Here is a 56,150-nt window from a genome sequence, read left to right as displayed (position 1 = left end):
GGTCCGAGCAGCGCGAGGGTCGATGTACTGCCCGCGCGCCATGTCTGCCTCGATGAGCGCAAGCCACTGATCGGCAAGCCGCTTCTGACGATCAGGGAAGCTCTTGGCCTTCTCCGTGCGTTGGCCACCTCCGGATTTCCGTAGGTGACCCCTGCAGCTTGTGCGCGGCGCCACTCAGCGCGGGCGTTGCGCAGGGCGCCGAGGGTGGTGGAGTAGCGGCGGGACTTGGTGGAGAAGTGGCCGCGAAAGCCGAGCATGTGGGCCGAGGCCCAGAGCCGGAAGTCTGCCAGTTCCTTGCGGGCGCCGAGGGTCCAGGCAGTACGTATCAGCCGCTGGGCGTGGTCGCTGATGTCGAGCTGGGCCAGTTCGGCGAGGAACTTCAGCGGGCGGTCGAGAGCTCCCGTGGCGGTCTCGGCGCCCTTGGTGGCGTACTTGGCGATGTACGCGGCGACGGCCCGTTCGGTCAGTTCCTGGCCGCCGTCGAAGTCGGCGCCGCGGATGGTGCGTACGTCTAGTTGACGGCCGAAGGCGAAGACGTGAGCACGACTGTCGATTACCGGGCCATCCACGCGCGCAGCGGTGGCGGCAGCCTGTATGGCATCAGTCAGCAACTCGGCGGTGGCCCAAGCCGGAGGCGGAGTGTCACACCCTCCGGACCGTCGATGCGGATGACGGCGTGGAAGTGCACGGTCCCGCGCTTCTGGTACTCGGCGACCTTGGCGAAGGACACCCGACCGTGCTCGCGGAACTCCCTCCTGCGCATACGACTTCAAGCCCCAGCAGTCCGTGTCGAGTCTCAGTTGATGGTTGACGGGTTGGCGTCGGGTGATGCTTGACGTCTGCCCTAGACGATCTTCCGGCGGTTGTGTTCGCCGGACTTTCGGACGACCACCTCCTTCTGGGTGACGCGGGGGACGGTGGTGATCAGTTCGGTTCCCTGGAAGATGCGGATGCTGGTCTCGTCGAGGTGGGCGGTGACGATCTGGCGGGCATGGCCGCGGCCGAGTTGGATGCGTTGTCCGGCGACCATGAAGCCGCCGGTGCTGCTGACGGTCCGTTCGGCGCTGCCGCCGCCGACGCGCGCCCACGCGGGTAGGCCCAAGGGCGTGAGACGAGAGCCGATCCGCAGGTCAAGGACATGCCTCCGGCGGGGGCGCTCAGACTCCGGGATGGAGGGGGCGCCGTTCGCGGGTGCCGGCCGAATTGTGGCGAGCGTCGTGGGCTCCCATCCCGACCACCTTCGACCCAGGCAGAGCCGAGCAGACGCGGCCCAGGGCGTCAAGGTCGTTCGTACAGTGGCGCGCTCCACCTTGACGCCCTGAACCACGCCCGCTCCACGGTGTGTGGGTCGAAGGCGGACGGGATGGAAGCTGGGGAGAGTGGTGGGTTGAGGAGGGATGATGCCGCCATGGCAGATGAATCAAGGCGCCCCCTCAGCGAGCTTCGTCAAGGCGGGAAAGTCCAAGCAACGATCACCAGCCACGAGCCATGGGGCCTCATGGCGAAGCTCAACGGATACGAACCCGTAGGCGCCTCGCTGGACATCTATCGCCGCAGCCGCGAGCCCGGAGTGAAGCGACTCACCCAGGAGCTGCCGCCTGTGGGAGCAACCGTCGACCTCGTCATAGGAGAAGTGCGCACGTGGCACCACGAGCCGTGGATATGGGTGGACCTCACAGCACCCAGCCACGGCGAAGGCTGATTGTGCCCTCTGCGTGCCCGATCGGACGGGAATCAACGGGGAACAGCAGGGACCCACGGGCATCGAGCAGCAGAACGGCCCCTGACCATTGCGCCTGGTCAGGGGCCGTTCACCTGCGGTGGGTGTGGGATTTGAACCCACGGTGACATCGCTGCCACGACGGTTTTCAAGACCGTGTGCGGCTTGACTCTCTTGCTGAGGCTCCGCTGACCGGCGCTGTACGGTGACCGCGTGGACGAGGAACCGGTGATCATCGAACTCACGCACGATCAAGCGTTCGTGCTGTCGGACTGGCTGTACCGGGTCGAGGAGTCCGACGAGCTGAGTGCCATGGTGGCGGACCGGGCGGTCTGGTCCGCTCTATACAAGATCTCCGGCACTCTCGATAAGACGTTGGTCGAACTCTTCATGCCGGACTACACCCGTCGCCTGGAGCAGGCGAGACAACGTTTGTTGGACGCTATGGGCGGCGACGGGGAAGAGGCGAGCGAGAGCGTGTCAAGAGGACCGTCTCGCGATGACATCAACGACTGACACCAACACAGCCGACCGTCGGCGACTCCTGCCGGACTCCCGCGACAGGTAGGCGCAGGGCGGGTGCGGCTCGACCACGATGCATAGCGCGGGTTGATCGACCTGATAAGGATGAGGCCACACCTTCACGTCCGTGGCCGGACAAGCCGAGGAAGACGCCAGCTCGGCGCACCACCGAAGGCTTCGTGCCGCAGAGGGGTTGCGCCGATCAGCGCTCCCAGCCGTCCTCGCCGCCTGGACCAACCAGGAGGGGGGCGACACCGTGTCCGACCAGATGCCAGGAACCGAACTGAGCATCCGGACCGATCCAGAGTCCTGCGCCATCTAGAAAGGTGTCCGCATCTCCCATCAGGAGCACCGCCTCAAACGCGTACCCACGCTCCAGTTCGGCGTCAGCCAAGCGCTCAAGTCCCACGCTTGGTCGGTCGGCGCACCCACCGTTGTGGCTGACTGTCGTGGGCTGAGGTGCAGGCCGACCCGAACCCACCTCAGAGTAGATGTGCCCGGCTACCCGCCTGCGGCCGACATTTTGAGGATGTGCATCCTGGCCAGCATGACGAACCCCGACGGTCTGTACGTGAAGGTCCACTTCCGGCTTGAGGTCAAAGACGACTGGCCCCCGGCGTCGGTGGAGAGCCTGTGGGCCGTCGACCAGGGGAACGGCACTGTCCGGCTCGACAACATCCCCTGGTTCGTGCGAGGTATCGCCTGCGGGGACATCGTGGTTGTCGAGCCCGACGAGGAGGGCGTGCGGTGGGCCGGCGAAGTGGTTCGGCGTTCGGAGAACTGCACCATTCGCCTCATCGTGCTGCGTGACGGCGGCTCGGGAGCCGCACGGCAGAGCGTGATCAACACATTTCAGCAGCTCGGCGTCGACGGCGAGGGCATTGAGCAGTTCCGCATGGTTGCCCTGGACGTTCCACCCACCGCCGATCTCGCCCAGGTGCAACGGCTGCTGAACCACGGCGCTGCCAAGGAGTGGTGGCACATGGAGGAAGGGTGCATCACCACGGAGTGGCGGGCCGCTTCCGGCGACTGACGCAGCCCATGTACTCCATTGCTGGGCCGCCCCTGGGCGTCCGAGGTTGCTCAACAGGGACCAGCGACGACCAATGACGACCGCTCAGCCGCACACTGCACCCGCCCTGAGCTGCGAAGACCCAGCTCACCAAGATCCCCGACAACACCCAGGGCAAGAAGAAGTAGGGCAAGAACAAGTAGCGTTTGCGAGCACGCCCCTGAACTGCGCATACAGCGCGGCTCAGGGGCGTTTTCATGGTCTGGGCCCGCTGTGGGCCCTCAGCGCCCAGGATCCTGAGGCCGGAGCGCGCGACCGATGGCGTTCCGGGGATGACGCCCACCTTCGCGAGGGCGGGCTCCCGGTGGTCTTCGTTCAGCGACGTACGCCAGACGTGCCCGCCGCGCGGGCCGCCGAAGGTGAGCAGCTTGGTCGCGCGCGGGGCGCTACGCCGTGGCGATCCCGCGATCCCTGGTGAGCAGTGAGGCGCCGAGATCCTGTCCGAGCGCGCGGATCTGCCGGCTGAGCACCGGCTGCGCGATATGCCGCCCATCGCCGCGCGGCCGAAGTGCAACCGGTCGGCCACGGCGACGGAGTAGCGCAATTTGGCGCCTCCCGGTCCGGTGATGCCTTCAGGGCATCACCACGACTAAAAGAGGTCTTGGACACCCACTCCGGCCAATGGCAACCTGAATAGGTGCCCTATTGGGAGCGAAGCGAATTCGGCAGGAGAATTCGTCATCGGAACTTGATATCGGGGCCTCAGGTCCAGAATGTGCACACCTTTTCTGATTTCCGTCAATTCAACGGAGTTATCGTGGGAAAGCTCGATGGCAAGGTAGCGGTGATCACCGGCGGATCCACCGGCATGGCACTGGCCGGCGCCAAACTGTTCGTCGAGGAAGGGGCGCACGTCTTCATCCAGGCCCGGCGGCAGGAAGCACTGGACGACGCCGTCAAGCTGATCGGCCGCAACGTCACCGCCGTCCAGGGTGACGCGGCGGACCTGGACGACCTGGACCGCTTGTACGACACCGTCAAGCGGGAAAAGGGCTCGATCGACGTGCTGTGGGCCAGCGCCGGGATGGGCGAACCCGCCGTCCTCGGCGAGATCACCGAGGAACAGTTCCACCGTGCCTTCTGGCTCAACGCGCGCGGCACTCTGTTCACCGTGCAGAAAGCACTGCCGCTGATCAACGACAACGGCTCGATCCTCATGACCGGATCCAACGCCTCCCTCGGCGCCTTCCCCGGCTGGAGTCTCTACGCGGGAAGCAAAGCCGTCCAGCAGGCCTGGGCCCGCGTCTGGCTCAACGAACTGCGCGACCGCAAGATCAGGGTCAACGTCCTGACCCCCGGCCAGGTCGCCACCGCCAAACAGGAGGAACTGTTCGACGAGGCAACCACGGCCGCATTCGAGTCCCTCATCCCTCGCGGAAAGATGGGCCGCCCCGAAGAAATCGCCACCGTCGCCCTTTTCCTTGCCTCCGACGACTCCAGCTACGTCAACGGCCTGGAACTGGTAACCGACGGCGGCACCACCGCCATTTGAACCGCACACCAGGAATTCCGTCGAGAACTGGAAGAGAGCAGACCTCATGAGCAGCATCACCCTTATCGGTACGGGGAACATGGCCCGTACCATCGGCACGCTCGCGGTGGCGGGCGGCAACACCGTCGAGGTCATGGGACGCGATCAGTCCAAGGCCGACGACCTGGCCAAGGCTCTGGGCGGCGGCGCGACGACGGGCAAGTGGGGTGCCGTCCCGGCCGGGGACATCGTCATCACGGCCCTGTTGGCCGACGGTGTCGTTCCGGTCGTCGCCGAGTACGGAGACGCCCTCACGGGCAAGGTCATCGTCGACATCAGCAACCCCTTCAACGCCACGTTCGACGGACTGGCCCACAGCGAGGAGACCTCGATCGCGCAGGAGGTCGCCAAGGCGGCCCCGGCCGGCGCCGGCGTGGTGAAGGCCTTCAACACCATCTTCCGCAATGTCCTGGAGAAGGGCCGGCCCGACGTCTTCATCGCCGGCGACGATGCGCGGGCCAAGGCGGGCGTGGCGGCGTTCATCGAGAGCCTCGGGCTGCGTCCGCTGGACGTCGGCGGCCTGAAGATGGCGCACTGGCTGGAAGGAATGGGCCTGGTCACTGTGGGCCTCGCCGGCAACGGGGTTGGCCACTGGGACTTCGCCCTCGGCGTCAACGAATTCACCGGCTGATTCCCCGGGGCCGAGCAGTCGCCCGAGCGCAGGTCAGTTGGTGTGTATCTCTTCGCGACCGACACGGGCACACCCGTGTCAGGTCACCCGGCCGTCGTCGGCTTCTTTGTGCATACCCGTGCACAGCGCCCAGACGACGAAGATGTTGACGGCGACCAGGGCGAGGGCCCACAAGGGGTAGTACGGCACCCACAGGAAGTTGGCGAGTGCGCCCAGCCCGGCCACCAGCACACCGAAGAAGCGCGCCCACAGTGCTCCGGTGAGCACGGCGGACCCCGCAAAGACGAGGACGATTCCCAGAATGAGGTGGACCCAGCCCCAGCCCGCCAGGCTGAACTCGAACACGTAGTTGCGTGTCGAGATGAACAGGTCGTCCTCGGCGACGGCCGCGATCCCCTCGAAGATCGCCATCGCTCCGCCGAACATCATCAGCACTGCCGCGAAGACGGTGATACCGGATGTGGGCCCGTGCCAGGGGCGTGGATCGGCCGCGTCGGCCGATTTGGGCTGGGTGGCGTGACTGGCCATGCCGGCCTCCTCGGGTCGCAGAGCCATCCGGGCCGGCTCCGAGCACCCGGACTGGCTCGATCCCCGATCTCAGCGTGGCACGACGTCACCCGGTCGGCATTCCGAAGCCGGGGCACGACTTCGTCGATCTTGAGCTACGGATCACAGGACCGGGCGATGGACGAGTCGGGCCGCGCCGCCGCGGGCGGACGCCGCCGGGTGCGCGTGGTCTACGAGGAGAGCGACGGCTCGGTCCGGGCGATGACGGACTGGCTGGCTGGCGGAGAAGGTCCCGCCCTGCAGCCCGCCGGGGAGGGCGGAGGAGTGGGCAGCCTCGCCATCGTACGAGCGCCGGCGCCCATACGTACGAAAGGGCCCCGCACCTGAAGTGGGGCCCGTTCGCAGTCATACGTCGTACGTGATCAGCGGCGCCGGCGCGTCAACCGGGTCGGCGCGTCATCCGCACGCCACGTCAGCCGCGCCGGAGCATCAAGTGCCCGGCGCGATCAGCCGCACTGGCACGGATTGCCGGACTGGCACCCGCAGCCGCAGCCCGAGCCGCAGCCGCAGGCGCCGAAGAGCGGCAGGCTTTTGATCTCGGCGGGCTGCTCGGTCTCGCGCTCCTGGGTCGGGTCGGGCGTGGTGGGGGATTCGGCCATGGGTCCCTCCTCGAAGGCTTGTGCCTACACCCATTGCACGCCCACCTGGCCGGGCGCATCAACGGCGCACAGAGGCTCGCGCGCTCTCACGAGGACTCAATACGCCCGGCGCCCGAAGGGGCGCGAGGAACGGCGCGACCAGCCAAGGATCACCCGCACCCGCCCACGCACCTCATCCGCCCCGCCCCATGGGCGCCCATCCACCACCGGGGGCCTACACGCCCGCTCCACCGCCGGTGGCCTACGCCCCTTCCACCTGCGGCGCACCCTGCATCTCGTCCACGTGCTCGCCGGTCACCAGGTACACCACGCGGTTGGCCACGGACACCGCGTGGTCGGCGAACCGCTCGTAGTAACGGCCGAGCAGCGTCACGTCCACGGCCGTCTCGATGCCGTGCTTCCAGCGGTCGTCCAGCAGGTGCTGGAAGAGCGTGCGGTGGAGGAGGTCCATCGCGTCGTCGTCCTGCTCCAACTGCAGCGCGAGGTCGACGTCCTTGGTGATGATGACCTCCGCGGCCTTCGCCATCAGGCGCTGCGCGAGCTGGCCCATCTCCAGGATCGTGGCGTGCAGGTCGTGCGGGATCGCGCGCTCCGGGAAGCGGAGCCGTGCGAGTTTCGCCACATGCTGGGCGAGGTCGCCGGAGCGCTCCAGGTCGGCGGACATACGGAGCGAGGTGACGACGATCCGCAGGTCGGTGGCCACGGGCTGCTGCCGCGCCAGCAGGGCTATCGCCCGTGCCTCCAGTTCGTGCTGGAGATCGTCGACCTTCTGGTCGCCGGCGATCACGCTCTCCGCCAGCTTCAGGTCGGAGTCGAGGATCGCCGTCGTCGCGCGACCGATCGCCGAGCCGACGAGACGGGCCATCTCGACCAGGCCCTCGCCGATCGAGTCAAGTTCCTCGTGGTACGCGTCCCGCATCAGGATGTCCCTCTCTACGTCTGCATTCGGGGGTTCAGGGGGCTAGGGCCTGCGTCGAAAGTGTCGTCTGCCGGGCGACGCCTGGCCCGCCCTTCGGGCGGACGCCGCCACTTTCGACACAGGCCCTCGAACCCCACGCTCCCACGGTCCGGCCTGAACGCGTCGGTTTCCGCCCCGTCAAATGAACCATCACTGGCCCCCAGGTGAACTCTGGGCGACACCGCCTCTTCTCCCTGGTGGGAAGCGTGCGCATCCCCCTCGTACGAAGTGAACCAGCATGGTCTCCAGGGTGAACTCTGGGCGACGAGTGTTCGAGTCGACCCTCGGACGGCTGTGACCGGGGCGTACAGCGTGCCTAACCTGGAGCCATGGACGTGAACGCGGCGGTCGCCGCAGCGGCAGCGATCGCCGGTGTACTCACCGGCGTCATCGCCATGCTGGCGTTCCGCTGGAGCGAGCGGGAACAGAAACGCCCCACCCGCACCTCCCTGCACACGGACCCGGTGCTTCCGCCGGGCGTGGACACGGTCCTGTCCGTGCTCCGCTCCTCCGCGGTCGTCCTCGACGAGGCCGACGCCGTGGTCAAGGCCAGCTCGGCAGCGTACGCCCTCGGCCTCGTCCGGGGCGGGAAACTGGCCGTCGAGCCGATGCTCCAGATGGCCCGGGACACCCGCAGGGACGGGGAGATACGGCAGGTCGAGCTGGACCTGCCCCGGCGGGGCACCGGCCGCGGCGAGGCACTCGCCGTGTCCGCCCGGGTGGCGCCGCTCGGCTCCCGGCTCGTACTGCTCCTCGTCGAGGACCTCACCGAGGCCCGCCGCATCGAGGCCGTACGACGCGACTTCGTCGCCAACGTCAGCCATGAGCTCAAGACCCCCGTCGGCGCGCTCTCGCTGCTCTCCGAGGCAGTCATGGGCGCCTCCGACGACCCGGAGGCGGTGGAACGCTTCGCCGGGCGGATGCAGATAGAGGCGACCCGCCTCACCAACCTCGTCCAGGAGCTCATCGACCTCTCCCGGGTCCAGAACGACGACCCGCTGGAGGACGCCGAGCCCGTCCGCATCGACGAGCTGGTCGCCGAGGCGATCGACCGCTGCCGCCACCAAGCGGGCGCGAAGCAGATCACCATGGCCGCCGGCGGTACCGCCGACCTGAGTATCTGGGGCAACCGGGGTCAGCTGGCCGCCGCACTGGGCAACCTCGTGGAGAACGCCGTCAACTACTCGCCCGCCCGCACCCGGGTCGGCATAGCCGCGCGCCGGGTGACCGCGCCCGGCGGAGACCTCATCGAGATCGCCGTGACCGACCAGGGCATCGGCATCTCCGACAAGGACAAGGAGCGCATCTTCGAGCGCTTCTACCGCGTCGACCCGGCCCGCTCCCGCGCAACCGGCGGTACGGGACTGGGGCTCGCGATCGTCAAGCACGTGGCAGCCTCGCACAGCGGGGAGGTCACGGTGTGGAGCTCCGAGGGTCAGGGCTCCACCTTCACCCTGAGGCTGCCGGAGGCGGGCGCGGCCCGCGACCGCGCGACCGACGACCAGACACCCGGACTCGACGAAGACGACGAGACCGGTCAGACCGACGGGACGACCACCGTCTCATCCCCGTACGAACCGTTTTCTGCCCCGGAGGTCCTTCCGTGACCCGAGTGCTCGTCGTCGAGGACGAGGAGTCCTTCAGCGACGCTCTGTCCTACATGCTCCGCAAGGAGGGCTTCGAGGTCGCCATCGCGACCACCGGGCCCGACGGACTCGACGAGTTCGAGCGCAACGGCGCCGACCTCGTCCTCCTCGACCTGATGCTGCCCGGACTGCCCGGCACCGAGGTGTGCCGCCAGCTGCGCAGCCGATCGAACGTCCCGGTGATCATGGTCACCGCCAAGGACAGCGAGATCGACAAGGTCGTGGGGCTCGAAATAGGAGCCGATGACTATGTCACCAAGCCCTTCTCGTCCCGCGAGCTGGTGGCCCGTATCCGGGCCGTCCTGCGCCGCCGCGGCGAGCCCGAGGAGGTCACCCCGGCGGCCCTGGAGGCCGGTCCGGTCCGTATGGACGTGGACCGCCACGTGGTCACCGTCTCCGGCTCCAAGGTCGACCTCCCCCTCAAGGAGTTCGACCTCCTGGAGATGCTGCTGCGCAACGCGGGCCGTGTCCTGACCCGTATGCAGCTCATCGACCGGGTCTGGGGCGCCGACTACGTCGGCGACACCAAGACCCTCGACGTCCACGTGAAGCGCCTGCGCGCAAAGATCGAGCCCGACCCGGGCGCGCCGCGCTACCTGGTCACGGTCCGAGGTCTGGGCTACAAGTTCGAGCCGTAAACCGCGTAGGAGAGTGCGAGAGACCGCGTACGGAGTGTTCGAGTACGACGAAAGGGCGGGCCCCCTCCAGAGGGGGCCCGCCCTTTCGTCGTACGGGTGTCAGTGGCCCGCGGCCGATTCCGAGGCCGTCGCGCTCGACGAGGCCGCGGTGTCGGAGGGCTCGGAGCCCGCCTCACCGGCCGCGCCCGACGCGGTCCCGGACGGGGAGCCCGAGGGCGACCCGCTCGCCGAGCCGGACGGCGATCCCGAACCGGAGGGCTTCGCGGACGGCGTCGTCGGGATCTCGGTCGGGCCCCACTTGGAGAAGTAGCTCTCGGCGGGCACGACGAACGCCTTCAGCGTCACGTCACCGGTCTTGCTGAAGGTGAAGGTGACCGGCTGGGCGTCGCCGTCGTCGAAGGCCTCACGGCTGCTCTCCAGTACCGCGGAGGCGTTGCCCTTGCCGCCGAGGATCACCGAACCGCCGGCCGGGATGGTCAGCGCCCCCGAGCCCTTGGCAGGCTTGATCGTGGCGGGCTTGGAGATGCCCTCCACGGCGATGGAGTCGAGCGTCTGGGCAGTGGGGCCGTCGTTGAACACGGTCGCGGAGACGACGGCGGGGCCGGTCGACTCCAGCTCGGGCTGGGTCACGACGACGACACTCTGAAGCTTGATGTCACCGACGCTGGTGGCGGCGTTGTCCGGCTTGATCTCCAGCGTCTGGGCCTTGTTGCCGGCACCGCATGCGGCGAGCGAGGCGACCGAGAACGCGATGGCGGCGGCGGCGATTGTGCCGCGTCGAAGGCTGCTGCTCACGGCGGCGGCAACTCCTTGAACGTGGGCGAAGCAGAGCGGCTCCTGCATAAAGCCGCCCTAAGGGTCTGTCAGCGGCCTTAGGTTACCGAGCCGTTCCCGCGCCACCGCACCCGACCCGCCTCTAGCGGCCGGTGGGTGCGCTCCGGCCCGGTCGCGCCTCCCCTGTCACAGGGCCCGTCACCGGCCGCTCAACACACTGGGCGGTTCCATATGGCGCACACCGGTCCGCCATTCACATAAGAAGCATCGGTAAGCCCCCCGTCCGGCTCTTGCGGAAATCACGTAAGGAATGCATGGCGATCCCGGAAATGGATCTTCGGCCGATGTTCGGTTGATCTTCCGGCGATCTTCCCTGGATCTTCCGTCGATCTCCGGTCGACTCTCGGGCCGGCTCTCCGGCTGATCTCCGACGCGTCTTCGGCCGCCGTGATCAATTCCGGATTCACGCCGTACTCGACTCCGCTCACCGAACGGAGTAGCGGAACGTGGGCTCCCGGAACCCGACAAATCTGGACGTTCAGGCACGTGAGCGGGGTCTCGGGGTGTTGTAACGTGCGCGTTTCTCCTCGCGTGGAGAGCCGCTCCGACCTGCGAATACCGTCCTCCGCTACCCCTCCGCAGCACGTTCATGTCGCGATTGTCAAGCCCCGAGATATGCCCTGACCTGCGAAAACGCCATTCAGAACACGCGGTTTCCGTGTTACCCTGGATAGCCACGGAAGGGGTACCTGTCACATGACGTTCAAGGTTGGCGACACCGTGGTCTATCCCCATCACGGGGCCGCGCTGATCGAGGCTATCGAAACTCGCCAGATCAAAGGCGTGGACAAGACCTACTTGGTGCTGAAGGTCGCCCAGGGTGACCTGACAGTGCGTGTGCCAGCGGACAATGCGGAGTTCGTCGGCGTACGTGATGTGGTCGGTCAGGAAGGGCTGGACCGGGTCTTCGAGGTACTGCGCGCGCCGTACGCCGAGGAGCCCACGAACTGGTCCCGTCGTTACAAGGCAAATCTTGAGAAGCTCGCCTCCGGCGATGTCATCAAGGTGGCGGAGGTAGTCCGTGACCTGTGGCGTCGTGAGCGTGAGCGTGGACTCTCCGCCGGTGAGAAGCGCATGCTCGCCAAGGCCCGCCAGATCCTGGTGAGCGAGCTCGCTCTCGCGGAGAACACGAACGAAGACAAGGCCGAGGCACTGCTCGACGAGGTCCTCGCGTCCTGACGCCCGTCACGTTCTGATCGCTTCCGACCAGAGGCGAAACGAGCGGTTCGGCGCAATGAAATGCCGCGGTGCCCGATGACGTATCCATTGTCGCCGGGCGCTGCGGCATGTTCGTACCCGGATACCTTGCTCTCGATGCCCCGAACATTCATGGCCGATCATTCTCGGCGAACATTCACGGACTCCGATACTTGGTGTGCCGGGCCCGGGCAGCGGCTCGACCGGATGTCACGGAAGGGTCCGGTCAAGGCGTCGCGCCCGGCACTCCCCCAACCTTCGGTCGGGGGTACCACGCCCAGGCCATACCCACGTCGGCCGAGCATACAAACCTGACAGGAACCGATGTCTGACGATTCGCGCCCCTCGCCGTCCGGGGCCCGTACGGCGGCCGTGATTCCGGCCGCCGGCCGGGGCGTACGCCTTGGTCCGGGCGCCCCCAAAGCGCTTCGCGCGCTGAACGGCACCCCCATGCTCATCCACGCGGTACGCGCCATGGCCGCGTCCCGTGCCGTCTCCCTCGTCGTCGTCGTGGCTCCGCCCGACGGGGCCGCCGAGGTGAAGACGCTTCTGGACGCACACGCCCTGCCCGAGCGGACCGACTTCCTCGTCGTGCCCGGGGGAGACAGCCGACAGGAGTCCGTACGGATAGGGCTCGACGCGCTGCCGCCCGGGATCGACATCGTGCTCGTGCACGACGCGGCGCGTCCGCTGGTGCCCGTCGACACGGTCGATGCCGTGATCGAGGCCGTACGGGAGGGGGCTCCCGCCGTCGTTCCCGCGCTGCCGCTCGCGGACACCGTCAAGCAGGTCGAGCCCGCGGGGGTGCCCGGGGAGCCCGAGCCCGTCGTCGCCACGCCGGAGCGGGCGCTGCTGCGGGCCGTGCAGACTCCGCAGGGGTTCGACCGCGACACGCTCGTGCGTGCGCACGAGAGCGTCACCGAGAACGTCACCGATGACGCGAGCATGGTCGAGCAGCTCGGGCTTCGGGTGGTCGTCGTGCCCGGGCACGAGGAGGCGTTCAAGGTGACGCGTCCCTTGGATCTGGTGCTGGCGGAGGCCGTTCTGGCGCGGCGGAGGTTGAACGATGGCTTCTGAGGTTCCCCTGTTGCCGCTCGTCGGTATCGGCACCGACATTCACGCCTTCGAGGAGGGGCGTGAGTTGTGGTGCGCGGGGTTGAAGTGGGAGGGGGAGGGACCGGGGCTGGCCGGGCACTCCGACGCGGATGTCGTCGCGCATGCCGCCTGCAACGCGCTCTTCTCCGCGGCGGGGATGGGGGATCTGGGTCAGCACTTCGGTACCGGGCGGGTCGAGTGGGCCGGGGCGTCGGGGGTTGTGCTGCTCACGGAGGCGGCGCGGATCGTTCGCGCCGGCGGTTTCACCATCGGCAACGTTGCCGTCCAGGTCGTGGGGCCCCGTCCCAAGATCGGCAAGCGCCGTGACGAGGCGCAGAAGATTCTTTCGGAGGCGGTTGGGGCGCCTGTGTCGGTGTCCGGCGCCACGACGGACGGCCTCGGCTTCCCCGGGCGGGACGAGGGGTTGATGGCGGTGGCCACGGCGTTGGTGGTCCGGGTGGCCTGAGGGGCTTTCCTCGCCCCCGCCGCCCCTACCCGTTCCCGTCCCTTTCGGGGGCCAGCCCCCGAACCCCCGCTCCTCAAACGCCGGAGAGGCTGAATACATTGCGGCCGGGGCCGACATTTCAGCCCGTCCGGCGTTTGAGGACGAGGCCGTTCAGGCCGATGCGGGGGTCTGGGGGCGGCAGCCCCCAGGGACGGGACGGGAAGGGGCGGCGGGGGCGAGAAAAGACGGGGCGGGCCCGCCGCGGAGCGGATGTCACGAATCGTGAGCCATGTGTCGGAAGGGTCTCGGGGCACTGGTCGTCGCCCACTACCCTGGAGGGGTGACTATTCGCCTGTACGACACCAGCGCCCGGCAGATCCGTGACTTCACCCCGATCACGCCGGGTTGTGTCTCGATCTACCTCTGTGGCGCCACCGTGCAGGCGGCCCCGCACATCGGCCACATCCGGTCCGGCCTCAACTTCGACATCATGCGCCGCTGGTTCGAGCACCGCGGCTACGACGTGACGTTCATCCGGAACGTCACCGACATCGACGACAAGATCATCAGGAAGGCCGCCGAGCAGAACAGGCCGTGGTGGTCGATCGGTTACGAGAACGAGCGGGCGTTCAACGACGGCTACACCGCACTGGGCTGCCTCCCGCCGACGTACGAGCCGCGCGCGACCGGCCACATCACCGAGATGGTCGAGATGATGCGCACGCTCATCGAGCGCGGGCACGCGTACGAGGCCGAGGGGAACGTGTACTTCGACGTGCGCTCCCTGCCCGGCTATCTGTCGCTGTCCAACCAGGACCTGGACGAGCTGCGCCAGCCCGCCGAGGACGGCGAGACCGGGAAGCGGGACCCGCGGGACTTCGCCATGTGGAAGGCCGTCAAGCCCGGCGAGCCGAGCTGGGAGACGCCCTGGGGCCGGGGGCGGCCCGGCTGGCACCTGGAGTGCAGCGCCATGGCCCACAAGTACCTGGGCCCCGTCTTCGACATCCACGGCGGCGGCATCGACCTGATCTTCCCGCACCACGAGAACGAGATCGCCCAGGCCAGGGGCTTCGGCGACGAGTTCGCGCACTACTGGGTGCACAACTCGTGGGTCACCATGAGCGGCGAGAAGATGTCCAAGTCGCTCGGCAACTCCGTACTCGTGAGCGAGATGGTCAAGGCGTGGCGGCCCATCGTGCTGCGCTACTACCTCGGCACCCCGCACTACCGCTCCACCATCGAGTACAGCGAGGAAGCACTGCGCGAGGCCGAGTCCGCGTTCGCGCGGATCGAGGGCTTCGTACAGCGGGTGGTGGAGAAGGCCGGAGCCGTCGAGCCCGCGGCCGAGGTCCCGCCGGCGTTCGCCGAGGCGATGGACGACGACCTGGGCGTCCCACAAGCCCTCGCCGTCGTGCACACCACGGTCCGCCAGGGCAACAGCGCGCTGGCCGCCGACGACAAGGAAGCGGCGGTCGCACGGCTGGCCGAGGTCCGCGCCATGCTCGCCGTCCTCGGACTCGACCCGCTCGACCCGCACTGGGCGGGCGAGAGCGACCGCGGCGAGGATCTGCACGGGGTCGTCGACACGCTCGTACGGCTGGTGCTGCAGCAGCGCGAGTCCGCCCGTACGCGTAAGGACTGGGCCACCGCCGACGCCATCCGTGACCAGCTCAACCAGTCCGGGCTCGTGATCGAGGACGGCCCCCAGGGACCGCGCTGGACACTCGGCCCGCGCTGAGCTTTTCCTTGATCGATTGTGCCGCTCGGGTCTCCGGGCGGCACACTCGTAGACGCACGACATTTAACAGACACGTAGACCAGAGGCGTACGCATGTACGCCCGCACACAGACAGGTAGGTCATGGCCGCTAACAACCGCCGCATGTCCGGCAAGAAGGGCGCGCAGGTCGGCAGTGGCGGCCAGCGACGCCGGGGCCTGGAAGGCAAGGGTCCGACCCCGCCCGCCGAAGCGCGCAAGGGGCACAAGAAGAACCGCATCGCCGGCGCCACCGCCAGGGCCAACGCGAAGCAGACCGTGCGCCGCCCGTCGCCGCGCGGCGGCCGGGGCGGCAAGGGCACGTCCGAGATGGTCGTCGGGCGCAACTCCGTCGTCGAGGCGCTGCGCGAGGGCGTCCCGGCGTCGATGCTCTACGTCCAGCAGTTCATCGACAACGACGAGCGGGTGCGCGAGGCGCTCCAGCTCGCCGCGGACCGCGGCGGCATCCACCTCATGGAGGCCCCCCGCCCCGAGCTCGACCGCATGACCAACGGCCTCAACCACCAGGGGCTCGTGCTCCAGGTCCCGCCGTACGAGTACGCGCACCCGGAGGACCTCGCGGCCGCCGCGTACGACGAGGGCAAGGACCCCCTGATCGTCGCGCTCGACGGCGTGACCGACCCGCGCAACCTCGGAGCCGTCGTCCGGTCCGTCTCCGCGTTCGGCGGACACGGTGTCGTCGTGCCCGAGCGCCGTGCGGCCGGCATGACCGCCGGTGCGTGGAAGACGTCCGCGGGTGCGGCCGCCCGTACGCCTGTGGCCCGTGCGTCCAACCTGACGCGGGCCCTCGAGGCCTACAAGAAGGCCGGCCTCATCGTGGTCGGTCTTGCCGCGGACGGGGAGGCCGAGGTCGGCGACCTGGAGGCCCTCGGCGGTCCCGTCGTCATCGTCGTCGGCAGTGAGGGCAAGGGGCTCTCCCGACTCGTCGGTGAGACCTGTGACTTCAGGGTGCGGATCCCGATGCCGGGCGGCACGGAGTCGCTGAACGCGGGTGTGGCTGCGGGAGTTGTGCTGTACGAGGCGGCTCGGCGCCGGGCCTGAATCGGTGCGGCTACCGCCCGGTTGAATTGATCCGCGGGTGCGTGGGGGCTGGTCGCGCAGTTCCCCGCGCCCCTTGCGGGGCGCGGCTCGTTGATCTTGACGGGGTCCGGACAGATCGGGGCGGTCAAAGCAGTGTCCTAAACACACGTCACTCGGTTAGATGAGTGTGGACACCAGAACACCCCGCACACCCACGGGGGACCGCTCGTTGGGATTCGACGACGCTCCCGCGCTGAGCATGGTGAAGGTGCCGAGCGATCCGGCGCAGGTCATCGTCAATCATGCGAGCTTCCGCGTGCAGCTGAACGCCGCCCCGCGGGCCCAGTCCCCGCGCGCCGCGCGGCACTTGAGCTCGGGCGAGGACACCGCGCGCATCCCCGTCGTCGGAACCACCGCAGGCACCCGCCGCCGCGCGCCCGTCGTCTGGAGCGGGAAGTCCGCCCCCGACGACACAGGCGCCACCCGGCTGTTGCAGGCGGTGCGGAGCACGAGTCTGGGGCACGGCGCCGAGGCGCCGGCGGGCGACGGCGGTTCGACCCAGGTCATCCCGCGCGTCGGCGAGGGCGGACCCCCCGGGTTCGACGTCGACGCCACCGTCGAGACACCGACCGTCCGCGGCCCCGAGACCCGCCTCCTGCCGCAGATGCGCAGCGCGGGCAGCGCGTACGAGGAGATCGACGAACGTCCGTACGCGGACGGCGAGTTCGAGGACGACTCCTACGACGCCGACGAGTACCGGGACGAGGACGACGGCGCGCTCAGGCGGCACGGCGCCGCCCCCGTCCGGCACGGGTACTACCCCGGCCGCCGGATGAACCTCGGCGTCGTCCTGCTCCCGCTGCGCGTCTTCCTCGGCTTCATCTCCATCTACGCCGGCATGGGCAAGCTCTGCGACCCCGTCTACTTCGACGGCGGCAAACGCGGCTCCATGGTCAAGTGGCTCAACTCCCTGCACCCCTGGGAACTCGCCGAGCCACTGCGCCAGTTCGCCCTCGAACACCCCGTCGGCGCCGGACTCCTCATCGCCTTCTTCCAGGTCATCGTCGGCGTCCTCACCGTGCTGGGCCTGTGGCAGCGGGTCGCCGCGGTCGTCGGCGCGCTGCTGTCGGCGGCCCTTCTCCTCACCGTCAGCTGGAAGTCCGTCCCCGCCTACGACGCGCCGGACATCATCTACCTCGCCGCCTGGTCCCCGCTGATCATCGCGGGCGCCCCCGTCTACTCCATCGACGGCCGCCTCGCCGGCGAGGCCTGGCGCACGCTCGGGCCGCGCGCCGACATCTGGGAGCTGCGCAGCCGCGTCCTGCGCCGGGGCGCGCTCGTCACGACCATCGTCGTCGGACTCACCCTGCTCATCGGCTCGTTGCTCGGCGGTGCCGTCCGTGACGCCGACCGCGTGGTCGTTCCCGGCCCCGGCGAGGCCCCGCGCAACGAACTGCCCGGCTCCCCGCTCCCGGAGGAGCCCGGCCAGCGCCGGCACAAGGAGAGCCCCTCGGCGGCCAACTCGCCCACCCAGGGCGCCACTTCCGCGAGGCCCTCGGACGCCGCGACCACACCGGGCGCGGCCCGCGAGACCGCGGGCGCAGGTGCCGGGCAGCCCAGCCAGACGCAGGGCTCCGGCCAGGCCCCGCCTCAGCAGTCCGCCCCGCCGCAGGCCCCCAGCACCACCGCCGGCCCGTCCTCATCGGGCGGCACCACCGGCGGTACGGGCTCGGGCGGCGGCTCCGGCAGCGGCGGCTCCGGCTCCGGCGGAAGCACGGGCGGCTCCGGCAGCGGTGGCGGCTCCGGCTCCGGCGGTGGCTCCGGGCTCGTGGGCGGCCTGCTGGGCTGACACCGCCCGCCGACAGGGCGGCACGGCCAAGCTGGTACGGCGGCCCAGGACCGTACGACGATGGGGCCCGCACCACTCAGGTGCCGGGCCCCATCGTCGTACACGCCACTTCCGCGGGTCGGCGTAAGTGCTTCAACGCCCCAGCGCCGCCAGCTCCTTGGCGGCCTCGGTGAGGTCCTTCGCGGTGTCGATGGCGCGCCAGTACGCGCCCTGCGGGATCGGGTAGCCGGCCAGGCGGCGTTCACGGGCCAGGCGGGGGAACGTGGAGCGCTCGTGGTCGCCGAGGTCGGGCAGCAGGGCGGCGAACTCGGGGGAGAAGACGTACACACCCGCGTTGATGCCGTACGCGGTCGGCGGGGACTCGATGAAGTCCGTGATGTGGCCGAAGTCGTCGGTCTCGACGGCGCCCCACGGGATGCGGGGGCGGGCCAGCGCGAGGGTGGCCACCGCGTCGCGCTCGGTGTGGAAGTCCGCCATCTCACGCAGCGAGAAACGGGTCCAGATGTCGCCGTTCGTCGCGTACCAGGGGCGGTCCGGGTGGGGCAGGTGCTTGGCGGCGAACTTGAGGCCGCCGCCGCGGCCCAAGGGCTCCGTCTCGACCACGGTGGTCACGGAGACGGGCAGTTCGGCCGAGTCCAGCCACTGCTGCAGCACCTCGGCGAGATGGCCGCACGAGACGACGACGTCGGTGACGCCCTCCTCGGCGAGCCAGGCCAGCTGGTGGCCGATGATCGGGGTCCCGGTGCCGGGAATCTCGACCATCGGCTTGGGACGGTCGTCGGTGTAGGGACGCAGCCGCGAGCCCTGGCCGCCGGCCAGGACGACGGCTTGAACGGGGCGCGACGCGGCGTTCGGATCGGTCATGACCCGAACTGTACGTGGCGCCCCGCGGGATTTGCGGGTGGGCGTCTGCGGGGTTGCGGGGCTGCGCGGGGTGGGGATCTGCGGGTCGGTGAGGGCTGGTCGCGCAGTTCCCCGCGCCCCTTTGGGGGCGCGGGCCCTCCTGGCGGCTCAGGTGTGCTGGGCTGCCACGCCCGTGGCGAAGGACGTGTCGCAGACCGGGCGGGCGAACGACTGGGCTCGGGTCGGGCCGTAGGCGCGGACGGCGGCGCGGCCCAGGGCGCGGGCGATGGACGCGCAGTGCCTGGCGAGCGACGGACGGCCGTTCACCGCCTCCTGGAGGTGGGTGAGGGCCACGCCTGGGCTCTTCTCCTGGAGTTCGAGGAGGAGCTTGTCGCGCAGCACGTCCTGCGGGGCGCGGGACGGGGCGCGTCGGGAGACGTCCTCGGCGGATGCGGCGAGCACCGACGTCGAGGAGCTGTTTCCCGACCAGTTGACTCGGGTGACCGCGAGCGTCCCGGAGAGCACCAGGACGACGGGCAGAACGAGGGCGAGAGTACGACCGATGCGGCGGGCCGGACCGCGGCCGTGCCGTGTCGGTCGGCCGGCGGGACCACGGCCGTTTCGCGTCGAGTGGTTAGTGGAGTGCTTCACGCGAGTGAGGGTAGCGCGGGGTGATGATTTGGCGACATTTAGTAATCAATTCGGGGGACGGGTAAACCGTCGTTTTCGAGTTTGATGTTGACGTACGGGTATCGAAATGCCCGTTCTGCCGGGGTATTTGTCGACAACGAAGAAGGCCCCGCAGGCTGCTGCGGGGCCTTCTTCGTCAACCTGGGTGAAATCTCCGGGATCGGCCGGGTCGGGCCCGGCCGGCTCCACCGACTCGGTCAGTCGGAGAGACGCTCGCCCGTGGACGTCGAGAACACGTGGGTCTCGCCCGGACGCGGCACGACGTGCAGCGTGGCGCCCTTCTCCGGAACCGCGCGGCCGCTGACGCGGACGACCAGGTCCTTGAGGTCGCCGTCGACCTTGGCGCTGCCGTAGACGTAGCCGTCGGCGCCGAGCTCCTCGACGACGTTCACGGTGACGGCGAGGCCGGCCGGGGCGTCCTCGGTGTCCTTCGACAGGGAGGCGGCCGCGGCACCGTCGTGCTCGACGATGTCGAAGTGCTCCGGACGGACACCGACGGTGACCGTGGTGTCACCCTTGTCGGCGGCGGTCTTGAGGGCCTCGCGGTTGACGGGCACCACGGAGTTGCCGAACTTCACGCCGCCGTCGGTGATCGGGACCTCGACGAGGTTCATCGCCGGGGAGCCGATGAAGCCGGCCACGAAGAGGTTCGCCGGGCGGTCGTACATGTTGCGCGGCGAGTCGACCTGCTGGAGCAGACCGTCCTTGAGGACCGCGACGCGGTCGCCCATCGTCATGGCCTCGACCTGGTCGTGGGTGACGTACACCGTGGTGATGCCGAGGCGGCGCTGCAGCGACGCGATCTGCGTACGGGTCGAGACACGGAGCTTGGCGTCGAGGTTCGACAGCGGCTCGTCCATGAGGAAGACCTGGGGCTCACGCACGATGGCGCGACCCATCGCGACACGCTGGCGCTGACCGCCGGAGAGGGCCTTCGGCTTGCGGGCCAGGTAGTCCGTGAGGTCGAGGATCTTCGCCGCGTCCTCGACCTTCTGGCGGATCTCGGCCTTGTTGATGCCGGCGATCTTGAGGGCGAAGCCCATGTTGTCGGCGACCGTCATGTGCGGGTACAGCGCGTAGTTCTGGAACACCATGGCGATGTCCCGGTCCTTGGGCGGCAGGTGCGTGACGTCGCGGTCACCGATGTGGATCGAGCCGGCGTTGACGTCCTCGAGACCCGCGAGCATCCGCAGGGAGGTGGACTTTCCGCAGCCGGAGGGGCCGACGAGGACGAGGAACTCGCCATCCGCGACGTCGAGCTCGAGCTGGTCGACGGCGGGCTTGTCGCCACCCGGGTAAATGCGGGTCGCCTTGTTGAACGAGACAGTGGCCATGGGTCGTAGGCCCCCTTCACCGGCAGGAACGTGCCGGACGATCCGTTGTAAAGGTGGTGTGACCGCTACGGAACGGTCCGTAGTGGTGTAGTCCACATGAGCGGACTGGTTCAGGACGCTACCTCGCGTTCACACGTTCTGTCAGTACTCCGAGGGCGATGAAGTTCGAGGAAATTTTCGATCGTGGCAGAGCAACTCACTTTTGACCTTGCCAGGGCTTCCCGCTTCACAGCCGCTGCCGACGAACAACGGGCTACCCCGCCGTCACGCACGGTCTCACGCAGGCTCCACAGGCATTCCGGCCGACGGCCCGTCGGTCCGTACCGCACACCAGCCCGACTACGCGGCCAGCAGACACTTCTCCAACTCCGAAGCCTTGATTACGGCCGGAGGCTGTCGGTCCGGAGGCAGCGCGGATGCCACCAGCCAATACAGGCGCATCCCCTCATCCCGCAGATTCACCGCCGCGTTCACGTCCCGGTCGTGCACCGCGCCGCACTCGGCACACGCCCACTCCCGGACGGATACATCAAGCTTCGGGCCCTTCACATGACACGCCGAGCACCTCCGAGTGGAGGGGAAGAAACGGTCGACGACCACCAACGTGCGGCCGTACCACTCGCACTTGTACCGCAGCTGCCGCAACAGCTCACCCCACCCGGCGTCGATGATCGCCTGGCTCAGCCTCGCCTTGCGCCGACGGCCCTTTCCGCGAGCCGGACGCAACAGGGTCACGATGGACAGATCCTCCACCACGAGCACTTGGTTCTCGCGCACGAGGCGGGTCGTGAACTGGTCCAGCATGTCTCTGCGTACGTCACCGATGAGCGCGTAGAGGCGGGCGATCTTCTGCCTGACCTTCTCCCGGTTCCTCGATCCCCTCACCTTCTTGTGCAGCTCCCGCTGCAACCGCGCCAACTTCTCCGCGTACCGCTTCAGCAGCCGCGGATGGTCCAGCTTCGTACCGTCATCCAGCGTCACCAAGGACGCCAGCCCCAAGTCCAGCCCGACCGCCTTCGGCTCCCGCGAACCCGACAGGAAGACAGCAGGCAACGCCGTCATACGCTCCTCCACGAGCACGGACACGAAATACCGACCGGCCCGGTCCCGCGTCACCGACAACCGGACCGGAACAACCCCCGCGGGAAGCGCCCTGGACCAGCGGACGTCCAACGGCCCGGACTGCTTGGCGAGCGTGATCAGGCCCGTTCCCCGCCGCTCGGGATCCTCGACCCATCTGAACCCCGTACGCACATACGTCGCCGCATCCCGCGACCGCTGCTTCTTCCTCCGCTTCGGATACTTCGCCACCCCCTTGATGAACCGCGTGAACGCCTGATCGAGATGCCGCAGGGACTGCTGCAACACCGTCGAGGACACCTCCTTGAGCCACGCCCTCTCCTCGGCCCGCTTCCAACCCGTCAGCGCCCGACACGTCTCCGCGAAACCCACCCTCACCCGGTGCTGCTCCCAGGCTCCCGACCGCAGGGCCAGCCCCTCGTTGTAGACCCACCGGCAAGCACCGAACGTCTTCCCCAACTGCTCGGCCTGCGACTCAGTCGGATAGAAGCGGAACCGGTAGACACGATGGTGGGAGCCGGTCTCCTTGGCATGACTCTTCAGGGGAGTCGCCTTGCGGCCCTCGTGCTTGCGGCGGTCTTCGATGCCGAGTTCCTCACGCTTGATGCGCTCGGCCTGGACACCTTTCACTGGCCTCGGCTTCTCCGCCGACTCCTCCACGAGCCCCCCTCGCAGTCCGATATTCGGAACAGCACGTCAGTCCGTTCAACGAACGGGTGCGCGGGTGGTTACGCATGGTTTTCGAGGCCCCTGACAGGGCAACTTCGTGGATCGGGACGAGGGGGTCTGTGTACAGTGGAGCCGCCTTCGTGTGCGGCGTTGTAGTACGCGATGCCTCCTTAGCTCAGTCCGGCCCAGAGCGGCTGTCTTGTAAACAGCAGGTCGTCGGTTCGAATCCGACAGGGGGCTCCACTCCAAGCCCAGCTCAGACAGTGTCTGAGCTGGGCTTTTTGTTTCAGTGGGTGCGGCGACGGCGCTGGACGTGGCCGCTCTGCGGGCCGTGGCCTCAGCCGCGGGCGGGCGAGGAGTGAAGGTGTCTCGCTCGGCGTCTCGTGTCCCTGGAAGGGTGGGATCCGCTCTTGACGTACCGCAGAGTCGCACTGATCGCGGTGGTGGGTCAGATGATGCCCGCTCGTATTGCGTACGAGACGGCGTGGGCGCGGTTTTTCAGGTGTAGGCGCTTCATCACGCCGTAGAGGATGTATTTGACGGTGCGTTCCGAGTAGGAGAGCTTCGTCGCTATTTCGGCGAGTTCCGTGCCTTCGGCGACCAGGCGGAGGACGTCCACCTCGCGGGGGCTGATGCCGGATGCGGTGAGGCCTCGGGGGGCGAGGAGTTCGCGTTGGGCCCAGCGGACCTGTTCCATCAGGGTGCCCTGGAGGGTGGGCGGGAGGCTTCCGCCGCCGTCCGCGATGGTGTGCAGGGTTCGGATGAAGGCTGCCTGGCTGAAGGAGTCGCGCCAGAGGACGGCGCGGACCCCGCGGTCGACCGCGGCCGAGACGTCGGCGTGCCAGTCCTTGCCCACCACCAGGGCGAACCGTGCGTCCGGCTTGTCGCACAGGCTGCGGAGCAGGTCCAGGGTGGAGGAGTCGGCGACGTCCACGGTGACCACGATGATGTCCGCTTCGCGGAGCCTGTCCGGTGGGACCTCGCGGATGCGGCGGTCGTTGTGGAGATAGCTGAGCAGTCCGGCGCGGACGATGGCGTCGGGTGCGTGGATCGCCACGCGCACGGTGTCCGTGAGTACCTGCTGAGGCATTCGCCCCCCATTCGGGAACCCAAGTGGTCCATGCCGTTCAGGAGTTGATGGTGGCACGGGTGGTTGCCTCGATCCGCTCCCGGAGGCCCCTCGTTCCTTAAGGACAGGGAAATCTGGCATGAGCGGGGTGGGAGGGGTCAGTGGTGGTCCGCGGTCATCGGGCTGCCCGTGAGCACGGCTGTCACGACCGCTGTGCGGGATCGCATTCCGGTGCGTGCGAACAGCCGGGACAGTCGGTTCGCGACCGCGTCCTCGCTGAGCCGCAGTACGCCCGCGATCTGGCGGTTGGTGAGTCCCTCGGCGAGCAGGGTGGCCAGCAGGTGCTGGTTCTCCGCCGTGGCCTGTTTGCGGCCGGGTACGGGCAGCCCGGTCTCTCGCATCGCGGCCCTGGTGTGGAAGCGCCACAGCGTGGCGTCCAGGTCGCCGAACCGTTCGTACGCCTCGTGCAGGAGGGCCGCCGGGGCCGCGTTCGCGCGTGCGGCGGCCAGGAGTGTGACCGCCGTTTCGAACGGCTGGGTGCGGGAGCGGGCCAGGTCGACCGCCTCGTGCAGGTGCTTGCGGGCTTCCGGGGAGTCCGGGCCCAGGATCTTTCCCGATGTCAGCAGGTGCAGGAGTCGCGTTCGGCCGCTGTTCATCTGCTCGGCCGTCCGGTCGAGGCGTTCCAGGCAGGCCGTCGCCCGGTCCGGGTGTCCCGCTTCCGCGTGTACCTCTGCGAGCGAGGCCAGCAGTTCGTCGGTGCCGTAGAAGGATCCGCGTTCGTCCGCCGCGCGAAGGCCGCGCCGCAGCAGTTCCTCGGCCCGGGAGAGATCGCCGAGGGTCCGCAGTACGTCGGCCTCGGCGTGGTCCAGGATGTGTTCCAGCGGCCCGTCGACCTGCCCGCGCACGCTGCTGATCAGGCGGTCGGCGCTGGTGGTGCGTCCCTGGGCGAGGAGGACGGCCGCCGTGCGGGCGGGGAGCAGATGGTGTCCCGGGACCACGTTGAGGACCCCGCCGTTGACCAGGAGCCGGCGTGCCAGCGAGAGCGCCTCGTCCCACCGTCCGTTGAGGTGGTGCCACAGGAACCGGCTTGGCTGGGGGAGCAGTTCGAGGGACATGCCCCGGGTGGACAGCAGGTTCGCTGCCCCTCGCAGGTCGCCGATGCCGAGCAGTACGTCGAACTGGGCGATGTTCTGCGCGAACGCCTTGTTGGGAGGCAGGCCCGGTTCCTCCGGCAGGGCCAGTGCGCGGGTGAACCGGTCGGGGCTGCCCAGTACGTACTCCGCGACCCTGCTGAACAGGTCCAGCAGTGCTCGGCTGCCCGGGGTGGCCTGCCATACGCGCTCGGTCCGAGACATGAGGGCCAGTGCCTCCTGCCACTTCTCCAGTTGCCACAGTGCCTGGACGCGGCCGGACACGGTGGCCATGGCGGACAGCGGCAGTCCCTCCCACCAGAGTGCGGTGCCCATGCGGGACAGGGCCGGCCAGTCCTGCTCGGCGGCCGCCGACGCCACCATCAGGGTGGCGGCCTCGTGGACCGCCTGTGGGTCGAGGCCCTCGGCGGGGCCGCACACGAGCCATTCGGCCGCCGTCCGGTAGTCGCCGCAGCCGAAGGCGGCCTGGCCGGACCGGAGTATGGCGAGGTCGCGGGCGTACTGCTCCTCGATGAGGCGGACGGCTCCCATGTGCCACCGCAGCATTCCGCGGCGTTCGAGGTCGGGGTACAGCGATCGTGCGGCGGCCGTCAGTTCCGTCACGGCGCGGTCGCTGTCGATCAGGAAGCCGGCGTCGGCGATCCGGTCGGGGAGGTAGGTCTGCGCGTCCGCCTCTTCGAGGAGCGCGGGCGGGGGTGGGTCCTGTGGGGTGGCTCCGGTGTCGGCCGGGGTCCCGGTCGGGCTCGCGGCGCCCGCCCGGTTCTCCGTGCCTCCCGGCCCTCGGCCCGCCCACAGTGCTTCCACCGCGGTCGCGGACAGGTGGCTGCGCTTCACGGGGCCCAGCCGTTCGCGGACGGTGTGTGCCAGGAGGGGTACGCGGAATGTCCAGCCGCGTGTCGTGGAGGGGGCGTTCCGGCCGGGCAGTTCGTCGAGGATGCCCTCGTCGACGAGGGTGCGGATGCTGGTGGTGACGGCATCGGCGGGCAGTCCGGTCGACGACGCGATCAGGGTCTCGGCGAGTCGGCCGAGCGGCCACAGGATGCTCAGCGCCGTGGCCACCGTTCCGCAGGGCTCTTCCAGGGTCCGCAGCGTCGCGACGTACCGGTCGTGGTCCGGCAGCAGTGGCACGGGCGCACCGGTGCCGAGGAAGGCGTGGCCGTCGGCCGTGCGGATCGCGTCCTGTGCCGTCCATTCGACGAGGAGGGCGTCCAGTGCCCCGGGGATGCCGCGGCTCAACTCGTGGACCCGGCGCATCAGGTCGGCGTCGGGTGCGGACCGCAAGCGCTGCGCCACCATGGCGGTGGCGTCCTCCAGGCTGAGGCGTGGCAGGGCGATCGTGTGTGCCGCCCGGTTGTGGGTGAGCCGGTCCACGGTGTGGGCGGAGCCGGGGGGCGGGGGTGTGCTGTCCGGTGCGGTGTGGCGGACAGCCGTGAGGATCAGCCTGGTGCCGGGCGGAGTCCGTTCGAAGTCGGCCTCGTCGAGCAGGGCGAGGGACTCGGCGTCGGCGTGGTGGGCGTCGTCGACGAGTACGACCGCGGGGGTCGGTCGAGCCAGAGCGGCGGCGAGTGCTTCGGCCATCGCTGTCCGGTCGCCGCGCTTCGTGGCGGACAGCGCTTCCGCGGCCGGCTTGTGCGCGGGCCTGCGTTTCGTCGCGGCGGACCGGTGTTCCTCCAGGGCCATGACCAGTCGCAGTGCCAGCAGTTGGGGATGTTCGTCGTCACCGGGGACGCATGCGATCGTCAGGACCGCGATCCCTTCCGCGCGCAGTCGCTCGGCGGCGGCGTGCGCGAACACGCTGCGTCCGATGCCCCGTTCGCCGCGGACGAGCACCAGGCGTGGCCCGGCCGGATCGCGGAGGCCGCGGTCGGTCTCGTCCGACTCGGCTGTTCGGCCGAGCAGGTCCTCGCCCGGAGTGTGGAACCGTGCGGCCGTGCCGCCGAAGACCAACTCGGTGTCTGTCCGAGCAGCCACTTTCTCCACCGCAACCTTCGACGAATCACGTACCGGGCGGGCGGCGCCCGCCTCGGACCGACCCGACGGACGGGCCCCGGTCCAGCGCCTGCAATCATGGCAAACTCGGCATAAAAAGTTGACCTGTTCGGACATTCTGACGACTCCAATTCTCATGAAGCAGTTCGGCATGGAGAAAAAGGGAAAACAAGGAGTCGCCGTGCAGCAGCACCCCTCACCTCTCGTCGGCCGGCAGGGCGAAGTCGAGGACGTGGCCGAGGCGTTACGCACCACCGGGCAGGCAACCGGACACGCCACCGGGCAGGCTTCCGGACACGCCACCGGACATACCTCCGGACGCGCCACCGGTGCCGAGGCTCGGACCCTGCTCGTCACCGGTGGCGCCGGAACCGGCAAGACCGCCGTGGTGGAGCAGGCGCGGCAGCTGGTGGTCCAGGAGGGCGTCAAGGTCCTGCGGCTCGACTGGGAATCCGGCGAGGGTCCGGCGGACGGTACCGCCGCTCTCACGGACGCCGTGTGCGGCGTACTCGCCAAGGTGCATGACGGGCGGCTCCCGGCGCGCGTCGCCGCGGTACGCCGGGTGCAGGCGCGGGCCGCCGGCCCCGGCGGCGAGGTGGCCCTGCTGTCCACCTTGGGCGAGGTGCTGGCGGACGCGGCGCGTGAGGTCCCCTTCGCCCTGATCCTCGACAACGCCGAGCGGATGCCGGCCCGGACGGCCTCCGCGCTGGGGCTGTTGCTGCGTACGTTCCGTCCGGCGGGCGTGCCGGTGGTGATGGCCGGCCGGCCGATGAGCCCGGGGCACGTCGCCGGTGCGCAACTGCCCGCGGCGGCCGACCGGGTGCTCGGACTGCCGCCGCTGTCGTCGGCCGATGTCGGTGAGCTCGTCGAGCGACGGCTGGGCCGCCCCGTCCAACCCGACCTGGTGACGGCGGTGCTGGCCTCGCTGGGTCCGCTGGCGGGCAGTCCGGCCGCCGTGCTGTCGGTGCTCGCGTCGCTGGAGGAGCGCGGCGGCCTGCTCGAACTCGACGGCCAGGTGTGCCTGACCGTGCCGGAGGGCGGGCTGCGGCTCAGGGCGGACGCCGCGGAACTGGGCCGGCTCTGCTGGCCGGACGCGTCACCGGACGCCGGCACGGTCGGGGCGGCGGCCGTGCTCGCCGGTCTGGTCGGGCAGGCCGAGGTACGGCTTGAGGACCTGCACCGCGTGAAGTCGCCGGACGGTCCGCTCCAAGCCGCCGGCCGTACGGTGGACACGCTGGTCGAGGACCGGGTGGTGACGGTCGGTCAGGACGGCCGGATCGCGTTCGCCGTTCCCGCGCTCGCGGCGGCGCTGCGGACGCTGCCCGCCCGCGACGAGGTGCGGTCGTTGCACGCCACGATCACCAAACTGGTGACGGACCGGCTGGGCGCCACCGCGGCGGGCACCCGGCGGCCGCGGCTGGCCGGCCATGTGGCGGCGGCGGGCGCGATGATCGACGACGGCCTCGCGGTGCCGCTGCTGCTGGCCGCGGCCGGCAGCAGTGTCAGGTTCAACCAGGACTGGGCGGTGCGCAGTTACCACTCGGTGTTGCGGCGCCTGCCGCCGCACGACCCCAGGACACCCGGCGTGCTGCACGAGTCCGCCGGTCTGAGCCTTCGGCACTCCGACCATATCGGCGTACTGGCGCTCGGCGAGCCGCTGCTCGCCCGTCTCGACGTGGACCGCGGCGACCGCCGGGACCGGGACGGTCTGGAGTGGGTCACGCGGGCATGGGCTCTGTCGGCATTGCACGAGCACCGGTCCCCGTACGACGGCGCTGCCGACCCCCGATACCGGGCGGCCCTCCAACGGGTGCCCGCCGCCGAGGTGTTGGCTGCGGTCGGTGGACGGTACGGGATCGGTCCGCGCGTGCCGATGGCATCCCGGCCGGGGTCGGCGGCGCCGGAGCCCGGCTCCGACACCGGATCCGGTTCCGGCTTCGGCTTCGGCTCGGGTTCCGGCTCCGGGCCGGTGCCGTCGCCCGCGGAAGTGCGCCTGCTGGCCGCCGCCGTGGGCAGCGGCGCCGAGTTCGAGCGGGCCCGGCGGGGTGTGTCGGGGGACGCCCTCTGCGAGGCGGCCCTGGACCGGCTGCGGAACGCCGCCGCGTACGGGGATCTGGCGGGTGCCCTTGAGGCCGTGCTCGGTGAGCGGTACGTCGTGGCGGGGGAGAGCACCGCCGTCCGCTACCACTCCATGGTGCGCGACTACCTGACGGGGGACTGGGACAGCGCTCTGTCGTGCGCCCGCCGGATCGAGGCGCGGGGCCGGTCGGGCCGCACGGCCGGCGTCGGACAGCTGGCCCGGGCGCTGGCGGCCGAGATCCAGCTCATGCGCGGGGAGTTGGGACGCGCCCGCGAGTGGCTGGACCTGATCCCGGACTCGGTCGGCCATCCGCTGGTGGCCCGGGCGCGGCTCGGCGTCCGGTACTGGTCGGGGCAGGTGGACAAGGCTTTGGCGGGCAAGGCCCCGGCGGACGAGGCCTTGGAAGCGGCACGGCACGACGTGCGGCGGGCGCGCGGGAGCGGACTGCTCGCGGGTCTCGACCGGGTGCTGCTGCGGATGCTGTCGATCACGGTGCGGGGCGACAGCCCGGAGGCGACGCGGCGGACCCTGGCGGAACTGGAGGCGCTGTACGAGGAGACCGCCTCGCCCATGACGTACGAGGCGGTGCTCGTCGCCCGCGGGATGGTGCACGGTGACGCGGACAGCGCGCTCGCCGCGTACCGGCTGGTGCAGCGGCGGGTCGATCTGCCGTTGAGCGTGGACTGTTGCCAGTGCCTGACGGACGTGGGCGACGACCCACAGCCGTGGCTGGACGAGGCGACGCGGAGCGGGCACGTGCTGGGCATGGGGCGGCCTGTCCGCAGCCTGCTCGGCGCGGCGGCGCGGCGGCGGAACGTGTCGATCCCCAGGCGCCGTGCGGCCCGGGCGGGGCTGAGCGACCGGGAGGTGCGGCTGATCGGCATGGTGAGCGACGGGTCCACCAACCGGCAGATCGCCGCCAGGCTGGCGTGCAGCGAGAAGACCGTGGAGCAGCGGCTTTCGCGGCTGTTCCAGCGGACGGGCTGCCGTTCCCGGGTGGAGCTGGCCGCGGCCTGGCTGGACGGCAGCCTGGCGCGGCAGGGCCTGGTGCCGGGGAACTAGCTCCGCCGGGCGCCTTCGAAGCCCGGCCTCGGTTCCTCGAAGCCCGGCCTCGGTTCCTCGGGGTTCGGCCTCGGTTCCTCTGGCCGCCGGCCGCCCAGGAACATGGTGTCGAACGCCCCCGCCCCGTGATAGCTGAGCTGAATCGTCGGGCTCTCGTCCCAGGGGCGGCGTGCCCAGTCGACTCTGGGGTCCCGCCGGGCGCTGGACCGGAGCGGTGCCTGCCGTGGTGTTGTCGGCCGGGCGGTCTCGGAGGCCGCCCATGCCTCGAACGCAGGGGCCGGTGTGCTGTCCGCCGGTTCTCCGACGGTGGATACGCCGACCGCGGGCGGGAGTTGGGACGGGTGCGGGTGCGGGTGCGTGTGCGGGGCGTAGGCCGGGTACGGAGGCGCTCCGGCACTGGCGTTGTCCTGCCGGCGCTGTTCGTCCTGCCGGCGGAGTTCGTGCGGCCCGCTGAGGTCGTCCTCCCGCGGTGCGGGCTTGCCACCGCTGTCGCTCGTCACCACCACCGTGACGCCGATGATGATCAGGAGGAGCCCGGGGACGGTCGCGGCCGCGACACCCTGGTCCATCAGTGACCAGGCCATGAGCGCGGCAACCGGGGTCTCCAGCAGCAGGAGGACACTCATCGTCGTCGCCGATGTCCTGCCGAGGACGAAGTTCAGTGCGCCGAGCCCCAGCAGCTGCGGGAGGATGAGCAGTCCGAGCAGCGACAGTTGTGTGGTCCTGTCGAACCCGGTGAGCGGGATGTCGAACAGCCAGCAGGCGGCGAGCAGTTCGAGTCCGCAGACCAGCGAGGTGACCGTCGAGTACAGGGGCGTGCTCACGTCCGCCCGTGACTTCTCGCTCAGCGCGGCGTACCCGGCCTGCGCGACGGCCCCGGCGAGGGCGAGCAGGTCCCCCAGCAGTGCCGTACGGCTGCCGGACTGGATGTCCACACCGGCGGCCGCGGCCGCTCCGATCACGGCGAGCGTGAGACCCGCCCATGTCCTGCGGGATGCCCGGACGCCCTGACCCGCGGCGATGAGGGCCTGCCAGACGGGCTGGGTGGCGACGAGCGCGGTGGACATGGCGACCGAGGTCAGCTGCGTACTCGTCATGAAGGCCGCGAAATGGAGAGCGAGTGCCGTGGCCGCGAGGAAGCCGAAGACCATGGGCCGCCACTGTTCGGGGCGCAGCAGCCCGCGCTCGCCACGCACGACGCGCACCACCTCGCGGCGGCGCAGTATCAGGAGGAACGGCCCGAGGGTGGCGAAGCCCAGGGCGTTGCGCCAGAAGGCCATGGCGAGCGGCGACGCGGTGGCGGCGGCGGTGAGCGGGGCGGTGGCGGATATGGAGACCACGGCGATCGCCATCGCGGCTATGGAAAGCGGATCGATTCTGGATTTCACTCGCGGAACTGGCTCCGTTTTCGAGCATGGGGGGTCGCGGAACCGGCAGCGCTCGGCATGGGGGAAGCCATCGGTCCGCCTCTTGGCGGTACGGACTGTAGGGGACGGGCGGCTCGGCGCCCGCCTTGTTCAAAAGCCGCTCAATGCCCGTTTCGCGGGCGGTGGAAGTGGCTGCCCGGGGCGCTGAATCGGCCGATGGAGTGCCGGTTCGCCGACGGTCCGTAGCGCCGGTCGCGGCCGTGTTCGTGCTGCTCAGAGACTCGTTGGCCGGAGATGAACGGCCGGGGTGCCGACTCGTCACCGGTGAGGGAAAGAGCCGTCGCCGAAATCGGAATTCGGCGGCGTCCCCGACCGTGCCTCGCGCTCACCACGATCTGAATTCGGCCCGTCTGTGCAGTGCGCAGCGGACTGGCGGGCAATGAAATTCAACGGGGTCGTGTCGGCGCCGATGCCCCACTGCGTTGCCCCACCGCGTTGCCTGAACGGAATGCCGGGCGGCCGCGCGGCGGGGGCATCTCTTACCGCGACAGGACGGTCCGGGCGACCGCGCTGCCGATGCTCCACGGGGTACGGGTCACCCGCTGACTTGGCCCTCCCGCGTGGGCAGGCCCGCCGCCTCCGCGATGACGCGGGCCGTGCGCAGGCCCTCGCGGTGGGCGCTTCCGGAGTGCGCGGGGCGGCAGCGGCCGAGTTCGGAGGCGTACTCGGCCATGACCGCGCCCGAGTGGTCGGTGGTGAGCACCGTGAGGGGCGCGGGGCGGCCGCAGGCGGCCAGGACGGACTGGAACTCTTGGGCGTTGGCGAAGTCGCAGACCCGGTCCGCCGTGCCGTGCACCAGATGGATGGGCAGCGGCGGGGCGGAGGCGCAGACGGCCATCGGGGAGGGCAGGCCGAGCAGCGGCTCGGGCTGGTTGTAGCGGGCGGCGATGCCGACCACGGCGGCCGGGCGCCAGCCCTCCGGCGGGTCGGGGCGCAGGGCCGTCGCCATCGCGGCCCGGCCGCCGAGCGACCAGCCGACGAGGACGACGTCGGCCGGGTCCCGTACGAAGTCCCAGGTGAAGCGGAGGGACGCCTCGAGGTGGGGGCGGCCGCCGTCGGGGGCGTCCGGGTGCCAGTCGGGGACTATGACGGTGGCGCCGAGGCGGGCCACCTCCGCGGCCAGGGCGCCCAGGACGTCCCGCTCGGCCGGGCCGCGCCCGTGCCAGAGCAGAACCGTCGGGGCGTCCGGGGCGGCGGCGCGATGGATGTCGAGGAGCTGACCGTCGGAGGAGTAACGGACGGTGTCCATGACTGCGGTGCTCATGGGGTTCCCCTGTCTGTACGGCGGATCAGCGTCCCGCGACCCGGTCGGCGATGCGCGCGATCCGGGACGACTGTGCGGCATGGGTGGTGAGTTCGCGGCGGTCGGCGGCTCGATACGTCGCGTACATGCCGTGTACCCCGAGCCAGCGGAAAGGCTCCGGTTCCCACTTGCGGACCTTGTGTTCGACCCAGGGGAGGGCGGTGAGGTCGGTCGCCCCGGATTGGCCGGAATCCCTCTGGATCAGGTCCCGGAGGGTGCGGGCGGCGAGGTTGGCCGTGGCGACGCCGGAGCCCACATAGCCGCCGGCCCAGCCGAGGCCCGTGGAGCGGTCCAGGGTGACCGTGGCGCACCAGTCGCGCGGGACACCGAGGACGCCCGACCAGGCGTGCGCCACGGCGACGTCGGACAGCTGCGGGAAGAACCGCACCAGGAGCTCCCGCAGCGCGCGGACCGTCGACGCCTGCGTACGGCCGTCGTTGTCCGTGCGCGAACCGAAGCGGTACGGGACTCCGCGGCCACCCAGTGCGATGCGGTCGTCGGCGGTGCGCTGCGCGTACATGTACGCGTGCGCCATGTCACCGAGGGTCTCGCGGCCATCCCAGCCGATGGACTCCCACTGCTCGGCGGTCAGCGGCTCGGTGGCGATCATCGAGGAGTTCATGGGGAGCCAGGTCCGCTTCTGGCCCTTCAGGGAGGCCGTGAAGCCCTCCGTGCAGCGCAGGACGTACGGGGCGCGGACCGTGCCGTACGGCGTGACGGCGTGCTTGGGTCTGATCTCCGTGACGGGTGTCGACTCGTGGATCGTGACGCCGAGCGCCTCGACGGCCGCGGCGAGGCCCTTGAGCAGCTTGACGGGGTGCAGACGGGCGCCGTGCGGGGTCCAGGTCGAGCCCACCGCGTCCGCGACCCGGATACGGCCGGCGGTCTCGCGCGCGCTGTACAGCTCGCGGTCCTTCTCCCCGTACGAGAGCTCCGTCTCGTGGAAGGCCTTCAGACGGGCCAGCTGGGCCGGGGTGCAGGCGACTTCGAGTACGCCGCCACGGTGGACGTCCGCGTCGATGTGCTCTTCCTCGGTGACCCGCACGACCTCGGCGACCGTGGCGTTCATGGCCTCCTGGAGCCGTACGGCGGCCTCGTGGCCGTGCAGGCGCGCGTACCGGTCGCGGCCCGCGATGCCGTTGTAGAGCCAGCCGCCGTTGCGGCCGGACGCGCCGTAGCCGCAGAACCGCTGCTCCAGGACCGTGATCCGCAGGAAGGGCGCGGCCTTCTTCAGGTAGTACGCGGTCCACAGGCCGGTGTAGCCGCCGCCCACGATCACCACATCGGCACTCGCGTCCCCGGGAAGGGGCTCACGGGGCGTGGGGAGCCCGTCCTGCGCGTACCAGAACGATATGCCGCCGTTGACTACGGTGCGGGGCCCGTCGGCGGTGCGGGGCGCGTGCGCCGCGCGTGCCGTCTCGGTCGCGCGGTCCGCGTTCTCCGTGCTGCTCATGCGCGGGACGTTAGCTTCTCCGGGTGGCGGGTGTCTCCTTCGGATTCCATGGTTACGTGAGGTGATGGTCATGGTTCGGTATGCGCGGCTGCTGGAGCGGGGCGAGGAGTTCCTGGAGCGGTGGGGGCTGCGGCAGGAGGGGACGCCCATGAGCGGGCGGGTCTCGGTCGTGCTGCCTGTGGTGCTCGGGGACGGCACGCGGGCCGCGCTGAAGCTCCAGGACGTGGACGACGAGACCGTGGGCGAGGGGCTCGCGCTGCGGACCTGGGGCGGCGACGGGGTCGTACGGCTGCTGGACGAGGACGCGGAGACGGGCACACTGCTGCTCGAACGGCTCGACGAGGGGCGGCCGTTGGACGCCGTGCCCGACGTGATGAAGGCCACCGGGATCCTCGCGGAGCTGCTGGCGCGGCTCACGGCCGTGCCGGCGCCGGAGGGGCTGCGGCGGCTGGACGGCGTCGTCGCGGGGATGTTCGAGCGGTTGCCTGCCGTCCTGAAGTCCCTTGAGGGGGAAGGCGGGGACGAGGGCGACCGGCGGCTGCTGAAGGACTGCGCGGCGGCCGTGCGCGAGGTCGCGGACGAGCCCGGGGACCGGCTGCTGCACTGGGATCTGCACTTCGAGAACGTCCTCGCCGCCGAGCGCGAACCGTGGCTCGTCATCGACCCGAAGCCGCTGGCGGGCGACCCGGGCTTCGAGCTGTTGCCCGCACTCTGGAACCGGTACGACGAGGGGCGGCTGGCCCGCCGCTTCGACCTGATGACGGAGACGCTGGGCCTGGACCGGGAGCGGGCCCGGGCCTGGACACTCGGGCGGGTACTGCAGAACTCGCTGTGGCAGGTGGAGGAGGGGGAGGGGCTGGACGCCGAGCAGGTCGGCATCGCGCGGGTGTTGCTCGGGCGGTGAGGCCGGCCGACCGCCTGGATATTGGCTCGGGTTGGCCGCAACGCTGTCGTAGCCTGCCCGCATGATTCGTACGGCGACTCCCGTTGATGTGCCCGTGATCCACTCCATGGTCCGTGAACTGGCCGAGTACGAGAAGGCGTTGGAGGAGGTCAGAGCCACCGAGGAGCAGTTGCGCGAGGCGCTCTTCGGGGAGCGGCCGGCCGCGTTCGCGCACATCGCGGAGTCGGCGGACGGCGAGCCGGTCGGGTTCGCGCTCTGGTTCCTCAACTTCTCGACGTGGCGCGGGGTGCACGGGATCTACCTGGAGGACCTGTACGTACGGCCGCAGGCGCGGGGCGGTGGGCACGGGAAGGCGCTGCTCGGGGAGCTGGCCCGGATCTGTGTGGAGCGGGGGTACGAGCGGCTGGAATGGGCCGTGCTCAACTGGAACCAGCCGTCCATTGACTTCTACGAGGCGTTGGGGGCCCGGGCGCAGGACGAGTGGACGGTGTACCGGCTCACGGACGGGGCGCTCGCGGAGTTGGGGCGGGGCGCTCAAGGCTGAGCGTTGACCGGGGTCACGGTTCCAGGACCACCTTGCCGATGGTGTCCCGGGTTTCCAGGGCCCGGTGTGCGGCTGCCGCCCGCGAGAGCGGGAAGCGCTGGACGGCCGGGGTGAGGCGGCCCTCGGCGGCCTCGGCGAGGGCGCGGAGTTCCAGGGTGCGGACGGGGTTGGGGCCGCCTGTCTTCTGCATCATCACGGGGCCCAGGACCGATTCGGACACGCCCTCGACGAGGTACGGGGTGCCGTCGTGCAGGCCCGCGCCCGACCAGCCGAAGACCAGGTGCTTGGCGTCGGGGGTGTGCGGGGTGGTCGGGGTGGTTGTGCCCGGGGTGGAGAGCAGGGCCACCGACTTGCGCGCTGTGTCGCCGCCTACGCCGTCGAAGACGATCGTGGCCCTGCGGTCGCCGAGGAACCGCCTCACCTGGTCCGGCCAGTTCGGGTCCTTGTAGTCGACGGCCAGGTCCGCGCCGTTCTTCTCGACCCGTGCCACCTTCTCGGGGCCTCCCGCCAGGCCGATCACGGTGGCGCCCGCGTGCTTCGCGTACTGCACGAGGAGGGTGCCGATACCGCCCGCCGCGGCCGGGATCACGGCCACGGAGTCGGGGGTGAGATCGGCGAACTGGAGGATCCCCATCGTCGTACGGCCCGTGCCGATCATCGCGACGGCCCCTGCGAAGTCCAGGTTCGCGGGGATCTCGTGGAGGCGGTCCACGTCCGTGACGGCGAGTTCGGCGTAGCCGCCCGGGTTGAAGCCCAGGTGGGCCACCACGCGCTTGCCCAGCCAGAGGGCGGCGACGCCCTCGCCGAGGGACTCGACCGTGCCGGCGACCTCGCGGCCCGGGATCGTGGGAAGCGCGGGCAGCTCCGGGAGCGGGCCCTTGATGCCCGCCCGGATCGCCGTGTCCAGGAGGTGTACGCCCGCGGCGGCGACCTGGATGCGGACCTGGCCGGGGGCGGGGCGGGGGGCGTCCGTCCGCTCGTACGTGAGGTTCTCGGCCGGGCCGAAGGCGTGGAGGCGGATGGCTTGCATGGGGCTCCTTGGGCGAGGTGAGGCGAGGCGGGAGGGGCGTGGCGGGGCTCTGGGGGTGGGGCGCGGTGCTGCTCGGTCGTGTGTTGTCACCAGCGTTCAACCTCAAGCGTGCTTCAGGTCAAGGCCCGACCTGGTTCGCGTGCCCAGTGCCAGGGACACCGCTTCCAGCGCGCTGTTGAACGACACCTCGGAGAGCACGCCCGGTGCCGCGACCTGGTCGCCGGCCAGGTAGACGCCGTTGCCCCGGTCGATACGGGGGCGGTCGCGCCAGCTCGTCCCTGGCAGGTCCACCGCGCCGGTGCGGCCGTTCGCGAGCGCCTCGCGGCGGTACGTCACGCGGTCGCGCCAGGTCGGGAAGGCCAGGTCGAGGAGCTCCTCGGCGCGGGCGATGCCGTCCGCGCGGGACTCGTGCGGTGCGATCGGGATCTGGCCCTGGAGGAGCTGCTCGCCGGCCGGGGCGAGCGTGCGGTCCTGGGCCGTGAACCGCTCGATCCAGCCCGGTGCGTCGAGGTCGGAGACGGCGAACGCGTCGCCCCTGCGGGTACGGACCGCCAGGTCGATCAGGGCCGTTCGGCCGCTCGTCCAGGCCAGGGAGCTGTCCTTGAGAAGGGTGCGGGCCGCGTCGAGGGAGGTGGCGACGACGACCGGGCCGTGGTCGCCCGGGAGTTCGTTGACCCGGGCCAGGGTCTCTACGCGTACGCCGAGGTTCCAGGCCCGGGCCGCCATCCTGTCGATCACGCTCGCCCAGCCGCCGCGCGGGTAGTGCGCCTCGGGGGGCAGCTTTGTCGCTCGGCGCAGGCGTTCCTGTACGAACGCGGCGGAGAGGGCGCCCGGGTTGTGGTGGAAGAGTGCGACGGCGGAGTAGTGGGCTGCCGCGGTTGCGCCTTCCTCGCCCGCGATGTTGGTTGCCCAGGTCTTGAAATCCTGGTCCACGGGGGCCCGTTCGGCTGTGCGGCGGAGGAGTTTGAGCATCGCGAACGGTGGGGTGCGGCGGAGGGCGCCCTTGTGACGGAGGCGGAGGCGGGCGGCCTCCAGGGGTGGGAGCGGGGCGAGTTCGCCGATCAGGCCGCGTTGGCTGAGCCAGGTCCAGTGGGGGCCGCCCTTGTAGAGGGCGTGGGGGCCCTCGTTCGTTTTGTACGGGCCCTCGGTGGTGCGGGCTCGGCCGCCGAGGGTGTGGTGGGCCTCGTACACGGTGACCTTTGCGCCTGCTTCCGCGGCGGTGATGGCAGCGGTGAGGCCGGCGAAGCCGCCGCCGACGACGGTGATGCGGTGCATGGGCTTGGGTCTCCTCTGGTCCGGGGGCTGTGTTCCGGGGGCCTGGGGTCCGTTGGGCGGTTCCTTTTCCTCTCCTCTATGACTCCTCTGAGGGGTCGGAATGTGACATCGGGGGAGTTTTGGCTGGTCAGGGTGGTTGTCAGTGGGTGGGTGCAGGATGGGGGGATGGTGAGGAACGTGGCTAAGGCGGGGGTCAAGGCGGCTCGGCGGCCCGAGGTGCGGTTGCCGCCGCTTGAGCCTTATGGGGGTGGCGGGCTGGAGCCGGACGGGGACTATGACGGGCTGCGGTTCAGCGATGTCGACTTCGTGGGGCAGGACGGTGGGGGTGCGCGGTTCATGGACTGCGCGCTGACGGGGTGCGCGGTGGATGAGACGCGGCTCCGTGGGGCGCGGGTGCTGGACTCTGTGCTCACCGGGATCCGGGGCGTGGGTACGGATCTTGGGGCTTCGACCTTCAGGGACGTGGAGGTTGTCGATGCCCGGCTGGGTGGGGTGCAGTGGCACGGGGCCGTGCTGGAGCGGGTCGTCGTGCGTGGGGGGAAGATCGACTACCTGAATCTGCGGGAGGCGCGGCTCAGGGATGTCGTGTTCGAGGGGTGTGTGCTTGTCGAGCCGGACTTCGGGGGTGCTCGGCTGGAGCGGGTGGAGTTTGTGGACTGTGTGGTGAAGGGGGCGGACCTCACCGGGGCGACGCTCGTGGATGTCGATCTGCGGCGGGCGGCCGAGGTGGGGTTCACGCGGGGGGTTGATCGGTTGGCCGGGGCCGTGATCAGTCCTGCTCAGTTGATGGATCTGGCGGGGGTGTTCGCTGCGGAGGTGGGGGTTCGGGTGGTGGGGTTGGACGGTTGAGGGTGACCGCCGCCGTTGGGGTGGCGGTTTGACGCTGCTCGGCGTTGGGGTGGCGGTTTGACGGCGCCCGGCGTTGGGGTGGGGCGCGGGCCGTGCCGGTACGTCGAGCCCGCCGCCTCCGGGTGTACGGCTGTTGGTTTTTAGGGTTCCGTTTCCTGGAGGAGCCGTACGCGGCGGGCTTTCGACGTACCGGCACGGCCCGCTCCCGTGCGATTGCGGCTGCGGGTGCGTCTTTACTCTGGCGGTCCGCCCGTCTCCTTTTGGCGCGGGCGTGCACACTCAGCCGTCCGGCGTTTGAGGACGAGGCCGTTCAGGCCGATTGGGGGGGGCTGGGGGCGGAGTCCCCAGAGGCACGCTGAGTCAGGGCAGCCTGGGGAAGCGGGCCTCAAGACTCCAGATCGCCGGGTTCTCGCGGAGCGCCTCGTGGAGGTCGGTCAGGTCGGCCAGGAGGTCGTGGAGGAAGTCGCGGGCCTCGCGGCGGAGTTCGGCGTGGGAGAAGGTGAGCGGGGGCTCGTCGCCGGGCATCCAGTCGGACTCGATGTCGACCCAGCCGAAGCGGCGCTCGAAGAGCATGCGGTCGGTGGACTCGGTGAAGTCGAGTTCGGCGCGCTGGGGGCGGGAGGCGCGGCTGCCGAGGGGGTCCTTGTCGAGTTGCTCGACGATGTCGCACAGGGCCCAGGCGAAGTCGAGTACGGGCACCCATCCCCAGCCTGTGGACAGCTCGCGGTCCGCCTTCGTGTCGGCGAGATAGACGTCTCCGCAGAAGAGGTCGTGGCGGAGGGCGTGGACGTCCGCGCGGCGGTAGTCGGTCTGCGGGGGGTCCGGGAACCGGGCGGAGAGGGCGTAGCCGATGTCGAGCACGTGGGTGATGGTGTCACGTCGTCTTAGGATCACCGTCGTGCCCCGATCTGTGACTGTTGGTCCGGCGACCGTCGCCGTTCTGCTCGTGCTCGCTCTCGTCGGCTGCGACGGAGGGGTGCGGGGGAGGGCGGGTGCGTCCGGTGTGCGGGATCCGTACTTTCCCAAGGCCGGGAACGGGGGGTGCGACGTCACGCACTACGGGCTGAGTCTTGAGTATGAGCCGAAGGCGCGTCGGCTTACGGGGACGGCGGAGATCACGGCTCGGGCTGAGCAGGATCTGAGTGCGTTCGATCTTGATTTCAAGGGGATGAAGGTCGAGTCGGTGGAGGTGGCGGGGAAGGCCGCTCGCTTCAACCGCAGTGGGGGGCAGGAGTTGGTCGTCCGGCCTCGGGATGATCTTGATGAGGGGGCCTTGTTCACCACGGTTGTTCGTTACTCCGGTTCGCCGGAGACGATCACCGATCCGGACGGCTCGGAGGAGGGCTGGCTGCGGACGGAGGACGGGGCCCTCGGGTTGGGGGAGCCGACCGGGTCGATGGCCTGGTTCCCCGGCAATCACCATCCGAGCGACAAGGCCACGTACGACATCAGGGTCACCGTGCCCGAGGGGCTGAAGGCCGTGTCGAATGGGGAGTTGCGGAGTGAGGTGACCAAGCGGGGGCGGACCTCGTTCGTCTGGCACGTGGGGGAGCCGATGGCTTCGTACGTGGCGACGGTCGCCGTGGGGGAGTACGAGGTGCGGCGGACCAAGGGGCCGCATGGGCTGCCTGTGTATGTGGCCGTGGATCCCGGTCAGGCGAAGGAGAGCCGTGAGGTGCTCGGTCGCATTCCCGAGGTCGTGGAGTGGGCCGAGCTGAATTTCGGGCCGTATCCGTTCTCGTCCGTGGGGGCCATCGTCGAGAGGGAGGACGACGCCGGGTACGCGCTGGAGACGCAGAACCGGCCCGTGTTCCCCGGTGCTCCGAGCGTCGAGCTGCTCGTCCATGAGCTGGCCCACCAGTGGTACGGGAACTCCGTCACCCCGAAGACCTGGCGGGACATGTGGCTGAACGAGGGCTTCGCGACGTACGCCGAGTGGCTGTGGGCGGAGGACCACGGGGGTGACTCGGCCCAGGACGTCTTCGATGCCCTCTATGACGGCGACTACTTCGACAGCAAGGAAGACAACGACGCCGTCTGGGCCTTTCCACCCGCCAGGCCGCCGGGTGCGGATCGTATCTCCGACAGTCCCGTGTACGAGCGGGGCGGGATGGTGCTCCACAAGGTTCGTGAGGCTGTTGGCGATGATGTCTTCTTCGGCATCGTCCAAGGCTGGGCAGCCACCCGTCGGCACGGCAACGCCGACACGGACGACTTCACGGCGTACGTGGAGAAGAAGGCGCCGGACGTGGACTTCTCCCGGATCTGGGCGGACTGGCTGTACGGGGACGGCAAGCCGGACAGGCCCTGAGGCCGGGTCAGCTTTTTGCGCTGCTCGTGCGTGTTGTCCGGAACAGGCCGAAGAGCGTCTGGATCGCGCCGATGACCATCATGACCACCCCGGCCTTGCCCAGGGAGACGAATGAGATCTCCACTCCGTCGGCGAACAGTTTCAGGGCCAGGCCGGCCAGGAGGGTCGCGGATCCTTCGGCCAGGTTCTTGGTGGCAGGACTCACTGGTGGACTCGCTTCCCGGAGGCTTTCCTGTGCACCGGTTGCCTGGACGCAGGCCCGGACTGGATACGTCTCATCGTAGGAATGGCGAGGTCAGCGGGTCGTCGGCCGTGTGAACGAGCTTCGGCTACATCGTTCGAGGGAGTTGGGGAACCCACCGCTTCGCTAGCGGAGGATCTTGCGCAGTACCGCGCAGGGGCGGGCCAGTCGGCGGTCCTTGCGGTGGCCGATGATCTCGTAGCCGATGGTCGTCCAGAAGGCGAGGGCCCCGGGGTTGTTGTCGAGGGCGGCCAGGCGTACGGCGTCCCGGCCCGCCTCGCGGAAGCCGTCCTCGATATGGGCCGCCAGCTGCCTGCCGTACCCCTTGCCCTGCTGTGCCGCGTCCACCAGCAGCAGGCCGATCCAGGGATCCGGGTCGGCCGGGTCGGGGTGGTGGGCGAGGGTGATCGCCACGGCGGTGAGCTGTCCGGCACTGCGGGCCAGTAAGACGTCCACATCGGGGGTCGCCAGTTCGTCGGCCAGCGCCGCCGCCACCTGTTCCGGGCGGATGTCGTGAGGGTCCGGGAAGTCGCCGCTGAGCGCGTAGAACTCGTGGTTCGACGCGTAGAGCGCGGTGAGTTCGGTGAGGAGCGGACCGGGGAGGTCGTGGTCCGGCGTGAGGGCGAGGGGTTCGATGATCACTCGCGGCAGGTTAGCCGGGCGAGGGTGTGTGGGTGAGTGTGCGGACGCGGAGGAGCCCCCGGTCCGGCGTACCGGATCGAGGGCTCCTCCGCTGCCGTTCAGGCGGGGTTCGGCTGTCAGACGTTGACGCCGAAGTCCTGGGCGATGCCCGTCAGGCCGGACGCGTAGCCCTGGCCCACCGCGCGGAACTTCCACTCCGCGCCGTTGCGGTACAGCTCACCGAAGACCATGGCCGTCTCGGTGGCCGCGTCCTCCGAGAGGTCGTAGCGGGCGATCTCGGTGCCGCCGGCCTGGTTCACGATGCGGATGTACGCGTTGCGGACCTGGCCGAAGTTCTGCGAGCGGGTCTCCGCGTCGTAGATGGAGACCGGGAAGACGATCTTGTCGATGTCGGCGGGGAGGCCGGCCAGGTTGACGTTGATCGCCTCGTCGTCGCCCTCGCCTTCGCCCGAGCGGTTGTCGCCGGTGTGGACGATGGTCTGGTCCGGGGTCTGCTTGTTGTTGAAGAAGACGAAGTGTCCGTCCGAGTAGACCTTGCCCTGGGGGTTGACCGCGATGGCCGAGGCATCCAGGTCGAAGTCGGTTCCCGTGGTGGTGCGGACGTCCCAGCCGAGGCCCACGGTGACGGCGGTCAGGCCCGGAGCCTCCTTGGTGAGCGAGACGTTGCCACCCTTGGACAGGCTTACAGCCATTGTTGGGAGTCCTTCCCTCGTTTGACGTACGTACGGGTCGTGCGGTCCTGCGATTGTGCGGTCCTGCGGTCCTGCGCGTCGGGCTTCGTACGGGACGAAGCTACCGGCACCCCTATGAACGCCGAAGGGGGTCCCCAGGGTTCCGCACCTCTTTACTTTCTTTACCTAGCCTCGCGGAGGGGTGTGGCGGCGCGCCGAAAAACGGGTGACGTGGACCGGACAGACAAGGGACCATGGGGGCATGTCCGGTCCTTACGTCATCCGTGGCTCCGTCTCGCTGCCCGAGGCCGAGCTCATGTGGCGTTTCTCGCGGTCCTCAGGGCCGGGCGGGCAGCACGTCAACACCTCCGACTCACAGGTCGAGCTGCGCTTCGACCTGGCGAAGACGGAGGCACTGCCGCCGGTGTGGAAGGAGCGGGCCCTCGCCAAGCTGGCCGGGCGGCTCGTCGACGGCGTCGTCAGCGTGCGTTCCTCCGAGCACCGCTCCCAGTGGCGCAACCGCGAGACCGCGGCCGTCCGGCTCGCCTCGCTGCTCGCCGAGGCCACCGCCCCGCCGCCGAGGGCCCGCCGCGCCACCCGGATCCCTCGCGGGATCAACGAGCGGCGGCTGCGTGAGAAGAAGCAGCGCGGAGACATGAAGCGGGGGCGCTCCGGGCGCGACTGGACCTGAGGGTCCGCGTTCTCTGTCTCTGTCACATTCGCCCTCCGTGTTCCGTCAACTCATCGACGGTCCGCCGAAGAGCGCGGAACAGCAGTGGCGGAGGAGATGCGGCGCATGAGCGGGGACGAATTCCCGGGGCCGGAAGAAAAGGCTGAAGGAAAGTCGGAAGTCGGGCCGGAAGTCGGGCCGGAAGTCGGGCCGGAAGGCAAAAGGAACGGCCGCGGCAACAGCGGCGCGAACGGCCGTGAGGACGACGGTTCGAGCGGCCGCGGGAACGGCCTCGGGAGCGCCGGTGGCAGCGAAATTCTCGCCCTGCGGTTCGAGTCGCACCGGGCGCGTCTGCGGGCCGTCGCCCATCGCATGCTCGGTTCGCTCGCCGAGGCCGACGACGCCGTTCAGGAGGCCTGGCTCAGGCTCAGCCGGGCGGACACCGGTGCGGTCGCGAACCTGGGCGGCTGGCTGACGACCACGGTCGGCCGGATCTGTCTCGACATGCTGCGCTCCCGCCGGACGCGCCGCGAGGAGCCGCTGGACGAGCCGGACGTACGGCTGCCGGAACCGGTCCTCGCGCCCGTCACCGGGGCCGACCCCGAGCAGGAGGCGCTGCTCGCCGACTCGGTGGGCCTCGCGCTGCTCGTCGTCCTGGAGACCCTGAGCCCGGCCGAGCGGCTCGCCTTCGTGCTGCACGACCTGTTCGCCGTGCCCTTCGACGAGGTCGCGACCGTGTTGGGGCGTTCGCCCGCCGCGACCCGTCAGCTCGCCAGCCGGGCGCGGCGCCGGGTCCAGGGCGGGGCGCCCGCGTCCGACGCCGGTCCCGACCGGCAGCGGGAGGTCGTCGACGCGTTCCTTGCCGCCGCGCGCGACGGTGACTTCGACGGTCTCGTCGCGGTGCTCGACCCGGATGTGGTGGCACGGACTGGGGCCGGGGTGACGACCGGCGCGGCGGCCGTGGCATCCGGTGCGATCGCGTTCGGGCGGCTCGCCGCGGTCGGGCGGCCCGCGCTCGTCAACGGGGTCGTCGGTGTCGTGGGCCTCATGGAGGGGCGCGTGGTCAGCGTGCTGTCCTTCACAGTCGTACACGGCCGGATCGCGGTGATCGACATCGTCCGGGAGCCGGGGCGGCTGGCCGGGCTCGACGTCACCTTCCTGGAAGGGTGAGGCGGACCGCCGCCACCTCAGCCGCCGTCACCCCTGCCCCCGCTACCCCAACTCCCGGTACCGGCCCCGGAAGTACGTCAGCGGCCCGCCCTCCGTGTTCGGTGCCGAGGACGTCAGGACCCGGCCGATGACCAGCGTGTGGTCCCCGGCGGTCACCCGCTGTTCGGTGCGGCACTCCAGGGTCGCCAGGGCACCCTCGATCAGCGGAGCCCCGGACGCCTCACCGCGTACCCACTGGAGGTCCTCGAAGAGGAGACGGTCGGAGATGCGTCCCTTCATGGCGAAGCGGCCCGCGATCTGGCGCTGGCTCTCGGTGAGGACGGAGACCGCCCACAGGGGCTGTTCGTCGAGCAGGTCGTCCATGCGGGAGCCCTCGCGCAGGCCGACCATGACGAGGGGCGGGTCCAGGGACACGGACATGAAGGAGGTCGCCGTCATGCCGACGTCCTCGCCGCTCGGGCCGTCCGGGTCCGGCTGGGGCTCGTGCGCGGTCACCAGGACCACACCCGCGGCCAGCCGGGACATGGCGGCGCGGAACTCGTCGTTGCTCACCCCCTCAGCATGCACGGATGGGGCGGGAGGAGCGGCAGAGGGAGTGTTAAGCACAGGAAGACGCTATTCTCCGGCCTCCGTCCGTCACATCGGGCCAGGGGCCGAACCGGGTCCTAGGACCGGGGAAGGAGTGTGACTTGTGCCTCCTATCAGGCGCGCGCACATCTCCCACCAAATTGCGTTCAGTAAACGCACGGCGAAAACACAGAAACTCTACTCAATTGTTCATCTTCACCTGTGACTTGAGTCACAGGTGCCATATTTTGTTGACCCTGTGTACCGAGTGGGCAGCGCGCTGTGATTCAGTGGCGGGGACGCTGCGAGCAGTAGGCGATCAGTGGGACCGGCCGGTAAGTGGCCGGTGAGTGACCAGTAGGCGATGAGTACCGACGAGAAGCCTGGATAACTCTGGAGTTGCTGTCGAGCGTCTCGGGGAGAGCGAGCATGGAGACCGAGTCGGAGCCGTACGTCCGTCTTGCGACCCTGCGGCAGCTGCATCAGGTCATGGCGGACATGAACACGGCCCGCAGCCTGGCCGACACGCTGCAGACCGTCGCCGACGGCGTCGTGACCGGCCTCGGCTACGAACTCGCCTGCGTCAACCTCGTACAGCCCGACGGTGACCTCGTGGTCGCCGCCCTCGCCGGGAACTCCGCCGCCGAGGCGCTCATCACCGGACGCGTCGGCTCCCGCACCTCCTGGGAGCGTCGGCTCACCATGGGCGAGGCGTGGGGCGATCTGCGCTTCATACCGCACACGGAGGGCTGGGTCCTCGACGAGGACGACGTCCCGCAGTGGTACACCGACGGGCCCGCACCGCGCTTCGAGGACGAGTGGCACCCCGCCGACCGACTCTTCGCGCCGATGTACACCCCGGGAGTCCCCGGCGGCTCCTGCGGCGAGCTGATCGGCGTCCTGTCCGTGGACCGGCCGCGCAACGGCCGGCACCCCGGCGCCTGGGGCCGCGAGGCCCTGCAGATGTACGCGTTCCAGGCCGCCATCGCCATCAGCAACGCGCGTCTACGAGCCAACATGCAGCGCGCGCTCGTCCGCCTGGAGCGGGAGCAACAGGCGCTGCGCGCCAGTGAAGAGAGCTTTCGGCAGGCCTTCGAGTACGCCCCGTCCGGCATGGCCATCGCCGAGATGGGCGGCGACCAGCACGGCCGGATCCTGCGCACGAACGACGCCCTGTGCCGCCTCCTGGGCCGTCCCGCCTCCTCGATGCGCCGCTACTCCTTCTCCGACCTCGTCCACCCCGAGGACATCGGCACCCTGCTGCGGACCTCCGCCGAGGGCGGGCGGGCCGAACTCAGACTCTGTCGCCGCGACGGCACGTACCTCTGGGTGTCGCTGCGCAACAGCGTGGTCGCGGACGCCGCCGACGGGCCGCGGTTCCTGCTCACCCACGTCGAGGACATCGAGGACCGCAAGCGCCGCGAGCTGCAGCTCGCCCACCGCGCCTCGCACGACTCGCTCACCGGCCTGCCCAACTCCGCGGAGCTTCGCTCCCGTCTCGGCGCCCGGCTGTGCGCGCGGCCCGCGGCGATCGAGCCCGGCGTGGTCGACACGATCGACGCCGCGTACGGGCACGGGCCCGCCGACCACGCCGCGGTCGGCGTGTACGACGCGAACGGGCACGGCTTCGACTACCGGCCGGGCCCCGAGGCGTTCGACGCCTACGACCACCACGTCCACACCGTCGCCCCGGAGGGCGAGCGGGACGACGGGACGAAGGGGCTCGCGGTCCTCTTCTGCGACCTGGACGGCTTCAAGTCGATCAACGACCGCTTCGGTCACAACGCCGGCGACTCGGTGCTCATCGAGGTGGCCCGGCGGCTCGGCGGCGCGGTGCGTGACGGGGACACGGTCGCGCGGCTCGGCGGCGACGAGTTCGTGGTGCTCGCCGACGGCCTCGGCCGCGCCGACGCGCAGGACCTCGCGGTACGCCTGCGGAACGAGATCATCCAGCCCATCAGGGTCGACGGCCGGGCCATGCGGGTCGGCGCCAGCTTCGGTATCGGGTGGGCACACTGCGGCATGACGGCGGACGAAGTCCTGCAGTCAGCCGACGAGCGGATGTACATAGAGAAACGGTCTCGTCCCAAAGCGCACAGGCGTGCGGGCTGATCCCCAGGTCAGCGATGCGATGCGAGCTGAGTCACCCGTTTGGGGCAGCGGGAGCGGGTAGGCTCGCCTTTCGATCCCCCGTACCGCATCTGAACCGCACCCGCTAGGAGACCTAGGGATGACGCCCGGCAACAACGGCGCGAGCACGCCCGAGGACGACGACCCGTTCGGCTATCTGTACGCCGACGGGCAGGCCGCCGGAGCCCAGCCGCCGAGCGGCGGAGGTGGCTACGGCTACCCCGGCTCGGTCAACAGGGTCCGGCCGGTCGGTGAGCGCCAGTACGGCCAGCCCGCCGCCCCGACCGCCCCCACCGCGCAGTACGGACAGGTGCCTCAGCAGCAGGGGACGTACGGCCAGCCGAACGCGAACTACTCGGCGCCCGAGGCCTTCAACGGCGGCGAGCCCACCACGTACCAGCCGATGCCCGACCAGGGCCATGGCCACGGTGGCGGCGGCCGGGGCCGCGGTCCCAACACCAAGGGTCTGCTGATCGGTGCCGTCGCCGTCGTGGCGGCCGTCGTGATCGGCATCGGTGTCGCGATGCTCGGCGGTGACTCGGACGACGGCAAGGGCGGCGATGCGTCGGGCTCGACCCCGTCGGCCGCCGACAGCGTCGAGCCGAGCAAGGAGCCGTCGAAGCAGGCCGCGGACCCGGCCGACCTGCCCGAGATCGACGCGAAGGCCCTGAAGCTGGGCCCCGGAGTGACGACCGCCTCCGACGTCAAGGGCGCCAGCTCCGACGGCGGCCTCTATGTGACGGGCATGAACCAGGTCGGCGCGGAGGTCACCTGGACCGTCAACGGCATCCCCAAGGCAGGCACCTACACCGTCTTCACGCGGTACAGCGTCGCCGGCAAGGACGCCAAGATGACGCTCACCGTGAACGGCAAGCAGTTCGGCAGCAAGCTGAACCTCGGCAACTTCACGGGCGCCAAGGACAACGAATGGGAGAAGGGCTGGACGGAGACCTACTCCTGGCCCACCCTCACCAAGGGCACCAACACCATCTCCATCTCCTGCCAGCAGGGCGACGACTGCAACGTCCTCCTGGACCAGCTCCGCCTGAAGGCGGGCCAGGTCAAGGACTAGCTCCGACCCGCTGGGGGGCACGGGGCCTGGTCTTAGGGGCGCGGGGAACTGCGCAGTCTTTTGCCTTTAGGGGCGCGGGGAACTGCGCGACCAGCCCCCACCGCCCCGCAGCCGACACTCTGCCTCATAAGGGGCGCGGGGAACTGCGCGATCAACCCCCACCGCCCCGCAGCCGAACATCCCGCGGCCAAGCGGAGCGCTCACGCCGCGGCGGCCTCGCCGGTCACAGACACCCGCGCGACCAACTCCTCGTACGCCGCCCGGTCGAACTCCCCCGCCACCGGCGCCAGCACGGTCGCCGCGGACAACGCCACCGCACGGGCCAACCGCTCCGGCCACGGCAACTGTTCCACCAGCCCCGACAGCAGCCCCGCGACCACGGAGTCCCCGGCCCCCGTCGGGTTCCCGCGGACCCGGCGGGGCGGGGCGGCCCGCCAGTCACCGTCCGGGGTACGCGCGAGCAGTCCCTCCGAGCCCAGCGAGGCCACCACAGCATGCGCGCCCCGCCGACGCGCATCCCGCGTGGCCCGCGACGCCTCATGCGCCCCGGTCAGCTCAGCCAACTCGTCGGCGTTCGGCTTGACGATGTCGGGCCGGGCGGCGACCCCACGCCGAAGCGGCTCCCCACTCGTGTCGAGCAGCACCGGAACCGCCAAGGACCTCGCCGTGCGCACAAGCCCGGCGTACGCCCCCACCGGCACCCCGGGTGGCAGACTCCCGCAGAGGGCCACCGCCGAAGCGGACCGCAGCAGATCCTCGTACGCCTCCTGGAAGACGGACCACTCGGCCGGGGCGATCGAGGGGCCCGGCTCGTTGAGTTGAGTCGTGTCACCGGCTGCCGTGTCGGCCACCGCGATCGTGCGACGGGTCGCACCCGCCACCGGGACCAGCGCGTCCACGACACCCGGTGTGTGCGTGAGCTGTTCCTGGACGGCACGCCCGGTCGCACCGCCCGCGAAACCCGTCACGGTCACCTCGTGACCGAGGGCGGCGAGCACCCGGGCCACGTTCAGGCCCTTCCCGCCCGGCCGTTCGATCACCTCGGTGACGCGGTGCGAGGTGTGCGGCCGCAGCGCCCGTACGCGATAGGTGATGTCGAGAGCGGTGTTCAGCGTGACCGTGAGAATCACCTGGGCCGACCTCCCTCGAAGAGATGCGTCAAGCAGACGCGTGGAACGCGCTTGCCGGTTGTTCCGGAGGCCCGATCATGCCAAAGGGAACGGCGGTCGGCCCAGTCCCGGGGGCCAACCGCCGTACGGCAACAGGAGCGTGAATCACCCCAGTTGGGGATTCACCACCCATTCGCCCCGGCGCATCACGCCCTTGAGTCCGAAGTCGGCGTCCAGCACCACCAGGTCCGCGTCCTTGCCCGGCTCCAGCGAGCCCACCCGGTCGTACAGGCCCAGTGACCTGGCCGGATTGGCCGCGATGGCCGAGACGACGTCCTCGATCGGCAGCCGGTCCACGGTCACCGCCCGCTTGAAGGCCCGGTCCAGGGTGAGCGTGGAGCCCGCGATCGAACCGCCCTCCACGAGCCGCGCCACACCCTCGCTGACCTCGACCTCCAGCGGGCCGAGCATGTACCGCCCGTCGCCGAAGCCCGCCGCGTCCATCGCGTCCGTGATGAACGCCACTCGGTCGCCGCCCGCGTGGTGGAACGCCAGCTGGAGGGAGGCAGGGTGGAGATGGACGCCGTCGTTGATCAGCTCGACCGTGATCCGCTCGTCCTCAAGCAGGGCGGCGATCGGACCGGGGGAGCGGTGCCCGAGCGTGGGCATCGCGTTGAAGAGGTGCGTCGCCACGGTCGCGCCCGCGTCGATGGCCTCCACCGTCTGCTCGTACGTGGCGTCCGTGTGGCCGATCGCCGCGATGACGCCGTGCTCGGCGAGGAGGCGTACGGAGTCGATGCCGCCCGGCAGTTCGGTGGCGAGCGTGACCATGCTGGCCCGGCCGCGTGCCGCGTCGATCAGCTTGCGGACCTCCGCCGGGTCCGGGTCGCGCAGCAGCTCCTCGGAGTGGGCGCCCTTGCGGCACGGGGAGATGAACGGGCCCTCGAAGTGGATGCCCGCGAGGTCGCCCTGTTCGGCCAGCTCGGAGAGGAGTCCGGCGCGCTGGGCGAGGCCGTCCATGTCGCCGGTGACGGTGGAGGCGACGAGGGTCGTCGTGCCGTGCAGGCGGTGGGTGTGGATGCCCTTGAGGATCTCCTCGACCGTGCCCGAGGTGAAGGAGGCACCGCCGCCGCCGTGGTTGTGCATGTCGACGAAGCCGGGGACCACCCAGTGGTTGCGCAGGTCCACCGTCGGAGCGCCCACGGGAGCGCTCCCGGCGATGCGTGTGCCCTCGACGATGACGCGGCCGCCGGGCACCGTCCCGGTGGGGAGTACGACGTTGGCGCCCGAGAGGACCACTACGTGCGGGTCGGTCGGGGTTGGTCGCGCAGTTCCCCGCGCCCCTGAAGGGGCGCTGTCGTGCACCCCGGCCAGAGAAGTGCGCTCAGTGGTCATCAGGGGGTTACCTCCGAAGCGGGGTTGGAAGGGGAAGTGGTGCTCAGCAGGTCCCAGGCCAGGAGGCCCGCGCCCAGGCAGCCGGCCGTGTCCCCCAGTGCGGCGGGGACGATGGACGGGAGTTTCTGGAAGGTGACGCGTCGCTCGACCGCGGCTCGTAGCGGTGTGAACAAGGTTTCCCCGGCCTCGGCGAGACCGCCACCGATGATCAGGGTGCGCGGGTCCAGCAGGGTGAGCGCGGTGACGAGCCCGTCGGCCAGCGCGTCCACGGCCTCCTGCCAGACCACCAGGGCCCGCGGGTCCCCGGACTCGACGGCCTTCGCGCAGTCCGCCGCGTCCGCCTCCGGGTCGCCGGACGCCTCGGCCCAGGCCTCGCTGACGGCCGCGGCGGACGCGAACCGTTCCAGACAGCCGCGCTGGCCGCACGGGCAGGGGGTGCCGCCGGGGCGTACGACGATGTGGCCGATCTCGCCGGCGAAGCCGTGCGCGCCCGCCTCCACGCGGCCGTCGATGCCGATCGCGCCCGCGATGCCGGTGCCGAGCGGCACGAACAGGAAGCGGTCCGCGCCCCGGCCCGCGCCGATCCGGCCCTCCGCGAGCCCGCCGGTGCGTACGTCGTGGCCGAGGGCCACCGGGATCCCGCCCAGCCGCTCGCTGAGCAGGTCCCGCAGGGGTACGTCGCGCCAGCCGAGGTTGGCCGAGTACGCGGCGATGCCCAGGTCGGCGTCCACGATGCCGGGCACGGCGACTCCGACGGCCGCCGCGGGCTCGCCGAAGTGGCGCTCGCCGTGCGCGCGCAGGTCGGCGGCGAAGGCGAGGATCGACTCGACGACGGAGTCCGGACCGTGCTCCCGGCCGGTGGCGCGGCGGGCCCGGTGCAGCACGGGGGGTGTCCCCCCGGAGGGCGCGGCGTCGAGCGCCCCCACGAGGGCGGCCTTCATCCCGGTGCCGCCCACGTCGAGGGCGATGACATGTCTCACGGGTACAGTGTCGCCCCTTACCCCGTGAGAGGTCTAGTCCACTCACGTGGTGTAGACCTTAGAGCGAAATTGCGAATCGAAAGCATGAGATCGCACGTGTGAACCAGCCGTGCGAGCCGGCCGGGTGAATCGGCCGTGCAGGAAGACAAGGTTGGGGCGACAGCGGTGCAGCGGCGAGTGACAGGTCTGATCGCGGTGGTGTCCGCGCTGGGCATGACGGCGGCCCTCGGCGGCTGTGGCGGTTCCTCCGGATCCGGGGACGTCACGCTGCGACTGGTCGCGGCCGACTACGGCGACTCCGAGGCGAACAGCTCCCAGAAGTACTGGGACGAGCTGACCAAGGCGTACGAGGCGAAGAACCCCGGGGTCAAGGTCGAGGTGAGCGTCTACTCGTGGAACGAGGTGGACGCCAAGGTCAAGAAGATGGTCGCCGACGGTGACGCACCCGACATGGCCCAGATCGGCGCGTACGCCGACTACGCCGCGAAGGGCCAGCTCTACAGGGCAGACGACCTGCTCTCCATCAACACCCAGGCCGACTTCGTTGGCCGCCTCACCGAGGCGGGGGAGATAGACCGGACGCAGTACGGCATGCCGTTCGCCTCCTCGACGCGGCTGCTCTTCTACAACAAGAAGCTCTTCAGCGACGCGGGCCTCACCCCGCCGCAGACCTGGAGCCAGCTCGCGTCCGACGCCGAGGTCCTCAAGTCGCGTGGCGTGAAGTACCCGTACGCGCTGCCCCTGGGGCCCGAGGAGGCGCAGGCCGAGACGATGATGTGGCTGCTGAGCGGCGGCGACGGCTACACCGACACGGTCGGGTCGTACGGCATCGACTCCAAGCAGAACGTCGAGACCTTCACCTGGCTCAAGGAGAAACTGGTCGAGAAGGGGCTCACCGGACCCGTCGCGCCCGCGAATCTCAACCGTGCGGAGGCCTTTGCGGCGTTCACTCGCGGCGAGGTCGGGATGCTGAACGGCCACCCGACGCTGATGCAGGCCGCCGCGGCGAAGGGCGTGAAGTTCGGCATGGTGCCGATGCCCGGCATCAACGGGCGGTCCAAGGCCACGATGGGCGTCGCCGACTGGATGATGGCGTTCAAGAAGCCCGGGCATGCCGAGCAGGTCGGGGACTTCCTCGACTACGTCTACAGCGAGAAGAACGTGCTCAAGTTCTCGCACGAGTACGACCTGCTGCCGGTGACCACGTCGGCGTCCGAGGCGATGTCCGCGGACAAGTCCGACTCGGATCTCGTCGGCTTCCTCGACGAGCTGCCCAACGCCGAGTTGTATCCCGTGGCCAAGACGTCCTGGGCGTCCGTCAGCGCGGACATCAAGCAGCAGATAGGCAAGGCCGTGGGGCCGAAGGGCAGTCCGGCGGCGATCCTGGGGCAGCTGCAGAGGGTTGCTGCCGCGGAGGAGAGCGCGGGGTAGTTCTGTCGGTGGCAGCGGCTAGCGTGCCCGGCATGGATGACGAGGAGCTGACCTCCCAGGAGCTTGCCGTTCTCGCGCTGGAGCGGCGTGGGTGGTCGACGCCGGGGGCCAAGGAGCGGGCGATACGGGAGGAACTGGGGCTGGCCCCCGTCCGCTACTACCAACTCCTGAACGCCCTCCTGGACGCGCCGCGGGCCTTGGCCCACGACCCGGTCACGGTCAACCGACTGCGGCGAGTGAGGGATGTACGCCGGGCCGAGAGGGAGGGCTGAGGGCTTTTCCTCGCCCCCGCCGCCCCTACCCGTTCCCTTCCCTTACTCAGGGGCTCTGCCCCCGAACCCCCGTATCCCGCTGACGCGCTCGTCCTCAAACGCCGGACGGGCTGAAGTTGTCGGCCCGGGCCGCGTAATCTCCAGCCCCTCCGGCGTTTGAGGAGCGGGGGTTCGGGGGCCGGCCCCCGAAAGGGAAGGGAACGGGTAGGGGCGGCGGGGGCGAAAGACTTCCCGCCCGCGGATAGGGTCGCAGCATGGCCAGTCACCCCGAGTCATCGTCGATGCCGACCCCCGTGACCCCGGCGGGCCGAGACGGCCTCGAAGCCATCATCGCGCGGCCCGCCAGGGCAGTCCTCGCCTTCGACTTCGACGGCACCCTCGCCCCGATCGTCCCGGACCCCGAACAGGCCCGCGCCCACCCGGACGCCGTACCCGCCCTGGCGGCCCTCGCCCCGAAGGTCGCCTCCGTCGCCGTCGTCACCGGACGCCCGGCCGGCGTGGCCGTACGCCACGGCGGCTTCGCCGGAGTCCCCGGCCTGGAGCACCTCGTCGTGCTCGGCCACTACGGTGCGGAACGCTGGGACGCCGTCACCGGCACCGTCCAGGCGCCCGCTCCCCACCCCGGCGTCGCCGAGGCCCGCGCCGAACTCCCCGGGTTCCTCGACTCCATCGGAGCCTGGCAGGGCACCTGGATCGAGGAGAAGGGGCGGGCCGTCGCGGTCCACACCCGCCGCGCCCAGGACCCCCAGGCCGCCTTCGAGGCCCTCCGAGAACCCCTCGCCGAACTCGCCACCCGCCACGGCCTGATCGTCGAGTCGGGAAGAATGGTGCTGGAACTGCGCCCGCCCGGCATGGACAAGGGCGTCGCGCTCGGAGAGTACGTACGCGACGTCGGCGCCGAGTCGGTCATGTACTGCGGCGACGACCTGGGCGACCTCCCCGCCTTCGCCGCCGTCGACAAACTCCGCTCCGACGGCATCCCCGGCCTCCTCGTCTGCAGCGGCAGCAACGAGGTGACGGAACTGTCAGACCGAGCGGACCTGGTGGTGGACGGCCCGGAAGGGGTAGTCCACCTACTGGCGGCACTGGCGACTGAGCTGGCCTCATAAGCCTTTAGGGGCGCGGGGCGGTGACATTTGCGGCTCCGCCGCGGGGCGCGACCGGCCCCCACGCACCCGCACGGTCCAAACAACCCGCGGCAGCGAGCCCTACGAGTCCAGCGCCTGAAGCTGGTCCAAGAACCACTGCGCCGGAGGCAAAGCGGTCGCGGCCACAGCCAACCGCTTCGTCCTCTCGGCCCGTTCCCCCACCGGCATCGTCAACGCCTCGTGCAACGCCAGGGCCGTGCCCGAAACGTCGTACGGGTTCACCACGATCGCATCCTCGCCCAACTCCTCGTACGCCCCCGCCTCCCGCGAAAGCACCAGCACGCACCCGTCGTCCGACACGACCGGCACCTCCTTGGCGACGAGGTTCATGCCGTCCCGGATGGGGTTGACGAGAGCCACGTCCGCCAGCCGGTAGGAGGCCAGGGAGCGCGCGAAGTCGTCCTTGAGGTTCAGCAGGACCGGGGTCCAACCCGGCGTTCCGTACTGGGCGTTGATCTCGTCCGAGACCCGCTGGACCTCGGCCATGTAGTCGCGGTAGACCGCCAGGTCCTGCCGCGACGGGTACGCGAACGCCACGTGCACCACCCGCTCGCGCCACTCCGGCCGCTCCTCCAGCAGCTCCCGGAACGCCAGCAGCCCGCGCACGATGTTCTTGGACAGCTCGGTCCGGTCCACCCGCACGATCGCCTTCCGGGCGGTGCCGTCGGGGGCCTTGCCGATCTGCTCGCGCAGTACCGCCAGCCGCTCGTCCACGTCAGGCCGGTGCGAGCGCTCGCGCAGGAAGTCCGCGTCCGCCCCGAGACCGTGCACCCCGATCCGCGTACCGGAGGGGATCCCGGGACCCAGGACGGCGTGACAGCAGTCGGTGAACGCGTCCGCCCACCGCTGGGTGAGGAACGCGGCCCGGTCCGCCCCGAGGATCCCGCCGAGCACCTTCGCCGCGATGTCGTCCGGCAGCAGCCGGAAGTACTCCGGCGGTGCCCACGGCGTGTGCGAGAAGTGCCCGATCCGCAGGTCGGGGCGGAGCTCGCGGAGCATCCGCGGGACGAGAACCAGGTGGTAGTCCTGCACGAGGACGGCCGCGCCCTCCGCGGCCTCCTCGGCGAGCGCCTCGGCGAAGGCGTGGTTGTACGTCTCGTACGCCGCCCACTGGCGCCGGAACTCCTTGTCGAAGACCGGCTCCAGCGGTGTCTGGTAGAGCAGGTGGTGGACGAACCACAGCGCGGAGTTGGCGATGCCGTTGTACGCGGCGGCGTGGGTTTCGGCGTCGATGTCCAGCATCCGTACGCCGTCTTCGCCCACCCCGCGTCGTACGGCCTCGCGGTCGCCGTCGCCGAGGGCCGAGCACACCCACAGGGCGCCCGCGTCCGGGCCGATCGCGGAGAGCCCGGACACGAGGCCGCCTCCGCCGCGCTTGGCCGTGAGCGCCCCGGTCTCGTCCTGGGTGTACGAGACCGGGCCGCGGTTGGAGGCGACCAGGATGTTGTGAGTGCCGCGGGTGGAGACCATGCCTCGAAATCTAGCCCCC

Annotated in this window: 50 protein-coding genes, 2 tRNA genes and 4 pseudogenes (1 of these 56 only partly in view); 27 read left to right on the top strand and 29 right to left on the bottom strand. The window is 70.2% G+C overall.

The annotated features are described in order from the left end of the window. The 3 pseudogenes from OG718_RS26235 to OG718_RS26225 form a co-directional block, all read right to left on the bottom strand. Nucleotides 1–129, bottom strand: a pseudogene (locus OG718_RS26235) (tyrosine-type recombinase/integrase); its annotated part reaches 991 nt to the left of the window's first position; the annotation flags it as partial. Nucleotides 130–200: 71 nt separating this feature from the next. Further along, nucleotides 201–763 (bottom strand): annotated as a pseudogene (locus OG718_RS26230) (replication initiator); the annotation flags it as partial. A gap of 81 nt (nucleotides 764–844) precedes the next feature. Then, nucleotides 845–1,063: pseudogene (locus OG718_RS26225) on the bottom strand (IS481 family transposase); the annotation flags it as partial. Nucleotides 1,064–1,498: 435 nt separating this feature from the next. Between OG718_RS26225 and OG718_RS26220 the strand changes: the two are divergent. Next, nucleotides 1,499–1,702 (top strand): hypothetical protein, encoded by a 204-nt coding sequence (locus tag OG718_RS26220; protein ID WP_328845307.1) that lies wholly within the window; start codon nucleotides 1,499–1,501, stop codon nucleotides 1,700–1,702. Between the two features lie 116 nt (nucleotides 1,703–1,818). On the opposite strand, the gene OG718_RS26215 is transcribed toward OG718_RS26220, so the two are convergent. Further along, a tRNA-Ser gene (locus OG718_RS26215) sits at nucleotides 1,819–1,914 on the bottom strand. A 19-nt stretch (nucleotides 1,915–1,933) separates the two neighbouring features. Between OG718_RS26215 and OG718_RS26210 the strand changes: the two genes are divergently transcribed. After that, nucleotides 1,934–2,236, top strand: coding sequence for a hypothetical protein (locus tag OG718_RS26210; RefSeq protein ID WP_328845306.1), 303 nt, complete (start codon nucleotides 1,934–1,936; stop codon nucleotides 2,234–2,236). Between the two features lie 553 nt (nucleotides 2,237–2,789). Next, nucleotides 2,790–3,275 carry a DUF4265 domain-containing protein gene (locus OG718_RS26205; RefSeq protein WP_328845305.1) on the top strand — a complete coding sequence of 162 codons (486 nt, stop codon included), beginning with the start codon at nucleotides 2,790–2,792 and terminating at the stop codon, nucleotides 3,273–3,275. A gap of 446 nt (nucleotides 3,276–3,721) precedes the next feature. Here the strand turns inward: OG718_RS26205 and OG718_RS26195 are convergent. Beyond that, a pseudogene (locus tag OG718_RS26195) lies at nucleotides 3,722–3,882 on the bottom strand (LysR family transcriptional regulator); the annotation flags it as partial. 189 nt (nucleotides 3,883–4,071) lie between these two features. Here OG718_RS26195 and OG718_RS26190 point away from each other — a divergent pair. Both OG718_RS26190 and OG718_RS26185 read left to right on the top strand, forming a co-directional pair. Next, nucleotides 4,072–4,806, top strand: coding sequence for an SDR family NAD(P)-dependent oxidoreductase (locus tag OG718_RS26190; RefSeq protein WP_143639555.1), 735 nt, complete (start codon nucleotides 4,072–4,074; stop codon nucleotides 4,804–4,806). 46 nt (nucleotides 4,807–4,852) lie between these two features. Further along, nucleotides 4,853–5,476, top strand: coding sequence for an NADPH-dependent F420 reductase (locus OG718_RS26185; protein WP_143639557.1), 624 nt, complete (start codon nucleotides 4,853–4,855; stop codon nucleotides 5,474–5,476). Between the two features lie 78 nt (nucleotides 5,477–5,554). Here the strand turns inward: OG718_RS26185 and OG718_RS26180 are convergent, their stop codons facing one another. Then, nucleotides 5,555–6,004, bottom strand: a complete 450-nt coding sequence (locus tag OG718_RS26180) for a DUF7144 family membrane protein (protein ID WP_398938049.1) — start codon at nucleotides 6,002–6,004, stop codon at nucleotides 5,555–5,557. 156 nt (nucleotides 6,005–6,160) lie between these two features. On the opposite strand from OG718_RS26180, the gene OG718_RS26175 reads away from it, so the two are divergent. Then, the gene (locus OG718_RS26175) at nucleotides 6,161–6,370 is read left to right on the top strand and encodes a hypothetical protein (RefSeq protein WP_328845304.1); all 210 of its coding nucleotides are present in this window, start codon (nucleotides 6,161–6,163) and stop codon (nucleotides 6,368–6,370) included. Between the two features lie 119 nt (nucleotides 6,371–6,489). Here the strand turns inward: OG718_RS26175 and OG718_RS26170 are convergent, their stop codons facing one another. Both OG718_RS26170 and phoU read right to left on the bottom strand, forming a co-directional pair. Continuing rightward, complete coding sequence (locus OG718_RS26170; protein WP_186001259.1) at nucleotides 6,490–6,642, bottom strand: hypothetical protein; 153 nt, start codon at nucleotides 6,640–6,642, stop codon at nucleotides 6,490–6,492. 241 nt (nucleotides 6,643–6,883) lie between these two features. Then, on the bottom strand, nucleotides 6,884–7,561 hold the full coding sequence (phoU, locus tag OG718_RS26165) for a phosphate signaling complex protein PhoU (protein WP_143639561.1): 678 nt from the start codon (nucleotides 7,559–7,561) through the stop codon (nucleotides 6,884–6,886). Between the two features lie 368 nt (nucleotides 7,562–7,929). Here phoU and OG718_RS26160 point away from each other — a divergent pair, with 368 nt between their 5' ends. Further along, on the top strand, nucleotides 7,930–9,207 hold the full coding sequence (locus tag OG718_RS26160) for a sensor histidine kinase (RefSeq protein ID WP_143639563.1): 1,278 nt from the start codon (nucleotides 7,930–7,932) through the stop codon (nucleotides 9,205–9,207). Continuing rightward, nucleotides 9,204–9,884: a response regulator transcription factor gene (locus OG718_RS26155; RefSeq protein WP_033322296.1), complete on the top strand. Its 681-nt coding sequence runs from the start codon at nucleotides 9,204–9,206 to the stop codon at nucleotides 9,882–9,884. Before OG718_RS26160 ends, OG718_RS26155 begins: the two co-directional genes overlap by 4 nt. 99 nt (nucleotides 9,885–9,983) lie before the next feature. On the opposite strand, the gene OG718_RS26150 is transcribed toward OG718_RS26155, so the two are convergent. Next, entirely contained in the window at nucleotides 9,984–10,679 is a 696-nt protein-coding gene (locus OG718_RS26150) for a copper chaperone PCu(A)C (RefSeq protein ID WP_143639565.1), read from the bottom strand. A gap of 735 nt (nucleotides 10,680–11,414) precedes the next feature. On the opposite strand from OG718_RS26150, the gene OG718_RS26145 reads away from it, so the two are divergent. From OG718_RS26145 to OG718_RS26120, 6 genes are all read left to right on the top strand, one after another. Continuing rightward, nucleotides 11,415–11,897, top strand: coding sequence for a CarD family transcriptional regulator (locus tag OG718_RS26145; RefSeq protein ID WP_006380568.1), 483 nt, complete (start codon nucleotides 11,415–11,417; stop codon nucleotides 11,895–11,897). A 342-nt stretch (nucleotides 11,898–12,239) separates the two neighbouring features. Continuing rightward, nucleotides 12,240–12,992, top strand: a complete 753-nt coding sequence (gene ispD / locus OG718_RS26140) for a 2-C-methyl-D-erythritol 4-phosphate cytidylyltransferase (protein ID WP_143639567.1) — start codon at nucleotides 12,240–12,242, stop codon at nucleotides 12,990–12,992. Continuing rightward, complete coding sequence (gene ispF / locus OG718_RS26135) at nucleotides 12,982–13,476, top strand: 2-C-methyl-D-erythritol 2,4-cyclodiphosphate synthase (RefSeq protein ID WP_143639569.1); 495 nt, start codon at nucleotides 12,982–12,984, stop codon at nucleotides 13,474–13,476. Before ispD ends, ispF begins: the two co-directional genes overlap by 11 nt. Nucleotides 13,477–13,795: 319 nt before the next feature. Further along, nucleotides 13,796–15,193, top strand: coding sequence for a cysteine--tRNA ligase (cysS, locus tag OG718_RS26130; RefSeq protein ID WP_143639571.1), 1,398 nt, complete (start codon nucleotides 13,796–13,798; stop codon nucleotides 15,191–15,193). 122 nt (nucleotides 15,194–15,315) lie between these two features. Further along, nucleotides 15,316–16,272 (top strand): 23S rRNA (guanosine(2251)-2'-O)-methyltransferase RlmB, encoded by a 957-nt coding sequence (gene rlmB / locus OG718_RS26125; RefSeq protein ID WP_143639573.1) that lies wholly within the window; start codon nucleotides 15,316–15,318, stop codon nucleotides 16,270–16,272. A gap of 160 nt (nucleotides 16,273–16,432) precedes the next feature. Further along, nucleotides 16,433–18,100, top strand: a complete 1,668-nt coding sequence (locus OG718_RS26120; protein WP_260695334.1) for a DoxX family protein — start codon at nucleotides 16,433–16,435, stop codon at nucleotides 18,098–18,100. 132 nt (nucleotides 18,101–18,232) lie between these two features. Here OG718_RS26120 and OG718_RS26115 read toward each other — a convergent pair whose 3' ends face one another. From OG718_RS26115 to OG718_RS26100, 4 genes are all read right to left on the bottom strand, one after another. Continuing rightward, nucleotides 18,233–18,964, bottom strand: a complete 732-nt coding sequence (locus tag OG718_RS26115) for a nucleotidyltransferase family protein (RefSeq protein WP_143639575.1) — start codon at nucleotides 18,962–18,964, stop codon at nucleotides 18,233–18,235. 147 nt (nucleotides 18,965–19,111) lie between these two features. Next, on the bottom strand, nucleotides 19,112–19,594 hold the full coding sequence (locus tag OG718_RS26110) for a hypothetical protein (RefSeq protein WP_186001260.1): 483 nt from the start codon (nucleotides 19,592–19,594) through the stop codon (nucleotides 19,112–19,114). Nucleotides 19,595–19,830: 236 nt separating this feature from the next. Beyond that, nucleotides 19,831–20,967 carry an ABC transporter ATP-binding protein gene (locus tag OG718_RS26105; RefSeq protein WP_143639576.1) on the bottom strand — a complete coding sequence of 379 codons (1,137 nt, stop codon included), beginning with the start codon at nucleotides 20,965–20,967 and terminating at the stop codon, nucleotides 19,831–19,833. Between the two features lie 339 nt (nucleotides 20,968–21,306). Then, entirely contained in the window at nucleotides 21,307–22,677 is a 1,371-nt protein-coding gene (locus OG718_RS26100; protein WP_143639578.1) for an RNA-guided endonuclease InsQ/TnpB family protein, read from the bottom strand. A gap of 203 nt (nucleotides 22,678–22,880) precedes the next feature. Between OG718_RS26100 and OG718_RS26095 the strand changes: the two genes are divergently transcribed. Then, nucleotides 22,881–22,959: transfer RNA gene (locus tag OG718_RS26095), tRNA-Thr, on the top strand. 205 nt (nucleotides 22,960–23,164) lie between these two features. Here the strand turns inward: OG718_RS26095 and OG718_RS26090 are convergent. Together OG718_RS26090 and OG718_RS26085 are read right to left on the bottom strand one after the other, a co-directional pair. Next, nucleotides 23,165–23,806 (bottom strand): response regulator transcription factor, encoded by a 642-nt coding sequence (locus OG718_RS26090; protein ID WP_143639579.1) that lies wholly within the window; start codon nucleotides 23,804–23,806, stop codon nucleotides 23,165–23,167. A gap of 137 nt (nucleotides 23,807–23,943) precedes the next feature. Beyond that, nucleotides 23,944–26,907 carry an AAA family ATPase gene (locus OG718_RS26085; protein ID WP_328845303.1) on the bottom strand — a complete coding sequence of 988 codons (2,964 nt, stop codon included), beginning with the start codon at nucleotides 26,905–26,907 and terminating at the stop codon, nucleotides 23,944–23,946. 199 nt (nucleotides 26,908–27,106) lie between these two features. Here OG718_RS26085 and OG718_RS26080 point away from each other — a divergent pair, with 199 nt between their 5' ends. Next, on the top strand, nucleotides 27,107–30,067 hold the full coding sequence (locus OG718_RS26080) for a helix-turn-helix transcriptional regulator (RefSeq protein WP_328845302.1): 2,961 nt from the start codon (nucleotides 27,107–27,109) through the stop codon (nucleotides 30,065–30,067). On the opposite strand, the gene OG718_RS26075 is transcribed toward OG718_RS26080, so the two are convergent. The 3 genes from OG718_RS26075 to OG718_RS26065 all read right to left on the bottom strand — a co-directional run bounded on the left by OG718_RS26075 (nucleotide 30,064) and on the right by OG718_RS26065 (nucleotide 34,250). Next, entirely contained in the window at nucleotides 30,064–31,419 is a 1,356-nt protein-coding gene (locus OG718_RS26075; RefSeq protein ID WP_328845301.1) for a DMT family transporter, read from the bottom strand. The genes OG718_RS26080 and OG718_RS26075 overlap by 4 nt on opposite strands. A gap of 610 nt (nucleotides 31,420–32,029) precedes the next feature. After that, a complete protein-coding gene (locus OG718_RS26070) occupies nucleotides 32,030–32,758 on the bottom strand; it encodes an alpha/beta hydrolase (RefSeq protein WP_143639586.1) in 729 nt (242 codons plus the stop codon). Nucleotides 32,759–32,783: 25 nt separating this feature from the next. Beyond that, nucleotides 32,784–34,250, bottom strand: coding sequence for an NAD(P)/FAD-dependent oxidoreductase (locus OG718_RS26065; protein WP_328845300.1), 1,467 nt, complete (start codon nucleotides 34,248–34,250; stop codon nucleotides 32,784–32,786). A gap of 70 nt (nucleotides 34,251–34,320) precedes the next feature. On the opposite strand from OG718_RS26065, the gene OG718_RS26060 reads away from it, so the two are divergent. After that, entirely contained in the window at nucleotides 34,321–35,154 is an 834-nt protein-coding gene (locus tag OG718_RS26060) for an aminoglycoside phosphotransferase family protein (RefSeq protein ID WP_328845299.1), read from the top strand. 61 nt (nucleotides 35,155–35,215) lie between these two features. Next, nucleotides 35,216–35,698 (top strand): GNAT family N-acetyltransferase, encoded by a 483-nt coding sequence (locus OG718_RS26055; protein WP_328845298.1) that lies wholly within the window; start codon nucleotides 35,216–35,218, stop codon nucleotides 35,696–35,698. A gap of 13 nt (nucleotides 35,699–35,711) precedes the next feature. Here OG718_RS26055 and OG718_RS26050 read toward each other — a convergent pair whose 3' ends face one another. Together OG718_RS26050 and OG718_RS26045 are read right to left on the bottom strand one after the other, a co-directional pair. Beyond that, entirely contained in the window at nucleotides 35,712–36,728 is a 1,017-nt protein-coding gene (locus OG718_RS26050) for a zinc-binding dehydrogenase (protein ID WP_328845297.1), read from the bottom strand. A gap of 102 nt (nucleotides 36,729–36,830) precedes the next feature. After that, complete coding sequence (locus tag OG718_RS26045; RefSeq protein WP_328845296.1) at nucleotides 36,831–38,003, bottom strand: FAD-dependent oxidoreductase; 1,173 nt, start codon at nucleotides 38,001–38,003, stop codon at nucleotides 36,831–36,833. A 165-nt stretch (nucleotides 38,004–38,168) separates the two neighbouring features. On the opposite strand from OG718_RS26045, the gene OG718_RS26040 reads away from it, so the two are divergent. After that, entirely contained in the window at nucleotides 38,169–38,852 is a 684-nt protein-coding gene (locus OG718_RS26040) for a pentapeptide repeat-containing protein (RefSeq protein ID WP_143639594.1), read from the top strand. Between the two features lie 360 nt (nucleotides 38,853–39,212). On the opposite strand, the gene OG718_RS26035 is transcribed toward OG718_RS26040, so the two are convergent. Beyond that, nucleotides 39,213–39,713: a hypothetical protein gene (locus OG718_RS26035; RefSeq protein WP_143639596.1), complete on the bottom strand. Its 501-nt coding sequence runs from the start codon at nucleotides 39,711–39,713 to the stop codon at nucleotides 39,213–39,215. 37 nt (nucleotides 39,714–39,750) lie between these two features. Between OG718_RS26035 and OG718_RS26030 the strand changes: the two genes are divergently transcribed. After that, nucleotides 39,751–41,163: a M1 family metallopeptidase gene (locus OG718_RS26030; RefSeq protein ID WP_328845295.1), complete on the top strand. Its 1,413-nt coding sequence runs from the start codon at nucleotides 39,751–39,753 to the stop codon at nucleotides 41,161–41,163. Between the two features lie 7 nt (nucleotides 41,164–41,170). Here OG718_RS26030 and OG718_RS26025 read toward each other — a convergent pair whose 3' ends face one another. The 3 genes from OG718_RS26025 to OG718_RS26015 form a co-directional block, all read right to left on the bottom strand. Then, nucleotides 41,171–41,368: a DUF5708 family protein gene (locus OG718_RS26025; protein WP_328845294.1), complete on the bottom strand. Its 198-nt coding sequence runs from the start codon at nucleotides 41,366–41,368 to the stop codon at nucleotides 41,171–41,173. Between the two features lie 162 nt (nucleotides 41,369–41,530). After that, nucleotides 41,531–42,046 (bottom strand): GNAT family N-acetyltransferase, encoded by a 516-nt coding sequence (locus OG718_RS26020; protein ID WP_328845293.1) that lies wholly within the window; start codon nucleotides 42,044–42,046, stop codon nucleotides 41,531–41,533. A gap of 116 nt (nucleotides 42,047–42,162) precedes the next feature. Beyond that, nucleotides 42,163–42,738 (bottom strand): TerD family protein, encoded by a 576-nt coding sequence (locus tag OG718_RS26015; RefSeq protein ID WP_143639602.1) that lies wholly within the window; start codon nucleotides 42,736–42,738, stop codon nucleotides 42,163–42,165. Between the two features lie 241 nt (nucleotides 42,739–42,979). Between OG718_RS26015 and arfB the strand changes: the two genes are divergently transcribed. Together arfB and OG718_RS26005 are read left to right on the top strand one after the other, a co-directional pair. Continuing rightward, entirely contained in the window at nucleotides 42,980–43,408 is a 429-nt protein-coding gene (gene arfB / locus OG718_RS26010; protein WP_055617568.1) for an alternative ribosome rescue aminoacyl-tRNA hydrolase ArfB, read from the top strand. Between the two features lie 105 nt (nucleotides 43,409–43,513). After that, nucleotides 43,514–44,557 (top strand): sigma-70 family RNA polymerase sigma factor, encoded by a 1,044-nt coding sequence (locus tag OG718_RS26005; RefSeq protein WP_328845292.1) that lies wholly within the window; start codon nucleotides 43,514–43,516, stop codon nucleotides 44,555–44,557. Nucleotides 44,558–44,599: 42 nt separating this feature from the next. Here OG718_RS26005 and OG718_RS26000 read toward each other — a convergent pair whose 3' ends face one another. Continuing rightward, nucleotides 44,600–45,163, bottom strand: a complete 564-nt coding sequence (locus OG718_RS26000) for a flavin reductase family protein (RefSeq protein WP_328845291.1) — start codon at nucleotides 45,161–45,163, stop codon at nucleotides 44,600–44,602. Nucleotides 45,164–45,553: 390 nt separating this feature from the next. Here OG718_RS26000 and cdgB point away from each other — a divergent pair, with 390 nt between their 5' ends. Then, complete coding sequence (cdgB, locus tag OG718_RS25995) at nucleotides 45,554–47,236, top strand: diguanylate cyclase CdgB (RefSeq protein WP_143639606.1); 1,683 nt, start codon at nucleotides 45,554–45,556, stop codon at nucleotides 47,234–47,236. 118 nt (nucleotides 47,237–47,354) lie between these two features. Further along, complete coding sequence (locus OG718_RS25990) at nucleotides 47,355–48,326, top strand: carbohydrate-binding protein (protein ID WP_143639608.1); 972 nt, start codon at nucleotides 47,355–47,357, stop codon at nucleotides 48,324–48,326. 200 nt (nucleotides 48,327–48,526) lie between these two features. On the opposite strand, the gene OG718_RS25985 is transcribed toward OG718_RS25990, so the two are convergent. From OG718_RS25985 to OG718_RS25975, 3 genes are all read right to left on the bottom strand, one after another. Next, entirely contained in the window at nucleotides 48,527–49,456 is a 930-nt protein-coding gene (locus OG718_RS25985) for a 1-phosphofructokinase family hexose kinase (RefSeq protein WP_328845290.1), read from the bottom strand. A gap of 144 nt (nucleotides 49,457–49,600) precedes the next feature. Further along, nucleotides 49,601–50,830 (bottom strand): N-acetylglucosamine-6-phosphate deacetylase, encoded by a 1,230-nt coding sequence (gene nagA, locus OG718_RS25980; RefSeq protein WP_143639612.1) that lies wholly within the window; start codon nucleotides 50,828–50,830, stop codon nucleotides 49,601–49,603. Then, entirely contained in the window at nucleotides 50,830–51,810 is a 981-nt protein-coding gene (locus OG718_RS25975; RefSeq protein WP_143639614.1) for an ROK family protein, read from the bottom strand. Before OG718_RS25975 ends, nagA begins: the two co-directional genes overlap by 1 nt. A 165-nt stretch (nucleotides 51,811–51,975) precedes the next feature. Between OG718_RS25975 and OG718_RS25970 the strand changes: the two genes are divergently transcribed. From OG718_RS25970 to otsB, 3 genes are all read left to right on the top strand, one after another. Beyond that, nucleotides 51,976–53,241 carry an ABC transporter substrate-binding protein gene (locus tag OG718_RS25970; RefSeq protein WP_443055356.1) on the top strand — a complete coding sequence of 422 codons (1,266 nt, stop codon included), beginning with the start codon at nucleotides 51,976–51,978 and terminating at the stop codon, nucleotides 53,239–53,241. Nucleotides 53,242–53,273: 32 nt separating this feature from the next. Next, nucleotides 53,274–53,513 carry a DUF3263 domain-containing protein gene (locus OG718_RS25965; RefSeq protein WP_143639615.1) on the top strand — a complete coding sequence of 80 codons (240 nt, stop codon included), beginning with the start codon at nucleotides 53,274–53,276 and terminating at the stop codon, nucleotides 53,511–53,513. A gap of 254 nt (nucleotides 53,514–53,767) precedes the next feature. Next, nucleotides 53,768–54,622 (top strand): trehalose-phosphatase, encoded by an 855-nt coding sequence (gene otsB / locus OG718_RS25960; RefSeq protein WP_328845289.1) that lies wholly within the window; start codon nucleotides 53,768–53,770, stop codon nucleotides 54,620–54,622. A 99-nt stretch (nucleotides 54,623–54,721) separates the two neighbouring features. Here the strand turns inward: otsB and OG718_RS25955 are convergent, their stop codons facing one another. Next, complete coding sequence (locus OG718_RS25955) at nucleotides 54,722–56,131, bottom strand: alpha,alpha-trehalose-phosphate synthase (UDP-forming) (RefSeq protein WP_143639620.1); 1,410 nt, start codon at nucleotides 56,129–56,131, stop codon at nucleotides 54,722–54,724. Between the last annotated feature and the right edge of the window lie 19 nt (nucleotides 56,132–56,150).

Source organism: Streptomyces sp. NBC_00258 (genome assembly GCF_036182465.1).
Lineage (GTDB): Bacteria > Actinomycetota > Actinomycetes > Streptomycetales > Streptomycetaceae > Streptomyces.
The sequence above is the reverse complement of the archived record's forward strand: the minus strand, read 5'-3'. Positions and strand labels throughout refer to the sequence as shown.

Bases quoted from the DNA above. Each gene is read 5' to 3' on its own strand.
- OG718_RS25990 (WP_143639608.1), top strand. From the start codon at position 47,355: ATGACGCCCGGCAACAACGGCGCGAGCACGCCCGAGGACGACGACCCG.
- OG718_RS26175 (WP_328845304.1), top strand. From the start codon at position 6,161: ATGGACGAGTCGGGCCGCGCCGCCGCGGGCGGACGCCGCCGGGTGCGC.
- ispF (WP_143639569.1), top strand. From the start codon at position 12,982: ATGGCTTCTGAGGTTCCCCTGTTGCCGCTCGTCGGTATCGGCACCGAC.
- nagA (WP_143639612.1), bottom strand. From the start codon at position 50,830: ATGACCACTGAGCGCACTTCTCTGGCCGGGGTGCACGACAGCGCCCCT.
- OG718_RS26015 (WP_143639602.1), bottom strand. From the start codon at position 42,738: ATGGCTGTAAGCCTGTCCAAGGGTGGCAACGTCTCGCTCACCAAGGAG.
- OG718_RS26055 (WP_328845298.1), top strand. From the start codon at position 35,216: ATGATTCGTACGGCGACTCCCGTTGATGTGCCCGTGATCCACTCCATG.
- OG718_RS26170 (WP_186001259.1), bottom strand. From the start codon at position 6,642: ATGGCCGAATCCCCCACCACGCCCGACCCGACCCAGGAGCGCGAGACC.
- OG718_RS26050 (WP_328845297.1), bottom strand. From the start codon at position 36,728: ATGCAAGCCATCCGCCTCCACGCCTTCGGCCCGGCCGAGAACCTCACG.
- rlmB (WP_143639573.1), top strand. From the start codon at position 15,316: ATGGCCGCTAACAACCGCCGCATGTCCGGCAAGAAGGGCGCGCAGGTC.
- OG718_RS26065 (WP_328845300.1), bottom strand. From the start codon at position 34,250: ATGAGCAGCACGGAGAACGCGGACCGCGCGACCGAGACGGCACGCGCG.
- OG718_RS26090 (WP_143639579.1), bottom strand. From the start codon at position 23,806: ATGCCTCAGCAGGTACTCACGGACACCGTGCGCGTGGCGATCCACGCA.
- OG718_RS26185 (WP_143639557.1), top strand. From the start codon at position 4,853: ATGAGCAGCATCACCCTTATCGGTACGGGGAACATGGCCCGTACCATC.
- OG718_RS26120 (WP_260695334.1), top strand. From the start codon at position 16,433: ATGAGTGTGGACACCAGAACACCCCGCACACCCACGGGGGACCGCTCG.
- OG718_RS25965 (WP_143639615.1), top strand. From the start codon at position 53,274: ATGGATGACGAGGAGCTGACCTCCCAGGAGCTTGCCGTTCTCGCGCTG.
- OG718_RS26105 (WP_143639576.1), bottom strand. From the start codon at position 20,967: ATGGCCACTGTCTCGTTCAACAAGGCGACCCGCATTTACCCGGGTGGC.
- OG718_RS26160 (WP_143639563.1), top strand. From the start codon at position 7,930: ATGGACGTGAACGCGGCGGTCGCCGCAGCGGCAGCGATCGCCGGTGTA.
- ispD (WP_143639567.1), top strand. From the start codon at position 12,240: ATGTCTGACGATTCGCGCCCCTCGCCGTCCGGGGCCCGTACGGCGGCC.
- OG718_RS26180 (WP_398938049.1), bottom strand. From the start codon at position 6,004: ATGGCCAGTCACGCCACCCAGCCCAAATCGGCCGACGCGGCCGATCCA.
- arfB (WP_055617568.1), top strand. From the start codon at position 42,980: ATGTCCGGTCCTTACGTCATCCGTGGCTCCGTCTCGCTGCCCGAGGCC.
- phoU (WP_143639561.1), bottom strand. From the start codon at position 7,561: ATGCGGGACGCGTACCACGAGGAACTTGACTCGATCGGCGAGGGCCTG.
- cdgB (WP_143639606.1), top strand. From the start codon at position 45,554: ATGGAGACCGAGTCGGAGCCGTACGTCCGTCTTGCGACCCTGCGGCAG.
- OG718_RS25955 (WP_143639620.1), bottom strand. From the start codon at position 56,131: ATGGTCTCCACCCGCGGCACTCACAACATCCTGGTCGCCTCCAACCGC.
- OG718_RS26115 (WP_143639575.1), bottom strand. From the start codon at position 18,964: ATGACCGATCCGAACGCCGCGTCGCGCCCCGTTCAAGCCGTCGTCCTG.
- OG718_RS26005 (WP_328845292.1), top strand. From the start codon at position 43,514: ATGAGCGGGGACGAATTCCCGGGGCCGGAAGAAAAGGCTGAAGGAAAG.
- otsB (WP_328845289.1), top strand. From the start codon at position 53,768: ATGGCCAGTCACCCCGAGTCATCGTCGATGCCGACCCCCGTGACCCCG.
- OG718_RS26075 (WP_328845301.1), bottom strand. From the start codon at position 31,419: ATGGCGATCGCCGTGGTCTCCATATCCGCCACCGCCCCGCTCACCGCC.
- OG718_RS26045 (WP_328845296.1), bottom strand. From the start codon at position 38,003: ATGCACCGCATCACCGTCGTCGGCGGCGGCTTCGCCGGCCTCACCGCT.
- OG718_RS26205 (WP_328845305.1), top strand. From the start codon at position 2,790: ATGACGAACCCCGACGGTCTGTACGTGAAGGTCCACTTCCGGCTTGAG.
- OG718_RS26145 (WP_006380568.1), top strand. From the start codon at position 11,415: ATGACGTTCAAGGTTGGCGACACCGTGGTCTATCCCCATCACGGGGCC.
- OG718_RS26220 (WP_328845307.1), top strand. From the start codon at position 1,499: ATGGCGAAGCTCAACGGATACGAACCCGTAGGCGCCTCGCTGGACATC.
- OG718_RS26070 (WP_143639586.1), bottom strand. From the start codon at position 32,758: ATGAGCACCGCAGTCATGGACACCGTCCGTTACTCCTCCGACGGTCAG.
- OG718_RS26040 (WP_143639594.1), top strand. From the start codon at position 38,169: ATGGTGAGGAACGTGGCTAAGGCGGGGGTCAAGGCGGCTCGGCGGCCC.
- OG718_RS26060 (WP_328845299.1), top strand. From the start codon at position 34,321: ATGGTTCGGTATGCGCGGCTGCTGGAGCGGGGCGAGGAGTTCCTGGAG.